Below are 57,671 nucleotides of genomic sequence, written 5' to 3' on the forward strand. Positions count from 1 at the left end.
AGGCCAAACTGGCTGATTACTTTGTCGGTCGTGTCTTGCCACGTATCGATGCGCATGCGCAAATGGTAAAAGCAGGTAGCGATCCGATGATGAACTTTGATCTTGACTACTTTGATGTACCTGCTAGCTAAATAGCAGTCATCACCATTCTATAAGATTTTAAATAAGGGGACAGTTACGCTACTGTCCCTTTTTTTGCCAAAAATATTTTCAGCATAACTGCTAACAAAATAACTCACTATCAATGCATGGTTCCGATTAGAATAACGCAAGACAAACTATAGTCAAAGCATTTTTAAACCGCTACGATGTTACCCGCCCTAGATGTACTCAGTGTACTATCTGCGGTCGGTCGCCTTGCAGCGATTCTAAAATTCCTTGACTATAGCGTTCGAGTGACTTCATAAGATGACCAAGTTTTTAGCATAGCCTATACGGTACACCAAATAACACTGTTTGGAACCTAACAATAAAAATATTCGAAACCTAACAATAAAAACGGCTAAAACCACCATAATAGAGGATGCGACGTGCCAGAATTAAAACGCATTTTACAGCAGATTACGGCGCTAAGTGATGTACCCGATCCTGCGGTACTAAAACGCTTAATAGATGAGCTACGGGTGAGCGATAAAGAGCCTGCGCTCGCCAATGAAAACATTCAGGATTTGATTGATATCTTACGCCAGCATCCAGAATATGGAGACGGGCTGGCAAGCTTTGTACTAAAACTCATTATCCAATACCGGCAAATTGCGCTCTATACCGACACGGGCATCATGTCGGATCAAGGATTTTTTAACAGTTTGCGGCGTTTAGTCGGTCATCGCTTTTTGCCATTACTGCCGCAAGAGGACTCCGTTGTTGAGCTGGTTGGTTATTTATTTGATAAGCGCTCTGACGAGCGCTGGTTGGCCAATATCGACAAAGAAAAGTGGGATGAGCTGGTTGAATTAATCAGAGTCGAAGAAGCGCATTTAGATCTGGTCGCTACGGCGAAAAATAGTATTTTAAACGCGATTATCATTTTGTCTTATCGCATCAGTGGTATCGGTCTGCACCCTGATTTGATGGAATCTTACCCCCAAATATTAAACTACTCAGCGTCTTTTGTAGCACAAAATCAAGAAGCAGTACTGTTCGTCAATCAATATAGACAGGCGCATGAGCTTGATACCTTGACTGATATTACCCCCGAAAAAGCGGTCGATCCAGCGCCGTTGCTCGTCATGATTGAGCAGTGCGAAGACATCGTTGCCACGGTGCGTAAACGTATTTATAAGACGGGTATTTCTATTCGTCTGACCAATATGATGCTACGTCTAGACCAAAGCTTGCAGCGTATGCGTATCTTGACTGAGCTGGTGACTGACGATTATAACAAGCGTGATCTTGCCGTCATTGAACTCATCCAAACGCTGATTACCACCGCCAATCGTCGCTATAGTATCGGTTATTTGATCGATAATAATACCAAGTTACTCTCGCGAAAAGTGACAGAAAATGCAAGCCGCGTCGGTGAGCATTACATTAGTACTGATAAGGCCGGTTATCAGGAAATGTTCAAAAAAGCCTCAATTGGGGGCTTTATCATTGCTTTTATGGCGACCACCAAGATACTGGCTTATCATTTGGCCCTCGCACCGATGGGTCGGGCATTTATTAATAGTATGATTTATGGTTTGGGCTTTGTTTTTATTCATGTCATTCGCGGTACGGTCGCCACCAAGCAGCCTGCCATGACAGCGGCGGCTATTGCCTCCACCATATCAGATGGCTCTGGTAAAAAATCTCGACAGCTGACCAAGCTGTCAGAATTGGTCGTTGATATTTTGCGTACCCAATTTATCGCTATTATGGGTAATGTGATGGTGGCGATACCCGTTGCCCTTATCATCTCTTTTGCTTGGCTGCAATATACGGGCACACCGATGATTGATACCGAGAAGGCGGGCCATCTCCTCCATGATCTCGACCCTTTTCGCTCGCTCGCCCTGCCCCATGCTGCTATCGCTGGTGTGTATTTATTTTTATCGGGTTTGATCGCTGGCTATTACGATAATTTAGCGGTTTATAATCATGTTGGCGCCCGTATACAGCGCCATAAGTTGCTAAAGTTCCTGCTTCCCAAATCATGGTTACAGCGTTTAGGCGGCTTTGTAGAAGCCAATTTAGGTGCCATCATGGGCAACTTCTTATTCGGCGTATTTTTAGGTAGCACCGCCACTATTGGTTTTATCTTTGGCTTACCCATTGATATTCGCCATATTGCCTTTGCCTCAGCCAACTTGGCACATGGGTTATTCAACATGCCTGCCGATCAAATCAGCTGGAACGTCATCTTACTGTCCATTCTTGGTGTCGCCCTTATCGGTATCGTCAACTTAATGGTCAGCTTCTCCCTCGCCTTGTTCGTGGCGCTACGCTCAAAAGAAGTGCGCTTCTTTGAATGGGGTCGCCTGACCAAACTGGTGTTTGGTCACATTATCAGTCATCCATCTGACTTCTTTTGGCCACGTGATAAACCCATGAAATATGCGCGTATCGATAGCCAAGGTCGCATGATTTTTGACGATACCTCAGCGCAAAAAGGCGGCAAGCCCTTACCCAGTAATTATGTGGTACGACGTTTATCGGACGTAAAAATACTGCCCAAATCAATGCAAGGCAATATGCAAAATGATCCAGCAGTGACCGACATACAATACGACAATCAGACAGCTGACAATAACTTTGATCCTACGACGGGTAATCGTGAAGCGCACAACACCGCGAATCAAACCATGGCCAAAAAAAAAGTAGATCTCGATGATGGTCTGCTGGATGACGATCTCAATAGTGTGCCATACACCGATGATATTCAATATGATAAAACTACGAAAACCCTTGATAGCCTGGCGGCTAACAGCGATGAAGTGAGTAGTGATGAGACAGGGAATGCTGACTCTGATAGCAAAAACGCAGGCGATGCCAAAACCCCACTGCCAAAACCGAAAAAGCCACCTAAGTTGCCCAGTTAAATCGGCAGTTTTGGTGGCTTATATAATCGCTTCTTTTATTGTCTAGCAGATGATTTTTTTATAGAAACAGTTACAGCCAACTGTTTCTACAGCTATGGCTAGCAAATCCAGCCGTTATGGCGGATGACAATGGGCACTTGAGGTAATGACATCTTCATCGCCCAATCGATAAGCCAATAAGTAATTACCCCAGACGCAGCCACCGTCCAAGGCGCGGGCATGTGGTAAATCGACCTCACCTTTTAATGCCGCCCAATGACCAAATAATATCTTACGCGTGCGCGGTACTTGCCACTCAAACCATGGCAAAAAGTCTTTTGGCATCGAGTCATCTAAACTTGCTGTAAAGCTAAACTCGAGCAAACCATCCTGCTTGCACAAACGCATACGCGTAAAGTAATTTGCAATCGCCCGCATCTTGGTAAAGCCATCAATGTCTGAATGCCACTCATCAGCGGTCTTGCTATATAAGTTCGGCAACAATCGATCAAGCTGTTTTAAGCTGCCTCGCAGTTGCGCCTCTAACTGCTGGGCATAGTCTGCGGCTGCTTCAATAGTCCAATGCGGCGGTATACCAGCATGTACCAATACCGTCTGCTCATCAGGATAAGCCAATACTGGCTGATGGCGTAGCCAGTTTAACAACTCATCACAATCATCGGCGGCAAAAATAGGAGCTGTTTTGTCTTTTTTGTTGAGCTTTGCAGCGCCGCGCCAAACAGCGATCAAATTAATATCGTGATTACCTAGTACTGTCGCTGCTGCGCCTTGCTCACAAAGCGCCTTTACATGACGCAAGGTATTCAACGAGTCTTCGCCGCGTGCCACCAAGTCACCTGCAAACCACAACTTATCCTGCGCAGAGTCAAAATCTAATGTGTCGAGTAGATTAAGGTACGCCCCATAACAACCTTGCAGATCACCGATGACGTACTGGTGGCGAAAACTCATAAACCCTCATATCTCTATCTAATGACTTTTTTTATTTCTAAATAAATATTTTTGAATGATGAATTAAACCTCTATTTTGCGCGCCTGATTGCTCAAATTGACAAAGTCTTTTACGCTCAAGGTCTCGGGACGCGCTTGTGGATCAATAGCGCAAGCAGCAAAGTCTTCTTCGCTCAATGTCGGCAACAAGGTAGACTTCTTAAAAATAGCACGTAGTGTCTTACGACGATGATTAAAGGTTTCGCGCACGACAATGGCGAAATACTCTTCGTCTTCTGCCACGATTGGCTTATTGATATGCGGGGTCAGGCGAAAGACTGCGCTGGTGACCTTTGGTGGTGGATTAAATGCGCCACGTGGCACAGTCAATAGATAGTCGGTATCACAGTGATATTGCATGATGACCGACAAGCGACCATAGGTTTTGCTGCCGACATCAGCGGTGATACGTTCGACCACTTCTTTTTGCAACATAAAGTGCATGTCTTGAATCACATCAGCATAACTGAGCAGATGAAAAAGTATCGGTGTAGAGATGTTATACGGTAAATTACCCACCACACGTAGTTTGCCACGCTCAGGGCTATAGAGCTCACGATAATCAACGTGCATGGCATTGTCTTTGATGATCGTAAAATTTGGATGACTATTGGCACCGATACGGATACGAAGGCTATCGGCCAAATCACGATCCAGCTCTACCACGGTCATCGCATCGACTTCTGCCAATAATGGCTCAGTCAGTGCACCCATGCCCGGTCCAATCTCGATTAAATTATCATTACGCTCTAAACGAATGCTCTCAACAATCTCACGGATAACACTACGGTCATGTAAGAAGTTTTGACCAAAGCGTTTACGCGGTTGGTGTTTGGCAGCCCGTAGGCTGTTAGAAATAGTTTGAGCATCAAACGTAGTCTTGGACATAGAAAAGTCTTAATAGGTAAAAAAAAGGGTCGATAATTCGATGCCAGTGATATATTGGCTTTATAATGACAAATTATAACACAGCTCATAATTGCGCTGCATTTTTGAGACATTTTATTAATAAACCATTTATACCTTAACGCAAGCGACACAGTGTTTTTTCTTGCCCTCAAGCCATTTACCATAATCACCGTTATGGAAACAAAGCGCAACTTGCCTGATAAGCGAAGTTTAAGGGGGCAAATAGAATAGCCCTACAGGGAGTAGCACCCTATTACGCTAGTGACCGAGCTAGGAATGCCGTTAAAAGTCTTCAGTATATTGTAAAAAGTCGAATTCTCTAGCCTGTCTTGATATTAAATGAGCAGCATAATGATCAATTGCTTCTGCTGGCTTCATTAGTTTTTGGATACTATAGATATCCTGATCTTGTATTAAATACATGTCTTTTTGGATATGGTTAGTGGCAGAAAATATCTGGAAATTCTTCTCTTGCTCTAGACCATTAAATCTAGTATCGATTAAGGCACGAAGCTGAAAATGAGTGTCATAACTGTCATCATCTTCATAATCCACTAGGGACTGTATAGAATTGAGAAAGCATTGAAAAAAATAAGCAACGCCTTACTCTAATGTTTACCACAACAAAGAAACAAGGCGTCACTTATGGCTCGCACTAAGCTCAACGATGAACATTGGCACAAGCTATTTATTATATTGCGACAAATTAACGTATATAACAAGCCCAATCTAAGACGTACCGTTGAAGGCATGTTGTACCGCATACGAGTAGGCTGTCCATGGCGAGACTTACCTTCTTATTTTGGTCATTGGTCTAGCATATATCATCAATACCGTTACTGGCGTAAAACCGGTAAATGGCAAAAGCTCATGAAGATAGTCACAGCAAACTATGATAGTGAATGGTTATTTATAGACGGTAGCGTGGTTAAAGCTCATCAGCATAGTACAGGCGCAGCCAGTCATCTTGATGAGGCCATTGGTAAAAGCGTTGCAGGTAATAGCAGCAAACTGCACTTAGTGGTCGATGCTTGTGGCAACCCTATACATGTTGAGCTGTCAGGTGGGCAAGTACATGACTCTAAGATGGCAAAGGCGTTGATATGTAGCACCATTAACAACCAGACTAAAGCGGTGATTGCAGACAGGGGCTACGATAGTAGCGATATTAGAGAGTGTATCTTCAAGCACTGTGCTCAGTCAGTCATACCTGTTAAGTCGAACTCTAAAAGCAGTAACGACACACTAGATTGGTATTTGTATCGTTGCCGTCATTTGGTAGAAAACGCTTTTGCTAGATTGAAACATTTTAGGGGCATTGCCACGCGATATGATAAGCTCAAAGATAGCTTTGCAGCGGCGGTAATGCTCGCTTGTGTCTTTATCTGGTTGCCCTTGATTTGAATTCTATACACACCCTAAAAAAGGTTGTTTAAACTTATCTTCTAAAAAAGCTACTTTTTCACGAGCTTTTTTACTCTTTCCTTCAATATCTGGACAAATTGATCCGATAGGCCGATTGTTACTCGATGGCAACCCACTTGGAGCCAGTGGCCCGTAAACAGTGTTCTCAGGGATATACCAACCAGCACTACGCCATAGCCACGACTGAATAATCTCTAGGGGTAAGTTAAATTCGTTTCTTTGAGCGTGCTTAGTAATATAAGGGGTATACCGGAGATAAATAATAATGCCATTTATATTGATACCAAACGCTGTAATATCTGAAACTATCTCTGGAAGAGTTGTTCGTTGAATGGCGTAGAAAAATTCTTCTGTAACCTCAGATAAGACCCTATAGGTTTCAGGTTGAGTGTTTTTAAAAGGTTCAAAAAAATACTCATGAAAGCTCGTATCTTTAGGTTTAGTATTCTTAAAGTTGATCGAATTAAACTCAATATCAGTTTCATCTCTATCTTTAATATATACGTCTTCAATGGTTACTTGATTTAAGTCGTAATAAATCTCATCAAACCTATCTAAAACATGGATATTCATTTTATTTGCCTCTTGGATTCAACATTGAAGTGCAACGCACCCGAAGCTAGATTTTACCTCAAGAGGCGTTCTAAACCCTAGCACCTTTCTAGGTCGATTATTTAAATTATCCTCAATCGACTGAACTAAGTGCGTGCATAGGTTATCAAGACGCATCGACTTAGGTAGGAACTGACGAATTAACCCATTGGTATTCTCATTCGTGCCGCGCTCCCAGGAATGATAAGGCTGAGCAAAGTAAATATCAGCCTTCAACGCTGTTGCCATCGTTTCATGGTCAGCAAACTCTTTACCGTTGTCAAAGGTGATACTTAACGCCTGTTCACCTTTTAGCATGCCAATACAAGCTTGGGTGACGGCTACTGCCTTACGATTGGGTAGCGCTTTAATCTTAGTCTCTCGAGTCGTTCTATCTACTAAAGTAACCAGAACACCTTGATGCCCACGACCAACCACCGTATCCCCTTCATAATCGCCCATACGACTGCGCGTATCAATGATACTTGGACGCTCAGTGATATCACAGCGGTTCGCTATTTTTCCGCGCCTATCGTTACCTTGCAGATACCGTCTCTTGTAACGCTTTTGACATCTAAGGGCGTTGTGTAAATCACCCCCTGCCTTTTTGTCAGTATAGATGTGTTGGTATATCGATTCATGGCTTGGGACCTCTTCCCAACCCAGCATTCTCAGTCGCCCTGTGATTTGCTCAGGTGAGTAGTGCTTGCTGAGTAGATGCTCAATATAACACCAGCCAAAGCGGCTGATCTGAGCGCTATTCACAACTTTGCGCGCTTTTGCCAATCGATGGGCTTGTTTGGGGCGATAACCCCTTTGTCCTAGGTTTCGCCTTATCTCTCGACTAACCGTTGATTTATGACAGCCAATAATTCTAGCTATTTCACTCATGCTTTTTTTAGCTTGCAATAGCGCTGATATTTGATATCTTTGCTCTTGGGTAAGATGTGTATAGTGTCTCATAACGTTCTGATATGTAGGAGTTGAAGTTTGAAATGCAACACGGCACATCTTACTCTTCAACTCATTCTTTTAAAACGTTGCACTTCTTATTTGAATCTAGGCCTTATTAAGCTTTCACAGCTGGGCTAGTTTTTTATTGTAGAATCTAAGCTTATTGCATCAGTTAAGTGATACTACCTCATTAAATGGGTTCGGTTCCCTAGTGAGGACTTGAACACTAAGCTGTGGGCCAATGGTATCAACGTTTTAACTTGCTTAGATAGTCCCAGTGTACTTCATGGTGTACAAAGCGTTAGATTTCCAAGCTTAAGAAGCCTTGGATAGAACTATTGCTGAAGTTTTAAGTGCCACTATAGAAAGTTATTTTACCAACTGATAAAAATCATCCTTTAAAGTTTCTTCAAAATCCCAGCATGGAGAGGATGTACTATATCTTATTATTGTAGAAATATAACTTTCATCCTCTGTAACTTTCAACTCATATTTGTCTTTGCAGAAAAAGTATAATCCATCCTCTTGGAATTCCTTTCTATATTGTATCCAACCATTCTCCCCAATTTTATTTATATCATCGTCGGTTATACTATTATTATTTTCAAATGTCATTCCGTAACGTAGCGAGCTACTACCTCTGCTTGTTCGACCTTCAGATATCAATGCGTCTACAAATACTTTCTTTAAAGGTGGTGCAAGCTGTTCTCTAGCAACGGTTTCGCTTTTCTTAACATCTTCCAAATAGTTCTCTGGCTTTTCTAATTTTTCTTTGAACATCATAGCCATAATGAAAACAAATACTCCAGAGAAAAATATATTAAATGTGCGCTGACTAAAAAAACCTTTATTATCCTCTTTCATGTCTTTCTCTCGTTAGCGGTAAGGCTTTTTTGCTATATAGCTGATAATTCGATGCCCTATACAGGCTTCGAACTGTTGAACTGTTAGTCTTTAGGCTACGAAGCAGACATATAAATCTTTTCCTTTAAACATTCTAAGGTAGTCTTGAGCTTTAATTATACTATCTTCAACACTACTGCCTTCATAAAACCAGTTTTCATAAAATGGAGCAAAATTTTCAGATGAATTTTTGATATAAATATCACCACCTAAAATTAGTACTCTATTAGTTCTGTAAACCTCTAAAACACTATCCACTTCATGTATAGGGAAAGCGAAATTCTCAATACCATTACCCCTCAAGCTTTCGCCCAAATGTGAGCATAAATCTAAGATTCTATTCAATATTTTAACCTCTCATCTAAACTGATTTTTTGAGTGCGTTGACTATACCCCAACGGAACCAGCTATTTCACCCTCTAAACCTATTAACAGACTACTTAAAACAGACTGGTATAATGGAACCACTTATAACAGACCTTTTTTGATGATTCATAAATGACCATTATTCACACTAAGGTATATCCAATACTGCGTGACAAATGTCGCTAAGGCACCAGTTTTATGCAGGAGATCGATTAATAAGCGATTTATCGGCCATCTCATTTGCCATGGTTAATGCTTGATACAAGCTGGTTGCACTTGCGCCGCCGCGCCCTGCTAAATCAAGCGCTGTACCATGGTCAACTGAGGTACGAATATAGGGCAACCCCAAGGTAAGATTGACCGTATCACCAAAACCATGCGATTTAAGCACCGGCAAACCTTGGTCATGATACATCGCAATCACCGCATCGCAATTTGCCAAATGTCTTGGCGTAAATAAGGTATCCGCTGGCATCGCCTCTGATATATCGACGCCCGCATCGATAAACTCACGCAATACGGGATTGATAATCTCAATTTCCTCAACGCCCAAATGCCCGCCCTCGCCTGCATGTGGGTTCAGACCGCAGACCAAAATACGTGGCTGCGTTAAGCCGAATTTCTCGCGCATATCATCAATGACAATTTGTACTGTTTGCCGCACATTCTCAGCGGTAATGGCGACAGGAATATCCTTTAATGCTAAATGTGTGGTGACGAGCGCCACTTTCATCGCTTGATTAGCGAGCATCATCACGACTTTCTCACAGCCACTTTGCTGCATAAAAAATTCAGTATGACCACTAAACATCGTGCCATCGAGCAACTTTATACCAGCATCTATCAAGGCAGATTTTTGCAATGGCCCTGTGACGATAGCAGCGACTGTTTGGTTGGTTGCCATCTGATGGGCAATTGCTAATTGCTTGGCAACCATCGCTGAATTGTTAATGTCGATTTTTCCACGAACGACTGGCGCAGCACAAGGCGTATTCAGCAGGATAAAAGCACTATCGCTATCCATAGTTTGCTGTGATAGTTGACTTAAAAAATCATCAGCTTCTATATTTACATCCAGTATTTGCCAAGCAGGACAGCTTTCGAGCACACCAGCCACCACAAGCTCGTTTGCCCGCGTTTGTATAGCGGTGCTATCTGCCGTGACCCATATTGGACGTTCAAAATCTTGCAACTTGCCCGCAGCCGCTAATAGCAGTACGACATCCATACCAATGCCTGCCGGTTCACCGGTTGTGATTAATAATGGCAGTTTTTTTTGTGTATCTTGCATAATAGCAACCCCTTTATATTCAAAATAAGTATTTGATTTAATTATTATTTTTATTGTTAGAAAAAATATTTATATTCACATTGTATAAACGATTTCTTTACGTATTACAACCCTGATTTAGGTTAGATAGTTGTTTATAGCGTCTGAAAAAAGTGCATTATGTGTTAAACTTTCGTTTCTCATTTTAACATTTTTAAGCAAACGCTGAGACCACCTTTTGGTACTACTGTCGTAGAAGTGCAGCGCGCTTGCTTTGCTGTATCATTGCTAAAATAAGCATTTATATTAAACACTTTTCACACCCTTTTTTATACGACTTTTGACATATTAGGCACTCATGGCAGATAAAGAAAAAACCGACGACTTACTCAATCAGACACCCCCGCACAATATTGATATTGAAAAGGCCTTGCTCGCGTCTTTGATGAGTATCGAAGAGGCGTATGACAAGATTGCAGATATCGTCACCAAAGACGATTTTTATGCGGGGCGGCACCAGTATATTTTTGATGCCATTGCTCATCTAGCGGCGGTCAACGAGCCTTACGATACGGTCATGGTTCATGATTGGCTAGAAGCACAGAAACTGCTAAAAAGTGCGGGCGGTGACAGTTATTTGGCCGACATCTTGAGCCAAAGCCCTGCCACCTTATTCAACCTGACCGCCTACGCCCAGCGCGTACGTGAGCTGTCTACCCTACGCCAATTGATCACGACTGGCAACGAGATGCTAACGCTGGCCTATAATCCCAAAGACCAAACCGTCAGTGATATTTTGGACAGCGTCGAGGGCAAGATATTCAGTATCAATGAGCAGCATAACAAACGCGCTGAGCAGCGTGGACCCGTCGGCATTACCGCGGTTTTGACCAACGTTATTGATAAAATTCAAGAGCTAAAGTCCAATCCAGACGGCATGATTGGTCTACAAACGCCATTTGCGGAGTTGAATAACAAAACGCAAGGCTTGCAAGCAGGTGACTTAATCATCGTAGCGGCGCGTCCTTCTATGGGTAAAACCACCTTTGCCATGAACTTGGCAGAAGGGATTTTATTTAATGAAGATTTGCCCGTGGTGGTATTTTCGATGGAAATGCCCGCAGAGTCTATCGTCATGCGTTTGCTGTCCTCATGGGGCGCGATTAATCAGACGCATCTCCGTTCTGGGCAAATGAATGAAGATGAATGGGCAAAAATGATGAATGCCATTCAACACTTGCAATCTAAGCACCTTTATATTGATGATAGTACTGCTTTGCCACCATCTGAGATGCGTTCACGCTGCCGCCGTATTGCAAAAAACCATGATGGCAAACTTGGCGCTATCGTCGTCGATTACTTACAGTTGATGAAAGTCCCTAATCTTGATGGCAACCGTGTTGGGGAAATCTCTGAGATTTCACGGAGTCTCAAGGCGCTAGCACGTGAGCTTGAATGCCCCGTCATCGCCTTATCACAGCTTAACCGCAGTCTAGAAAACCGCCCCAATAAGCGCCCTATCATGTCGGATTTGCGCGAATCGGGCGCGATTGAGCAGGATGCCGATTTGATTATGTTTATCTATCGCGATGAGGTTTATAATGAAAACTCAGATCACAAAGGCGTGGCTGAAATCATCATTGGTAAACAGCGTAACGGCCCTATCGGTACCCTACGTTTGGGCTTTGAAGGGCAATTTACCCGCTTTATTAACCTGACGCCAGAATACTATCAAAACGCGAGTTTCGAAAATGATGAATAAGTATCCATCAATAAATAACGATTAATAAAAAGGCCAGTGATTCATCAGTTGATCGATGTTTCACTGGCTTTATAACTTTGCTGATAAAGAAGCCGATTATGCGCACCATTACTATTAAACCAAAAGCCATCACTCATAATCTTAACCAAGTTAAAAAACTGGCACCCCAGTCTAAAGTCCTCGCTATGGTCAAGTCCAATGCTTATGGGCACGGAATCGCAGCGGTACTGCCCGCATTATCACAAGCTGATGGTATCGGCGTTGCAACCTTAACTGAGGCGTTGGAAGCCAGACAATTGGGCTGGGATAAAACCATTGGTTTAATCGAAGGTGCCTTTACCGCTGATGAGTGGCAACAAGCGATTGAGCATGATATTAGCTGCGTGATTCATCATAACCAGCAGTTGCAGTGGGCGTTGGACAATATGCCAGCCGCTGATAGCGCAACCAGAGTAGTTTGGATTAAATACAACACTGGTATGAACCGGTTGGGCTTCAATGCAGAAGGTGTGATTGCAGCGGCTATACAGTTACATAAAGCAGGTTATCAGCTTATTTTAACGACTCACTTTGCCAATGCCGATGACCGCACTCATCCATTAAACGCGCTACAGATTCAGCGGTTTTCGGAGGTGTTAAGTACGTTGCAAGCAACCATTAGCGCCGATATTAAAGGTTCCTTATGCAATTCAGCCGGTATCGTCAATTTCCCAGAGCACCATTACGACTGGGTACGTCCCGGCATCATCTTATATGGTAGTGCCCCCGTCATTGATAAAAATGCGCAAGAATTGGGTTTGCAGCCAGCGATGGAGTTTAGCGCCCAGATTATGGCACTGCAGACGGTCGATCTAGGAGATGCCATTGGTTATGGTAGCCGCTGGACCGCACAACAGGACACCAAAACGGCATTAGTAAGTATCGGCTACGGTGACGGCTATCCACGTGTGGTTAGCGACGACGCTTACGTCTCTGTCATCGATAGCATAAACCATCAAAGCTACCGATGTGCGGTACTTGGACGAGTAGCCATGGATATGATCGTCATTGATGTCAGTAGCGTACCAGAAGATATCGCGTTGAATAGTAAGGTCGTACTCTGGGGCGATGCGCCACACGTTGACGAAGTCGCTGCCCACGCTGGCACCATTAGCTACGAGCTATTATGCCGTCTCAGCTTAAGGCCAAACCGTATACAAGCTTAATATCGCAAGACAACCATAAACTTAACGCTCGAATGATGGGTATATTAAGCGCAGAAAAATTGGACATTTACATTAAGACTAATTGCGCTATACTAAAAGTTTGTTGTCACCCCAGCATACGCACTGACGCAATGCTATTACAGACTGATGACGTTTCATTGACCGCGATCGACTGCTAGGATTACTATGAGTTTGCGCCATTTTTTGACCTTATCTGATTTAACCCAACAAGAACTAGAAAACCTAATCAAACGCGCCAGCGAGTTGCGCAAGATGCAACACGCCGGTGAGATATATCAACCGTTTGTGGGTCGTACGCTCGGCATGATCTTTGAGAAGTCGTCAACCCGTACACGCATCTCATTCGAGACTGGCATGGGGCAGTTCGGTGGTAGCGCTATCTTTTTATCGCCAAATGATACTCAGCTCGGTCGCGGCGAGCCGTTAGAAGACTCAGCACGTGTCATCTCTAGCATGGTCGATATCATTATGATTCGTACCTTTGGTCACGAAAAAGTTGAAACCTTTGCTGAATACTCAAGCGTGCCTATTATCAATGCCCTTACCGATGACTTTCATCCTTGCCAGCTCTTGGCTGACATGCAAACCTACTATGAACATCGCGGTAGTATCGAAAATAAAATCGTGACGTGGGTCGGTGATGGCAATAATATGTGCGCATCCTACATGCAAGCAGCCAATCAGTTTGGCTTTGAGCTACGTGTAGCAGCCCCGTATGGTTTTGAGCCTGACCCTGAGTTGATGAAACGCTTCTCGCATTGCGTCAGTATTGTCGAAAACGTACAAGAAGCGGCGAAAGATTCAAACTTAATTGTCACCGATGTATGGGCAAGCATGGGGCAAGAGTCTGAACAAAACACTCGTGCGCGCCGTTTTGCCGCTTATCAAGTGACGCCGTCTTTACTCGATAAAGCTGATCCAGAAGTGGTGTTTATGCATTGCTTGCCTGCGCACCGCGGTGAAGAGATTTCTCACGATATGCTTGATGACCCGCGTTCAGTAGTGTGGGACGAAGCAGAAAACCGCTTGCATGCCCAAAAAGCACTGATGGAATTTTTATTAAAAGATAAGATTAAACTACCTACCCAATCAAACTCATCATATTAATAGCAGCCATTCAACCAGTCGCATTTTAGAGCGCATCCTCAATGTGAACGAGACATTTTCAAAATCAGGGCACGCCTTAAAATGACGCTAAAAAAAGGCAGACCACTTTTCGTGGTCTGCCTTTTTATTGTCGCCCAACAATTATTAGTCAGTTAACAAGCCCTTTAACGGGTAAAGGTCGTTACGCCAGTACTGCCCGCTTTTAATAATACATCGGCTTGGTTGGCAGCAAAGATACCATTACAGACGACCCCAACGATATTGTTCAACTCTTTCTCAAGCGCTATCGGATTACTAACATCCAAATCATAAGTATCTAAAATTACATTACCATAATCAGTCACAAAGTCTTCACGGTAAACAGGATCACCGCCTAGACGAGCCAATTGACGTGCCACATACGAGCGCGCTTGTGGTAGTACTTCTATCGGTACGGGGAACTCGCGACCCAATATCTCAACGCTCTTACTCTCATCAACCATACAGATGAACTTATTGGACGCTGCAGCGACGATTTTTTCACGAGTCAGTGCGCCACCACCGCCTTTAATCAATTGTAAATGCGCATTAACTTCATCAGCACCATCAATATAGACATCTAGCGTGCCAGCAAAGTTCAAATCAACGATTTCAATACCAAGAGCACGAAGTTTGTCTTCCGTCACCTGCGAGCTTGCAACCGCGCCAGCAAGCTTGATGGTCGGCAACAATTCAATCAAACAGTTCACCGTACTGCCCGTGCCTACTCCAAGTATCATGTCGTCTTCGATATAACTTAGCGCTGCTTTGGCGGCGGCCTGCTTTTGTGCTTGCTGATCACTCATTATAAATCCTTGGCAGAATAAACGTATCATTGTAAAAAAGGTAAAATGCGCCGCTATTATAACCGATGGCTTTAATAGATGTCAGCGTAAAACCGATTCTAATAATGAGGTATTCCAACCATAATCTATAACCTATATGAATGTCTTATGAACGACCAGCCTCCTATAGATGTGGGGGTTTCTGTCTAAATTGGTTAAAACTCAGACAGATAAGGCAACCAAAACACTAAGGCCAACAGCGTGGCTAGTAACACTGGCGGTGTAATAAGCAGACCGATTTTCATATACTGCCCCCAGCTGATTTTATAGTCTTTCTCTGCCAATACATGTAGCCATAACAAGGTCGCCAGACTACCGATGGGCGTAAACTTCGGACCCAAATCGTTGCCAATCACATTGGCATAAATCATCAGCTCGCAAGTCGCTGCGGGTACTTGCGCGCTATCAATAGCCAATGCGCCTACTAAGGTGGATGGCATATTATTCATGATAGAGGCCACGATTGCTGAAAGAAATCCCGTCCCTACCGTAGCGATAATATTGCCCTGCTGCCCTAGCCAGTTAAGTATTTGGGCACCATAAGCCGTCAGTCCTGCATTACCCAAGCCATACACCACCAAATACATACCAACAGAAAACAAGACGATTTGCCAAGGCGCGTTACGTACGACATCAGGCACAGAAACAACGGCATCTCGTCCGCCCTGCCACCAGCGGCCTGCGATTGCCATCAGCAGCAATGCCGCCGCACCAGTGACGAGGGAGATAGGAATACCTAGTGACTCGGTGGCAAAATAAGCAACCAATAACAAGGCAAGCAGCGGAAAAGCTGCCTTAAAAACCAGCGGATCTTCAATAGCGGATACAGGTGCGCTAAGATTGGCGATGGAATAGTGTGTTGGAATTTGGCGGGCATATACCACCCATAGCACTGCTAATGTCGCGATGACAGAAACGATATTTACCGGCACCATGACCGCCGCATAACGTCCAAAGCCAATATCAAAATAATTAGCGCTGACGATATTGACCAGATTGGAGGTCACTAACGGCAGGCTGGCGGTATCAGCAATGAAGCCCGTGGCGATGATAAAAGCCAATGCCGATGGCGGTGAAAACTTAAGCCGTAGCAAGATAGCGATAACAATCGGTGTCAATAGTAATGCAGCGCCATCATTGGCAAAAAACGCGGAGATAAACGCGCCCAATATCACAATCATAGGAAACAACAACCGCCCTTGCCCATTGCCAAGTCTAGCCACATGTAGGGCCGCCCAACCAAAGAATCCCGCTTTATCTAATATAAGCGAAATGATGATAAGCGCCACAAAGGTAAAGGTCGCATCCCAAACGATATCCCATACCACACCGACATCGGATAATTGCACCACGCCAAAAGCTAAGGCGATTAAAGCCCCACCCAGCGCGCTCCAACCAATGCCTAATCCTTTAGGCTGCCATATCACCAAAACCAAAGTCACGATAAAGATAGTTAATGCGAGCATGGAGCAACCTTATTTACAGCGTGTTGATTATAACTAGGAGATATTACAGCGACTTTTGATTGACGCGCTGTGACACTTCCTCAGCACTTTCCACCCGTTCTGAATAGCGATCAGTCAGATAAGCTGAGCGTCCACGAGTGAGCCAAGTGAACTTCACCAGCTCTTCACAGACATCAACGAGACGCAGATATAAGGGCGACTTGTCCATGCGATTATCGTCATTAAACTCTAAAAAGGCCTTAGGGATAGACGATTGATTGGGGATAGTAATCATACGCATCCAGCGCCCAAGAATACGCAGCTGATTGACGGTATTAAAGCTTTGACTGCCACCGCTGACTTGCATCACCGCTAAGGTTTTGCCTTGGGTTGGACGTACGCCGCCCAGTGCGAGTGGTATCCAATCGATTTGTGCTTTCATAATGCTAGTCATACTACCGTGACGCTCTGGACTCGCCCACAGCATACCCTCTGACCACTGCGCCAGCTCGCGCAGCTCTTGTACCTTTGGATGATTGATATCAGCATCATCTGGCAGCGGTAGACCCGATGGATTAAACATCCGTACCTCGCAGCCATACCAACGTAATAGACGGCTTGCCTCTTCAGCCGCCAGCCGCGAAAACGAGCGCTCACGTAATGACCCGTATAGCACTAGTATTTTAGGCGGATGACGCGGATCATTTGGCGCAATCAATGACTCAATATCAATCGGTTGTAATTGACTGGCATCAATATTGGGCAAGTCATCTAGATTGGCTAAGTCATCGACGTCATATTGCCCTGTATTAACCTTTACCATGATGTAGAACCTCTCCATCCTCTTTAGTAAAGCTGCTCACTGGGTTTTCTAACAATTCAAACACTCGCTCTGAAGGTCGGCATAACGCTGCGCCTTTATCCGTGACCACGATAGGACGATTGATTAAGATAGGATGCGCCATCATCGCATCGATAATGTCGTTATCAGACAGCTCAGGATTGTCTAAGCCCAGCTCATCATTGATGGCTTCTTTACTACGTAGCAACTCTCTTGGCGAGAGGTTCATTTTTGCCAAGAGTTCAACCAACTCGTCACGGCTTGGCGGGTTTTTTAGATACTCCACCACTTCTGGCTGTTCACCTGATGCCTTTATGATGGCAAGCGTATTGCGAGAGGTACCGCAGTTTGGATTATGAAAAATTAATGGTTTCATAGCGATTTCACCTATTTTTTGAATCTAGTTATTAGGGCGTGCTTTACAGACTGTCTTGTTTATTAGATTTGGCAGGCTCACAGCCGCTTAAACTATCCATCAGCGAAGCACACAGCTCTGGATGTCCCGCACAGCAATCTTGCAATAAAAACTGCACGACCACCTCCATATGCGACAACGAGGCGCGATAAATTATCTGCCTACTTTGGCGTTTTGACACTACCCACCCTGCTCGTGCCAACACCGATAAATGCGCCGACATAGTGTTATGCGGCACAGACAGCTGACGGGCTATCTCACCCGCAGGCAAGCCCTCAGGCTCTTGACTGACAAGTAGCCTAAAGGCTTTGAGACGAGTATCTTGAGAAAGCGCAGCGAAGCTTGCGATAGCATTTGTTATTTCCATATGTCCAATAATACAGACATATGGAAATAATTCAATACTTTTGAATTCACTACCCTATAAGAAGGCTGTTTTTTTACTTAAAAACCATCAGTGCAGTAAAACTGCTATAAAAACTGCAATAGGGCCTTGCATGATAATCAAAATCAGCATAGGCTAATCTATTTCGTTTTTATATTCATTTTTTAGGGATCATTATGCTGTCACATTGGGTACGCGCCATCTTACAAGCCACTGTCTATGACGTTGCTATTCAAACGCCACTTGAAGCTGCACCCAAGCTGACCCAACGTTTTGCTAATGATATTCGTTTTAAACGCGAAGACCTGCAACCAGTCAAATCCTTTAAATTGCGCGGTGCTTATAACCGCATCAGCCAATTGAGCGATGAACAAAAAGCGCGCGGCGTGATTTGTGCGTCGGCAGGTAACCATGCGCAAGGCGTGGCTTACTCGGCACGCAAGTTATCGCTTAATAATATCATCGTTATGCCAACCACTACCCCTGATATCAAGGTAGATGCCGTCAGAGCGCTTGGTGGCAACGTTGATCTGCATGGTGATAGCTTCGATCAAGCCAACCGCTATGCGATTGATCGTGCTGAGCGTGAAGGCTTAACCTTCATTCCTCCTTACGATGATGAATTGGTTATCGCTGGACAAGGCACTATTGGACTTGAGCTAACCCAGCAGTGGCGCAACATGGATTATGTTTTCGTTGCAGTTGGTGGTGGTGGTTTGGTCTCAGGTGTCGCAGCCTTCCTAGGTGAAGTTGCCCCGCACGTTAAAGTCATCGCTGTAGAAGCAGAACAATCGGCCTGCCTAAAAGCGGCGTTAGAGACTGGCGAACGCGTAAAACTTGAGCAAGTAGGACTGTTCGTCGATGGTGTGGCAGTCGCGCAAATTGGTGAATTGCCTTTTGATATCGTCCGTATGCAAAAAAGCGATAACTCAGGGCCTTTGGTCGAGCCTGACGTTATCACTTGTACCAATGATGAAGTCTGCGCTGCCGTCAAAGACATCTTTGAAGAAAACCGTAGCATCGTTGAGCCTGCTGGCGCGTTACCCGTTGCGGGCATGAAAAAATATATCGAAGCTCATAGTCTACAAGGCAAAAACTGCGTAAGCATCATCTGCGGTGCCAATATGAACTTTGACCGTCTGCGCTATATCGCTGAGCGTACTGAGATAGGGGAGAAAAAGGAAGCCATCTTTGGCGTGACCATCCCTGAGCAGACTGGGGCATTCTTAAACTTCTGCCGTAGCCTACACGGACGTAATATCACCGAGTTTAACTACCGTGCCGATAGCAAAAAATCACCAGACTCGATGGAGCCTGCTGCAATCTTCGTCGGTATTGCTTTAAAAGAAGGTGATAAAGAACGTCTAACGATTAGTAACCAATTAGCTTCTGATGGCTATACAGCACATGACTTAACTGATGATGACATCGCTAAATCGCATATCCGTCATTTGATTGGTGGTCATGCCCATGTCGAAAATGAGCAATTATTAAAAGTTACCTTTCCTGAGCGTCCGGGTGCGCTATTGACCTTCTTAGAAAAGCTGGGTGACGATTTTAATATTACCTTGTTCCATTATCGCAACCATGGCGCTGCTGAAGGACGCGTGTTAGTGGGTCTACAAGCCTCTGAAAGCAACTCACGTTTACTGCAAGATGCCTTACTTGATATTGGCTATGATTGTACTTCCATCACTGACAATGTCGGTTATCAACTGTTTTTAAAATAACGCTCATGGAGTACTGCAAGCGACCTCTCTTTTTGGGAGTGGTCGCTTATTAATATTAGAAATTGATGTGATAAACTCAATATATAGAGAATACGATGCATATCCCTTCAGTTTTTTGTGAGGAAGATTTCGATAATATTATCGACTTTATCGCAGCGAAGCCCTTAGCGACTATCATTGCTCAAACCAATAAAGGCATCGAAGCCTGTCATATACCGTTATTTTGGTATAAAGATAATGCAAACATCAATTCTCAATACGGCTATCTTTACGGTCATTTTGGTCGCAAAAACCCTATTTATTTGGATGCGCTAGCAGATACTTCATGGTTGATTATCTTTCAAGATTCCGGGCATTATGTTAGCCCTAACTGGTATCCTAGCAAAGCCAATACCCATAAAGAAGTGCCCACGTGGAACTACCAAAGTGTGCATATTCAGTCTAAGATTGAACTGCTCGAAGATACTGCCAAACTCAAATGGATATTAGCCACCACGACAGCGCAGCAAGAGATTGTTTCAGACAATCCTTGGTCACTAGAGGATGCTCCCACTGCTTATATCGATGCCATGTGCCGAGGTATTATTGGCTTTAGGTTTGCGATTGACTCGGTACAAGCCCAATTTAAATTAAGCCAGAACAAAACAGCAGACAATATCGCTGGTGTAATAAAAGGCTTAGAGCATTTAGATACCAACGATGCATTAGCAATGGCTGCAAAAGTGGCTGCTCACAATAGTATTTAACTAAACCCAAAACCTATTTATGAATATCAACTATGTTTTACTCTCATTGATACTATTTTGCTTTGGGCAAATAGGTACAAGAAAGATAGCAACAAGATTGTAGGCATAAAATAATAAGCACAAAATAACAGGCACAAAATAAAGAGCCGCTATGAAAAAAACATTAATGGTTGTCGTCTTGCTGGTGTTAGCATTGGTGGGTTATAAAATACTAAACCCTAAAAATAATAATGTTAACAACGTGTCTGATACAGTATCGACTACGGCAAATTCTGAACGGATTCCAGTGAATTTTGATGATTTTGACGACATACCGCCGTCCTATGTTGATGACAATCCAAACTCAGCTTCTATCATGCCAACCAATGCACCTATCACTACACCTGCACCAGTAACTACCACCTTACCCACGTTTTCATGTGATGGTAGAAAGCATTGTTCACAAATGACATCCTGCTCAGAAGCAACTTATTTTATACAGCATTGCCCTAATACGAAAATGGATGGTAATAATGATGGTGTACCTTGTGAAAAACAATGGTGTAAGTAGGTTATGAGCCAAAAACCATTATCAATATATCTTTTATTGGACTTAATCACTAAAAACCACCATTATTTAATCGCTTAACGCTCTTTTAATCCCTAAAAAAAGCACCATTATTATCTTAGTTTATTGATATCTATGAGGTTTTGATGAGTAAACACAATAAAAACCACAATCAGCCCAGCCATAGCCAGCCCGATGCTGTGCGTATGCGTCTCGATAAATGGTTATGGGCCGCGCGTTTTTATCGCACCCGTACCCTTGCCAAAGAAGCCATCGAAAGCGGACGGGTACATTATGCTGGTAGCCGAGTCAAGACCAGTAAAGAGATTGCCGTCGGAGATGAGTTGAGTATTCGCCAAGGCTCAGCCACTGCCATGACCGAAAAAACCATCGTCGTCGAAACATTAACAGCGCAACGTGGTAATGCGACTGCCGCGCAAGTGTTATATTCAGAGACCGAGGAGAGTGAAGAGCGCCGCGCTTATTATGCCGAGCAGCGCAAACTTGCCAACCTTGCCCGCCCTGATAACAAGCCCAATAAAAAAGAGCGCCGCGATTTACAACGCTTTAAAAGCAACCAAGACTAATGTTAACAAATCATTCTATATCTAAAAGCTGAGCAGCTGAGCAATAATCACTGGCGTGACCCTGTTGTTTAGCTTCTGCCCTTGCCATTCAAGGTATTAAGCGTTACGCTGATCCCTTATTAGTTTACTAGATAGCATGCTCATAAACCGCATTACCCATGCTGGTTTTTTATAGCATGTTTTTTTTGCTGTAAGAAAAGGTCATATTATGCTGATGAAAACTTGTACTCCATCGTCTGTATTATTGGTTTGTTTAGGAAATATTTGCCGGTCACCGACTGCTGAGGAGGTTTTTCGTCAGCAGTCGGCGATCGCAGGCTTGTCAATCAAGGTAGACTCAGCAGGCACTGGCGACTGGCATATTGGTCATGCGCCCGATGAGCGAGCGCAGCGCCATGCAAAAGCCCATGGTTATAAAATCAACAAGCTGGTTGCCCGTCAAGTGAGTGCAGACGATTTTCGCAATTTTGACTTGATACTGGCGATGGACACGCAGAATTTAGCTGATCTACAGGCCATCAAAGATAGTTTAGCGGGCACAGACGACCATTTAGCGAAGTTGGCATTATTCAGTGAAGAAGATCCGACCTACGGCGGCGATGACGTGCCAGACCCTTATAAAGGCGATAGCGATGCTTTTGAAGAGGTGATTGAACGTATTGAGTCAAGTGCACAAGCCTGGATTGAAAGCTGGAAGACTTGCTAGCCAAACAATCTATATTTATGCTACTTTTGCACCCTGCATCCTTTATAATAGGGTCTGTTGAACATTCAAATGTGGAACTGGCAGTGGCTATTTTTTAGACAATACGCAGTGAAATTTTTGACGCCTAGTCATTCTAGGTTAGATAATTTCGCCATGTATTGGCAAAAAATAGCCCTGCCCTGAAAGGCTGATATTTGAATGTTCAACAGACCCTAAACATCGCATAATTTTTTATATTTGCCATATAGGCTATGTTATGACCTCAGCTGTTCGCCTTGATTCTAGCGCTCAACAGACTATGTCGACTGATTTACCGCCTAGCTTACTTAATGCTAAGTCGGTCGATTTGTCGCATGGTAATACCATGGCATTGGCATGTGTCGCTGACTCTGTCGTGACCCTAACAGATGAAGCCCAGCTAGACAGTTTGATGGCAAGTTATGCTAATAATCCTGAGCATCAGCCATCATTATTTGTATTGTCTGGCGGCAGCAATGTGTTGTTGCCAGCGCATTTGAAGGCGACGGTATTACAGCCACAGATGCGTGGCATCACGATGACGGCGCAAACAGAGCGTTATGTCGATATAGAAGTGATGGCGGGTGAGAACTGGCATGACTTCGTGGTGTATAGCGTTGAGCAAGGCTGGTATGGACTAGAGAATCTAGCCTTGATACCAGGTCTGACCGGAGCGGCGCCCGTACAAAACATCGGTGCTTACGGTGTCCAGTTAGAAGACTGTTTGCAATACGTCCGTGCTTATCATTTGCCAACGCAAACGTGGCATCGTCTATCGCTGACAGACTGCCAGTTTGGCTATCGCGATAGTGTTTTTAAGCGCACGCCCAATAAATGGTTGATCAGCCGTGTAGGATTTAGACTGCATACCGATGCGAGTAAAATTCTTGCCAGTTATGGTGATGTACAGACAGTAGCGCAGCGCTATGCTGAGCAGAAAAATCGCCTACAGCCTACCCCCGCCGATGTCATGCAAGCAATCATTGATATTCGTCAGCAAAAACTCCCCGATCCTAAACAGCTGCCGAATTGCGGTAGTTTTTTTCAAAACCCTATTATTTCGCAAGCACAGTTTGCCACTCTTCAACAAACTTATCCTACTATCGTTGGCTACCCAATACCCGATGCGACGGTAAAGGTTGCCGCCGGTTGGTTGATTGAACAAGCTGGCTTAAAGGGGGGCGGTATTGTTCCTATTGTTACCCACCAGCAGCAAGCGCTGGTACTGACCAATCATAGCCCTTATCAAGCAACCCAAGATGACGTAGCCACTGCCCAACACTATATCGCTGCTCAGGTCTATGAAAAATTTGCGATTCAACTATCGCGTGAGCCGGTTTGGATAAATGCAGATGGCTCTATTGGGTATGATGAGCATGTGGTCTAAGCGCCTATTATCCAAACGCTTATGGCGCTATTATTTGCGGTCAGCGGAACGTATGGTGAAGCTGTTTCGTATCATTAACATCACCTTTTTGCTCGGCTCAACGTCTGTTATTTTGGTGCTAATTAGCTTATTCACCCCGCTATTCTCGCAAGTAATCGTTTATATATTTGCGCTGTTGCCATTACCTAGCATGCCATCGGCTGCCAAAAGCTCTCCTCCTACTGCCTATGTGGTGCTAGGTGGTGGCCTAACCAACGATCACAATAACCAAATCATCCTCAATAGCTATAGTCTTAATCGCGCCCGTACCGCTGCCACTGCCTATCATGATTTACCGCTGCCTATTGTCCTCAGCGGTGCCGAAGCGCCGTGGCTCGGTCAATGGCTCATTGAGCATGGCATTGATGGATTGATAAGCGAAAACGCTAGCATGAATACCTGCGAAAATGCCCGCTTTACCGCTAAGCGCATTCCACTACGTCACGTGTACCTTATTACCGACAGCTATCATATGGCACGGGCGCGTAGACAATTTGCTTTAAATGGTATCAATAGCACGCCTATTGATGCGCCATTGCCCGTCAGGCGTGATTGGATAAAACCAGCACAAAACTTGAGCCATTCACGGCGCGCCGTCTATGAAGTCGCCGCCTATTTGCGTGATGTGATACGTCCGCAGATGGACTGCCGCCATGCCAATGATGTCACTTCACAGCAGCTATTGACCCCCAGAGGAAACGCAGCAAAAAAGCCTGTGCAATAATGTTATAGTCAGTGAAAAGTAATGTCGAACCATCATGTATTGCGTTTTTAGGATATTTTGACTATAGCAATAAGTTTCAGCCGTCATTAACCTCTGCACCTGCCATTTTCTAATCATTCGCTATATTACTTTTACCTCTACAAGTCGTCCATCACCCTGATGACAAGTGTATAATAACGTCAGAAACTGCTATAAAAGAGATTTGCCATGCTCAGTATATTTTTATTAATTCCATTAAGTCTCATGCTGTTTGTGGTTGCCATTTGGGCAGTACGTTATGCGGTTAAATCAAACCAATTTGAAGATTTAGACAACGCTTCACAGCGTATTATATTAGATGATCGTCAAGAACGTCGGCAAACCATGCAGGCTCACGAGCAATCAGCAGCAAGTACACAGACTAACTCTACTATCGCGACGGATACTGCTAATAATGACAAATTAGCGAATGGGGAAAATCCCATCGATAATGATATCGATGACAACCTCAAACCATAGCTTTAAATCATCTTACCTGTGCGCCCTACTGTTGATGTTTTTGTCAGTAATCAAACTATATTGCTGACCCGCTATATTAAAGACCAATTATAAAAGTAGGCGCGCCTTTTGCCATTTTTAGGAGAATTGCCCCATGACCACCGCCTTACTTGTTGCGGCATTACTAATGGGATTTTTTGGTTCACCACATTGCTTGGGTATGTGCGGGGGTCTGGTGACAGCGTTTGGTCTATCGATGAAAGACGTCAGCCCCGCTAAACGCCGCGCCCTTGTGGTAACTTACCATTTAGGGCGTCTTAGCAGCTATGCGCTGTTGGGTTTAGTCGCAGGTTTGATTGGTACGACTGTTTTAGAGCCTTTGATGCGAGGCAATAATATGCCGCGTATCTTATTAGGTTTGGTATTGGTGTTTGTTGGTGTGACCATGCTTGGTGCGCCATTTTTGAGTAAGCTTGAACGCTATGGCATGCGTTTTTGGCAGTATCTCAGTCCCCTTCGTCAAAAAGTTTTTCCTTTAAACACCTTTCCACGAGCATTGTCAGCGGGTCTATTGTGGGGATTTTTGCCTTGTGGTTTGGTTTATGGCGCTCTACTGATTGCAGTGGTTGCTCATAATCCATTAAGCGGCGCGGCATTAATGTTCGTCTTTGGCTTGGGTACAGTACCGATGCTGATTGCCACACACGAAACCGTTGGTTGGCTACGCGACAAGATTGGACGCTTTCGTCTACGTCAGATGAATGGAGCACTGATGGTCGTGTCAGGTATGGCGATCATTGTCGTCCCATTAGTGATGGCAAATATGCATGGTGGGCATGATATGTCCACTATGCATGGCGATCATATGCAGATGAATGATTCACAGATGATGGATATGACCATGGATGGAACGATGGATCATGGCAGCCATTCTGCGACGACTACTGATACCCATGGCCATCATGATATGAGTCAAATGAATCATGACATGACACCTGCTGTGGCTGATACAATGGATCACAGTATGCATGATATGAACAATAAGAGTAGCGAAGCAGACATGAAAAACAATCAGGATGCTATGATAGAAAATGCTGAATAAAAAATCAAAGCGCTAGGGCGTGTCTTAATCAGAAAAAAGCCCTTAACATCAATCAGGATGTTAAGGGCTTTTCTATTAATCCGAAATTATTAAGACAAAGTCCAAATTAGACCAGTTATTCCTGCCATTGCTCAAGCGTAAACTTGGTATCTAAATGCTTCTCTAACGCAGGGATGTTAAAAGCATCATCTTCACTAACGAAGCTAATACTGATACCAGTCTGTCCAGCGCGTCCCGTACGACCAATGCGGTGTACATAATCATCTGGCTGATCAGGCAAGGTATAATTGACCACGTGGCTGATATCATCGACATGAATACCGCGCCCTGCGACATCAGTGGCGACCAAGATAGAAGCATGACCATCTTTAAAACGCTGTAAGTATTTTTCGCGTTTTTGCTGAATGACATCGCCTGACAACATCACAATTTTATGTCCTTGGCGCAATTTGTGATAGAGACGCTTGACTTGGTCTTTACGATTGGCAAAGACAATCACTTTATCGACAGCGCTATCGCTGATAATACGCTGTAAGGCTTCTAGTTTTTGATCTTCTGTCAATAAGTAAAAATGCTGATCCACCAATTCACTGGTTTTATGCTCAGGCTCAATTTCAACAAATTGCGGCTCATGTAACCAACGATAGGCCAAGTTCATCACATCTTGGTTAAAAGTGGCTGAGAATAACAAGCTTTGGCGATCGGTGTTCGAAGGCATCCGACCAACCAAGCGCTTGATATCCGGAATAAAACCCATATCCAACATGCGATCTGCTTCATCTAGCACCAGCACTTCTACTCGATCCAGATAGACCATGCCCCTATTGGCAAGATCAATCAGACGACCGGGCGTCGCTACTAAAATATCGACATATTGACGCTCAAGCTCATGCTGCTGGGTCTCATAATTGGTGCCACCCATAATACAAACGCTGTGTAGCGAGGTGTATTTGGTCAAAGCGATACAATCATCAAATATTTGCTGTGCAAGCTCGCGGGTTGGTGCCATAACCACTGCGCGCGGCTCACCTAGATAGCGCTCTTCATCACTGGTAAAAGGACGCTTGAGTAATGCCTCCATAATGGTCAACAAAAACGTTGCCGTCTTACCGGTGCCAGTTTGTGCCTGTCCGATAGCGTCTTGATTTGCCAAGGTATGCGGTAATATTTGTGCTTGGATAGGCGTCAGTTCAGTAAAACCTAAATCACTTACCGCGCGCAAGGTCGGTGCAGAGAGTGGTAAATCAGTAAACGCTGTAAAATTACTCAAAAAATCATCCTTTTGTATGAATCGCTTGTATTTTTCAATCAATGATAGGCTTATGCCAAGACTCAGCCTAGCTGTATATCGCTACCAATATAAGTACGCCTCTAAAAGTTGTACATTGATAAGCATAAAAAAAGCCAAGCCCAACGCCTACCCTCACCAATCATGCTGAATGAAAATCAACATAGGTAAGATAAGACGGGCTTGACTCGGTAGTATATCAGTAGTTTATCCAGACATTATAACTAAACTGTGCTAATGACTGTATCGACTATTCTTCTACTTTTCTGACTTCTTCAGCTTGAAGACCTTTGTCGCCTTCGACCACGCTGAACTCAACCTTTTCGCCATCTTTTAGAGAGCGATAACCATCACCTTGGATCGCGCGGAAATGGACAAAAATATCTTCTCCGCTATCACGTTGAATGAAACCAAAGCCTTTTGAGTCATTAAACCACTTAACGATACCTTGCTCACGAGCTGACATAATATTACTTCCTAAAAAAGTCGCTTAGCCCCAAATTCCTTTGCAACATTGCATATAAACGGGGTCTAAGATTGAGAAATCAGAATTAAACGCTATGACGCAACATACATTCGTATAGACAGACAAGATGAATGCTTATCTTAACTATGTTGAATGTACTGTTTTGCTATACCTTTTACTCATACCAAAATAGCTTTTGTACTCATCATCGTTTATGTTAGATGCTTCATTATAAAAACTTATAATGGTAGTAGTAACAAATTCGCAATATAGATTGCTTAAAAAATATCATAGCACGGGTTTTTAGCAACATAAAGACTTTTAACACGGTTTTTAAAACTTAGCTTGATTTTTGATGTAATTTTTTTATAACCTTGCTGACAAGCTGTTATCATAATGCGATAAGAGGGGTTTTATGGCACAGCTTTTTCTGTATTAACCCTACTTATTTAGCAGTAACGCATCAATCATCCGTAGCCTTCAATAGCGATAGAGAGCATTATGACCACCCCTTCTCAATCAGCAGCGCCAGTAGCACACGTTGACCAATCAGTAAAAACAACCTTGACCCAAAGATTATTATTGATTAATGGCGTCAATCTCAATTTACTGGGCAAGCGTGAGCCGGAGATTTATGGCCATACGACGCTGGCAGATATTGAGCAGGGCCTCATTGAGCGCGCGGCAAACTACGGTGTTGAGCTGATTTGCATACAGTCAAACCATGAAGGCAAGCTGGTCGATGAGATTCAACACTATGGGCTTTTAGCAGAGTCAGCAGCGCAAGTAGATGCCATCATTATCAATCCTGCAGCGTTCACTCACACCTCGGTCGCAATCCGTGATGCGTTATCGGCCACGCAAAAGCCATTTATCGAGGTGCACTTGTCTAATGTACACGCTCGCGAAGCTTTCCGGCAGCATTCTTACTTTAGTGATATTGCAGTCGGTGTCATTTGTGGCTTAGGACATAGAGGTTATCAGATGGCTTTAGATTATTGGCTAGCTAATACCTATAAGATAAACCTAAATGATTAGGGCGTGTTGAACATTCGATCATGGCACTGACAGAGACTGTTTTTTAGGCGATTCAAAGATAAAAATAGTAAGTTTAGTCATTCTAAGCGTCTCTTTTTATCAAAGAATCAGCAAAAAATAGCCCTGTCCTTTTAGGCTGATGCTAAAATATATTGAGAAAGTCATACAGAAAGAAAAAACTCATTCGCGCAAGACAACCTTATCTTTAGCACACTAGTCAAACAGCAATTACTTGCTTAAAATAATAAAATTACGGTTTGGTAAATAAACCTCTACATGGTGATATGAATGGCAAAATCGTCCGGAAAACGCTTTATGAAACTGGCTGGCATGACAGCGAGTATTGCCGGCAAAGCCGCTAAAAACTCATTAAGGCACCTATCAAGTGACGAAGAAAAACGTCTGCAGGCACGCTCAGAATTGATGCAAGACGTGGGTATTCAAATAGCCGAAACGCTTGGTGAAATGAAGGGCGCGGTGATGAAAGTGGGACAAATTGCCTCACAATATAAGGACGTATTTCCACCTGAGGTTGCGACCGCTTTAGAAAAGTTGCAAAAAGATGCACCGCCCATGCCTTATGCGCAGATACGGGCACAAATAGAACGTGAGCTCAAAGCTCCTGTCGATCAACTGTTTACGATGTTTGAAGAAACACCCTTTGCCGCCGCTTCCATTGGACAAGTACACAGGGCTATTCTACCCTCTGGGCAAAAAGTCGTGGTCAAAGTACAGTACCCCGATGTCGATGAAAACTGTGATAGTGACCTCAAACAAGTGCGCATGGCGCTAAAAATCGCTGGCGTCTTGAATATGAGCAAACAATTGCAGGAGCAGCTCTTTAACGAGATTCGTCAAAGCCTGCATGATGAGTTGGACTATGTCAAAGAAGCTCACAACCTACAGGTATTCGGTGCTTTTCATACTGATGACCAAGGACTTATTATCCCCAAAGTCATTAACAGCCACTCTACCAGACGGGTTTTGACATTGACTGAGGAGATTGGAGAGACGCTGACCGTCGCCGCGACGTGGAATAATGAGATCAAACAGAAAATCGCCAAACGACTGTTTCACTTTACTGCAGGTCAACTGTTTGGCTTATACCGGATGCACTGTGACCCCCATCCCGGTAATTTTGCGTTTCGTCATGATGGCAGTGTCGTAGCCTATGATTTTGGCGGTATTCGCAGCTATAGTCATAGTGAGGTTCAATTGTTTCGCCGCTTCGCGCAGCATGCCGTCAAAGGTGATGTGACCGCACTAGAGCAAGACTTAATCGCTCTTGATATTCGCCGTGAGGATGATAAAAATGTGCCGGGTGAATTCTATGAAAAGTGGCTGGCTATTGGTATGAAGCCGCTATCCATTGCACCTTATCAAGAAGGGGCTTTTGATTTTGGCAGCAGTCAAGTTCATCATGAAGCCATCAGCCAAATGCGCACCTCATTAAAATACTTCGGGCAATTTCAACCTTCAGCCACGACGATGATGCTAGATCGTACCGTGTCAGGACAATATTGGAACCTAGTTAATTTGGGTGTTGAAATAGACCTGTCACCACTGGTCGCTGAGTATATAACCAACTAGGGCGTGTCCTCATTTTAAAAATGGTGATACAAATGAGGTAAATTGCCGTCAAACAAGGAAAATAGTGCAGATAATATCGATGTATTACCTAGCTATTTGACGATGTTTGGCAAGATTTAACCATTTTTAGCCCATTTAGATTGCTATCGGTTGAATTGAGGACACGCCCTAGCCTCTAGCCTACATAGAAAAATAAAGACTAGTGAACATTACACATGCAGTGCATGGCCGCAGCGGTCGCAAAAAACAGCACTCACGGCATGACCGAATTTTCCGCAGTTCGGACACGTAATGGGGTTAAGCTGTGGACGCATATTTCGAGCAAGCTCAGAAGTAAAAATACCCGTTGGTACCGCAATGATTGAATAACCCGTAATCATGACCATACTCGCAATCGCTTGACCCAACGGAGTTTTAGGTGACATATCGCCATACCCTACCGTAGTCATCGTAACAACCGCCCAATAGATAGACAGCGGAATACTCGTAAAGCCATTTTCAGGCCCCTCTACCACGTAGATAATCGAGCCGAAAATCGTAACCAATAATACCAGCGATAAGAAAAACACTGTGATTTTTTGCTGGCTGGTTTTGAGTGCCGAGGCCAAAAACCCTGCTTGTTGCATGTAAGCTTTGAGCTTGAGTACGCGAAAGATACGTAAAATACGCAAAACACGTATGACCAACAGATACTGCACGCCTACAAACAACAGGCTTAAATAGCTGGGCAATACAGATAATAAATCCACTACCCCAAAAAAGCTAAAGGCATAACGAAAGCGGTTGGGCGCTGAAAACCAGCGCAATGCATACTCAATGGTAAATAAAATCGTAAAAAACCATTCCGCATAAAAAAACAGCGTGCCATATTGCAAACGCATATATAGCACGCTGTCCAGCATTACCACCCCAACACTGGCCAAAATGGCTATCAACAATACAACATCGAAAAGCTTACCCATGCGGGTATCTGTGCCTTCGATAATAATATGAATGCGGTTACGCAGGTGAGTAATAGCTTCGTTAGTTGGTTGCTTCATAGAGTCAATAGAGTCACAAGATCAATGGTTTAAAAAAACCGAACGATTTAGGCTAGGATGGACAAGCTAAGATTGGTCAAAACGCGTAAAAGTGGTTTATAATATCCCACACCTTATGACTATCAATAGTTATTATCAAGGTTCGATAAGTGACGATATAGGCAGCCATAACGCAAAAAATAATAGTGTAGCAAAAAAGCACTGCTAACGACATACAAATCGTTAACTTGCAGGTAAGTCAATTACCTCAAAAAACAGCTCAATCATATAATAAAAACCGCTTATGAAGTATCAAATATTATCATTCATAGTCTTTTTATTCACACCATAAAAACCACGTAAAACTTTAAGGATGTCATATGGCAGGCCATTCAAAATGGGCAAATATTAAACACCGTAAAGCGCGTCAAGATGCGGTAAAAGGCAAAGTATTTACCAAGATTATTCGTGAAATTGTCTCAGCTGCCAAGCAAGGCGACCCTGACCCTGATAAAAACCCACGCTTACGTGCTGTTATCGAAAAAGCATTGTCAGTCAATATGACTAGGGACACTATCAATCGTGCAGTAGCTCGCGGTACGGGTGGCGATGACAATGACAATATGGATGAAGTGAGCTATGAAGGCTATGGCGTTGGCGGTGTGGCAGTATTAGTCGAAACCATGACTGATAACCTTAACCGAACCGTCAGCGAAGTACGCCATGCCTTTACTAAGAATGACGGTAATCTTGGCACCTCTGGCTCAGTGGCTTATCTCTTTACTAAGCGCGGTGAAATCACCTTCAATGACACAAGCTTAGAAGACGAAGTAATGTTGGTCGCTCTAGATGCTGGTGCGCTTGATATCGAAAATGATGGCGACAGCTTGCTGGTCATTACCGAATGGGAAACTTTCGGTCAAGTCAAAGATGCGCTTAATGCTGCAGGTCTGGTCTCTGACAACGCGGAAGTAACCATGTCGCCGTCAACTACTGCTGAGATAGACAATGTGGATGATGCCGAAAAAGTCATGAAGATGATTGATATGCTAGAAGACATCGATGACGTGCAAGAAGTTTATAGCAATGTGAACTTCTCAGATGAGGTAATGGCGCAACTTGAGCAATAGTTCGGGTTGAGAATATCAAATAAAAAGGCCAAACGTTTTTTAATGTTTGGCCTTTTTTTAGTGACGAGTGATAAGCACTTATTTTAGACTAAGCCTTGCAAGTGACCCCTTCAAGCGCTAACAAATATTCTTTCTTATCCAGCCCACCCGTATAACCACCAAGCTTACCATCGCTAGCAATGACGCGATGACAAGGAACGATGATGCTAAAAGGATTCCTACCATTGGCATTGGCCACCGCGCGAAAGCCTTTGGGATTATCCACATTTCGTGCCAGCATTGCATAGCTGATAGTTGCGCCATGATCGATGTTTTGTAATGCCCGCCATACTCGTTGCTGAAATGGCGTGCCCAAAGACAGATCTAATGCTAAGTCAAACGCTTGACGCTCACCCTTAAAGTACTCATCCAACTGCTTTATAGTCTCTAATAGTAGCGCTTGAGCCGGTTCATTTTCGCTTAGCTTATCCTCATTGATAAACGTAAAGCTCTTATCAACAAGGCCATAGTGCTTTTTAAGTTTGGGAATGGATTTTGAGCTATGCCAAGCGTCACCCGTCTGCTGCCAGTTGACTTCAACCAGTTTAGGGCTGCTATGCTCATTGACGCTGGCAATTAACGTTAACTGGTTAGATCCAAAAGCTGCTTCGGTGACTATCATGGTTTTCCCCTGTTAAATCATTACGTTTTTAAGGCTCTATCATTGACCATCGACTCAAACAAACTATCGAGTACTACTCTTTATCGTCGGTTTCGAACAAGGCGGCGACAAACTGCTTTGGACTAAAAGCGCGTAAGTCATCAATCGACTCACCAACGCCAATATAACGAATCGGCACGTCTGTGGTTTCGGCAATATTAAAGACCACGCCACCTTTGGCCGTTCCATCTAACTTAGTAATCGTAATACCCGTTAATGGGACGACTTTGTTAAAGAGTTCTACTTGATTGATCGCATTTTGACCCGTGCCAGCATCGAGAACAATCATGCCTTCGTGCGGTGCGCTTGGATCAGCTTTACGCATGACGCGTACGACTTTTTCTAGCTCCGCCATGAGATGCGTTTTGTTTTGCAAGCGTCCAGCAGTATCGGCGATCAGTACATCGATATTTTTTGCTTTGGCAGATTGCATGGCATCAAAGATCACAGAGGCACTATCAGAGCCATGACCCTGCGCCACGACTGGAATATTATTGCGCTCACCCCAGATTTGTAGCTGCTCGGTTGCGGCAGCACGGAATGTATCACCAGCTGCGAGCATGACAGATTTGCCCTCGCCTTGTAAGCGCTTGGCAAGTTTACCAATCGTCGTCGTTTTACCGACCCCATTGACGCCCACTACTAAAATTACAAAGGGTTTTTTGCTGGTATCAATCACCAGTGGCGCGACTTTTGGCGTTAAGATATCAACCAGTTCCGTTTGCAACGCTTTATACAATGAATGGGCATAAATTAAGTCACCACGGTCTGTCTGCTCAGTGAGACTTTTGATGATACGGTTGGTCGCGTTGACACCGATATCGGCGACCAATAGCTGATCTTCGACTTCTTCTAACAGCTCATCATCGATCTCTTTGCCACCGATCAGGATACTGACCATCCCTTCGGCTAAGTTCTTCCGTGATTTACTCAGCCCCGTTTTCATACGGTTAAACCAGCTGCCTTTTTTCTTATTATCCTGCTGTTCTTGTGAGTCTTCTGGCAATGGCGACGGCTTTTCTGCTTGTTGTACTTTATTATTTTCTGGGCTTACGCTTGCTGTGTCTCCCAATTGCTCTTGTAATGGCATGGTTGGAATGGTTGAAGCCGTATTAGTCTTGCTGTTAGCTTCTGTTTCCTTGGCACGCGAAAAACTTTCAGAGGAACTTTTAGGTACGTTATGCTCCTCTGTCGTGACAATCGGCGTGGCTAAAGCGATACTCTCAGCAGCATGGGCGCTTGAGACGTCTTTGTTTGTCGTCGTTTCTTGCTCTGTGGCCTTATCATTATTCACTGCATTGTCATTATTTGCCGCATTGTCATGATGCTTATCGGTCATCCCAGCATCATCTAACGGTTTGGTTGGTACGATATCCTCATCAACGATGGGCATAGATTGCACCGGTAGGCTGGGTAAGGTAATATCATCGTCATCTAAATCATCAAGACCACCGTCAAGGTTAATGACCACACGATTTCTATTGTTTGGGTTATTCATAAGCCTGCCCTAAAAGTTATCATTATTAGTAAGATGTTTATTTTAAAATCGGTCAGTATATCGTCCGTTTTCTATCATTCAAATGATAGATTATTTTTAGCCTAGTTTAGCATAATTCAAGTTGCTCTCAGCCTTTACCATCCTAGACCGAGGTTAAATGCTAGAATTCATTAGATGAGATGAATGGTTGAGAAAGTTTAGCTTAAGGTTTGGACACAAAAATCTGACCTTCAATATGCGTAACTTCGCCTACTCTTAGCGAGCTTTATTCAATAACTTCATATTAGGAATCACCTATGTCATCGCTATCAGATTATTATAAAAAAATTGCCAATATCAGTGCGGCTCTATTAATAACCACCATCGCGCTGTCAGCGACTGGCTGTAACACCACGCAAGAGTTTAAGCCGACGGCTAGCGTGATGGTTGGCGCACATAAATCGCTGTAACGTCAGCACTGTCGATTACTATATTTAGCATGCATACATTCAGCCATCTTTTTATATAAGTAGAACCTACCATGTCCTCGACCTTACCCTTACCTGCTAGCTTCTTACGCCTTGCCTGCGCTTTGGCGATAGCAACTACCCTTGCCGCTTGTCAGACTAACAGCGTTGGCACTACTTCGTCAGCGGATGGAAACGCACTTGTCCAAAGCCCAGACAGCAAGGAATCCCAGCCATCGTCAGCGTTGTTTATGGATATGTCAGGTCGGCATGAGTATCAGTTAGCAAACGGTCTAAAGATCGTGGTAAAAGAAGACCACCGCGCACCCGTCGCCATGACCCAGATTTGGTATCGAGTAGGCTCGACAGATGAGCCGCTTGATAAAGGCGGCATCTCGCATTTGCTAGAGCATATGATGTTCAAAGGTACCTCTACTGTATCAAGTGACGACTATGAACGCCTAATCGCCAAATTTGGGGGCGTTAACAATGCCTTTACCAGTTATGACTATACGGGTTATTACGAGCTATTCCCAGCCAACCGTATGCCACTGGCGCTAGAGCTTGAAGCCGATCGAATGAAAAACTTAATCTTTGATGACAAAGAATTTACCAAAGAGCACCAAGTGGTCATGGAGGAGCGACGCCAACGTACTGATGACAACCCACTTGCCAAAGCTTATGAATCATTTCGATTGTTGGCGCTACCTGATAGCCCAAAAGGCGAATCTGTCATTGGCCCTATGAGTGAGCTTGAATCCATTACGCTCCCAGAGCTAAAAGAGTGGTACAAGACTTGGTACGCACCCAACAATGCAACCTTGGTGATAGTTGGCGATGTTGACCCAACAGAAGTGTTGGCGCAAGTCAAACGCTACTTCGGTGATCTCAAACCAAGCAATCTGCCCAAACGCCCTGCTGTCAGTCAAAAGGGCTTCCGGGGTTATCAGCAAGTTGAGTCTGAACAAGCGGTACAAGTACCGGTTTTGCTGATGGGTTATAACGTGCCCAGTCTCGTCACTGCCGGCACAGCCAATGAAAAACAAGCTTACGCGTTATCGTTGGCACAAGACGTATTGGATGGTGGTCTGTCTGCTCGCTTAGAGAGCCGACTGATACGCGAACAAGGCCTGCTCACCACAGTTGGCACCTCTTATGACTTGCTCGATCGCGGTGATGGACTGTTTTTAATTCAAGCGACGCCGCGTGAAGGTGTCAGCTTAGAACAAGCGCAGCAAGCCATAATTTCTGAAATAGAAAAGCTCAAAACCGATCCCATTGCCGATGATGAAATCAGTCGCGCCAAAACCAATACGGTCACTGGATTGATCTATGCCCAAGATAGCATGGAGGGTCAGGCGCGCATGATTGGCTCGCTACAGTCTATCGGTCTCGATGACAGGCTGCTTGCTGAATTACCAGCCAAGCTCGATGGTGTCAAAATCTCTGATATTCAAGCGGCCAGTAAAAAGTACTTGGTCAAAGATAATTTGACCGTCATGCATGTGATACCGCCGACAGAGCAAGCCTCCGAAGAAAAAGCATCTACAAAGCAAATAAGTCAAAAAACGGTAAGCAAAAATCAATAATAACAACGTGCTGTCAATATTTTCACTGATAAGCCAATGCTAAAGACCTTATTAATAAGAAGAAAGCCATGACTCAGACTACTTTTCTCATAAATACAAAAAAAAGCTCTTTATTGTCATTAGTAAAGCGCGAATTTAAACCTCATTTCGAACCTCGTTTCGAACCTCGTTTCGAACCTCGTTTCGAACCTGGGTTTAAGCAGCGTTCCTACTTGAGCCTAAGTATATTATTAGGTTTGACGATATTGACGACCACCGCTCAGGCAGATACCACTGGTAGCGAAGACTTTCGTACGCCATCAGCTGCCGTTGATATAAATGCACCAATAGCCGCACTATCAACACTCACAAGTGTCGCTGATGCCAAGCCATTAAAAGTCACAGTTCCAACCATTCAACCGTTCAAAACCAAAGCTGGCGTTCCTGTACTTTTTGTACGCACCACCGCCCTGCCCATTGTCGATATTGATTTACGATTTAATGCAGGTAGTGCCCGAGATGGCAGCATACGCAAAGCCGGTTTTGGCATTGCCAATATGACCGCTACGATGTTGGAACAAGGCTCTAAAAGCTTAGATGAAAATGAGTTCACCCGCGCTGTTGAAACCTTGGGAGTGAATTTGAGCAGTAGCGCCTATAAAGATATGTTTATCGTCTCGCTACGCAGCTTATCCGATGACAAACATCTACTGCCTGCCGTCGACTTGATGACTCAAATGCTGAATGAGCCAGCGTTTGATGCAGATATCCTAGCTCGTAACAAAGCGCGGTTATTGGTCGGTTTGCAGCAGCAAAAACAAGACCCCAATAGCCTTGCGAGTATTGCTTTTAATGAAGCTTTATATGGCGACCACCCTTACGCCCACCCTTCCGTTGGCACACTCGACAGTGTACCGACTATTGAAAGAAAAGAATTAATCGACTTCAAAAATCGCTATTTGGTTGCGGCAAATGCTTCTATCGCGATGACAGGCAATCTGACTTTAAGCCAAGCCAAAAAACTTGCTGACAATATCACTGCTGACTTGCCGGTCGGTCAAGCCGCGACAACGCTACCTGAGCCCAAACCACTGACAAAAGCGCAGCATATTCACATTCCTTTTCCCAGCACCCAAACGACCGTACTAATGGGACAACTGGGCGATAAACGCGCCACCGATGCTATCGCACAGCAGAAGCAAACTAACTTTGCCGTGGGTAACGAAGTGCTGGCAGGAAGTGACTTTAATGCGCGGCTGATGACTGAAATCAGACAAAACCTTGGCTATACCTATGGTATTTCAGGCTCAATGAGTCCGATGCTAGCGCGCGGCCCTTACCAGATTGGTTTTTCGACGCGCAATGATAAAGCGCGCGCTGCTATTGATGCCAGCTTAGACGTCATCAATGATACTTTGGATAATGGTATTACTAGCACTGAGATGCGCTTGACGACCGACAATTTAAAGAACAGTTTTCCGATGGGCTTTGCCAGCAACGCCGGTATCAATAGCTTATTGGGAATGATGAATTTTTATCAATTGCCCAATAATTATCTGACCAATTATGTGAGCCGTATTGAGCAAGTACGATTACCAGAGGTCAATGAAACCATGCGCGATACGCTCAAACCTGATAACTTTTTGATTGTCACTGTTGGACAAGAGGATCCTTGGAAGGCCGATAAATAGTGATTATTAATAATAATGAAGATCAAAAAAAGCACTTATAAAAGTGCTTTTAGACAAATTATTAAAGATAGCTATTGGCAGTAACTATTGGAAGTAGCTATATGAAATACAAGAAGAATAGACAATAGAAAAATAAAGGATGACGTTACAAGTACTAACTACTATGTAAAGTCGTCAGCTTAGGTTACGTTAGCTAGTGATGGTGATGTTTACGTCATAGCTTAAGCGCGTGGGTTTGTGAGTTGCCCCGACATAATTTAAGCGAATCACATGTTTATCATAAGATTGAACTTGATAAGGACCATTGGCAAAGTTATGCATGGTTGGGACAATTAATAACGTCTCGATTTGATCGCTATTAATATTAATATCGATGCTTTGACCTGCTTCTGGGTATAAATAATAGTCACAATAATCTGATATCAAGACCTCAGCCGTACGGACGATAGTGTCATCATCGACGTTTTTTTGCAGCAGTTTTGGACATATATCAGGACGTTTAGCGGCGAGAAGCGCATAAGAATTTCTGATATTTTCTTCGATATCTTCTGCATCCGAAGCATTTGCATTGGGCAAGCTATTTTCAGAAGCAGGGTCTGGACTGCAAGCACTAACACACAGAAGAGACAAAACCACTGAGCAACATAACCCCGTATACATCTGGGTTGAGCGCAAAGTGCTTTTTTTAGGTTTGTCTGATTGACTCAATCTTTCTACTGCTGAGTACCGCTTTTTCATAAATCCCGCTTACAGCAAACGATGGTGTATTATTTTTGACATAATACACCATCATTTGTTGCAATAGAAAATGGTTTATATACGTATGAGTATAACTGGATAATTATATTCGTTTTTACGATAATATCGGCTTTATCAATAGCGACAGGAAGAGCTGCTGCTGGCATGATTAAAGCCCCATTTGCGGTATCCATCAGTATCCAAATGGATAGCGCCTGTGGAATACAACCCCAACCCAAAGTTATGAGACTGACCTTGATATTGCCAGAACTGACATAAGCCATCTTGCATGGTGCTCAGTAGCCATAAATTGTCTTCGTACTCAGGCACCCAAATATCTATAGCGCCTGCGGTCATATGTTTGCTGCTACTTGCCCCGCCAGCACAGTCATTGAGTCCAGGACTGCGATATACCGAGCGTATCTCAGTACTAGCGGGTAAAATACCTTGGTTTTTTAGCTCACTATACAGGCGCAATGTGGGCACGACATTGGCCCATAACTCTTGCGGCGGCAGCTGATAAGGCTCATAGCCACATTTATCCCAACTGCGTGCCGTCGTGAGTAATTGAGACAAGGGCGGTACATTACGAGCACCCACTCGCGCATTTAAATAGCGTTGATAGTCGGCAACTTGGCTCGCTCGGTAGCTATTGCTGTTTAGCCAGCCGTTAAAATCTATACTGGTAAAATTATTATAAGTATTATTACTGGTACTGTAAGTAGAGGGATAGGTGGTACTGTAGCTAGGCGCGCGTCTATTGATGTTGACGCGTTTGTTCTCTTCAATGGATACACTGGCATCAAAATTGAAATCGCGTTGTTTTTGCTGAATCAAGCCCTGCATGCTATCGCCAGTCACCACATTTGCGCCACTTAGCCTTGCTCCACTTAACATAGTAACACCAGAGTTATATGTCGCATTAGTAGAAGGCTTGATATAGGGATTACTGCTACTATTATCGCTACTATTGCCATGACGGACTTGAATGCGGCGCTCACTGCTGTCGCTCACGATAGCCGCATGAACGCTGATACTACTGGCACAAACCAATAAGGCAATAATAGGCTTGTGAATCTGCCCATAGACATGGTTTTTTTTATTGATCATTGCAAGAAACACCCGCTAAAAACGTTTTACCGATACTATCAAATTTTTAGCAAGCAGGCTAAACTATCGCATCTAATTCTTAGCGACCTATTCGTAATTAACACTTATCCTTATAATCTTCATAGTTACGTGACTTTATTACTAATGTGTTACTTTATTGGTTAGCATCTATTAGAATGAATACCTTATATTTATTGATTAATCATTTGTTTGTGTCAAACCAGACTTCTCTTTTACGCCAATTGCCAGCCACATTTTGCCTATGTCTTCTAATCCGCAATACCGTTTTTCCCGTCAGAGCCACCATTTAGGTCAGGGTCATGCACCGACGCTATGGCAACGTATTCATATTGACCCATGGTTGACTCTGCTTTTATTGACGGTTTGTTGTATTGGTTTAACGATTTTATATAGTGCTTCGACCCAAGATGGGAGCATGGTCATACGCCAGATGATTAGCTACGGGGTAGCGTTTGCCGTCATGTTTACCATGGCTCAGATACCGCCCAGCATTTATCGTAGCTTTACGCCTGTTTTTTACGTTCTAGGACTCGTACTATTAGTATTGGTAGATATTATTGGCGAGGTGCGCATGGGTGCACAGCGCTGGATTAACCTGCCAGGATTTGGCAGCGTGCAGCCTTCAGAATTTATGAAACTTGGCATGCCGATGATGTGCGCTTGGTTTTTGTCTAAGCGCGATCTACCTCCTTCAGCCTCAAGTATCGCCATTACATTAGCGTTGATTATCGTTCCGGTGCTATTGATTGCCAAAGAACCTGATTTGGGTACTTCGCTGCTGGTCGCGGCCAGCGGCATTTTTGTGCTTTTTTTAGCAGGTCTGTCATGGCGAATGATTTCAGGAGCGGCCATCTTAGCGATACCGCTTATCGCCATCGCTTGGAATTTTTTGTTACATGACTATCAGCGTACCCGAGTATTGACATTGCTCAACCCGGAAGCGGATGTGCAAGGTGCTGGCTGGAATATTATTCAGTCCAAAACCGCCATTGGCGCAGGGGGGCTGACGGGTAAAGGCTATTTGGAAGGCACACAGTCGCATCTACATTTCTTACCAGAAGGCCATACTGACTTTATTATTGCCGCGTTTTCTGAAGAATTCGGTCTGTTGGGCGTTATGTTATTGATGTTCGTGTATGCCTGTCTACTCACACGCGCCTTATATATTGCTTTTACCCATCCCGATGTTTATAGCAGACTATTGGCAGGCGCGGTCGCCATGTCGTTTTTTGTCTATGTGTTCGTCAACGTCGGTATGGTTGGCGGTATTTTACCTGTTGTTGGCGTTCCTCTACCTTTCGTTAGCTATGGCGGCACGGCAATCGTCACTTTGATGGCAGGCTTTGGGTTATTAATGTCCATTCATACCCATAAATCTAACTAGAGCATGGCTTTAATCTTAATATGAGAGAATGAAAAAACACTATGTCGGTAACAGCTAAAAAGGCGCTATTTTATGGCGTCCTTTTTTAAAGCCTACATGAAATTTTGGACTTGGAATGTCTGCATAAACACGCCATACGTGACTCTTGAGAGTATCAAAAATGCAAACTATAGCGACTTATTAATTAAAAAATAGCAGCCTTAATATCCAAAAATTAGAATATTAAGATAGAATTTAAGCAGTTTTTAGGAGCTAATAATTCGTTTTATTTGTAATTAATGCTACATATTCTTTGATATTACCCATCGTTTATCATAGCCATATCCCACCTTAAACTACTGATATAGTTAGAAAAAATATATTTATACTACAGCTTTTTTCCTCTAAAACTCCCCCTATTGTTACTCTACACTGATAGGTTTTAATCCTTGTTTTTTACAAATAATTGCGTTAACCTCGTTTTATTGTGTTTTGCTACATAACCCGTACAGAGCTACTAACAAACTTAGCATTTAATTATATTTTAGTTATAGCTCATCCGTATAGTTAGCAAATCCGAGATTTCAGACTTTCAAATCGACTACTTAGTTAACGCTTTAATAACAAAGTAATACGTAATACACTTTAAAACGTTTATTAATTTAGCAATACATGGAAGTTTGTTTATCGGATATGATAAATGTCGGTACTGACCATTGAAACTTTAGTTATTTAACTATGAGAGTCGGTACTTAATTAATGTTGTTAACTATCATTTGAGCACATCGTAAACGTTTCAGTCATTTACTACTGCAACGCATTTATGATAACAAAATGAAAATTATCATATGTTAGACCCTATAAAAGCCATCTTTTGCATCAATCGTGATTAGAATAACCGATTGATATATAGGCTTTAGAGCTTGCGACACGATTAGATTGGTCTAAGTCTGTCACACTCGATCTAAGATTTTTAGAGTTAGGTTTTAATGTATAAGTTATAGAGGTATTTATGAATAAGCGTTTATCTGGTTTACTTACAATGTCAGTATGTCTATTTGCTGGCTCTGCAGTCGCATCTAATGCCAATGCGGTAGAAGCAAAAACCACCCTTGCAATGATTTCGCAAGATAACGCCTCCCATATCGACCGTGTCCTCGGTGAGCTTAGTCGTCAACATGACGGTGCTTCAAGCTTGGTTAAGTCTGCCCGTCAGCCTACCTCATTAGCACTTAGCAGCTCACTATTAGCGAGCGATACCGCTCAAGTAAGCAATGACGAAGACGTGCTAGAGCGTTTAACAGCAGTCGCGTCTAACTCAGTGAGCAAATTTAAGCAAACCGGTTTGGCATCTTGGTACGGCCGTAAATTTCATGGTCGCAAAACGGCCAGCGGTGATACATTTGATATGAATGCCCTGACAGCGGCTCATCGTTCACTACCATTAAATTGCTATGTCAAAGTCACCAATAAGACCAATGGCAAAAGCGTCGTGGTAAAAGTCAATGATCGCGGTCCATTCCACGGTAACCGAGTAATGGATTTGTCTTATGGTGCTGCTAAGCAACTAGGTATCACTAGCAAAGGGGTTGGTAACGTCTCGATTGAACGTGTTTCAGGACCCTAGTTCTAAACCTACAGTTTTATAACTAAAGTTATAGCTAAAACGAAAAAAGCGCCTAACCACGATGAGTTAGGCGCTTTTTTATGTCTGACATTTATCTTTTTTAATATAAAGCTATAAACCTATCGCTTACAACTCAAACGCACTTTCGATAGCATCGTCGAGACGTTCAACGGCAATCACATTAATGCCTTTAAATTGAGGAGAATCCTTCGCAGGTGCGTTAGCTTTAGGAATAATAGCGTGCTTGAAACCATGCTTCATCGCTTCTTTCAATCGTTCTTGACCGTTAGGTACAGGGCGTATCTCTCCAGACAAGCCTACTTCACCGAACACGGCTAAGGATGAAGGCAAGGGCTTTTCTTTGATACTTGAAGCACAAGCCAATAATACAGCCAAATCAGACCCTGTCTCTATGACCTTGACGCCGCCAACCACGTTGACATACACGTCTTGTCCACTGGTATGAATACCGCCGTGACGATGCATGACGGCCAGCAGCATGGATAAGCGTTGAAAATCTAGCCCCAGCGCCATACGTCTAGGTTGACCTTGCGAATCATCAACCAACGCCTGTACCTCGACCAATAGCGGTCTCGTACCCTCACGACTGACCATAACGACCGATCCAGCCACGGGCTTATCATAACGGCTCAAAAATATCGCTGACGGATTGGCGACTTCTTTCAGTCCCATATCGGTCATACCAAAAATACCGAGCTCGTTAACCGCACCAAAACGATTTTTGACGGCGCGAATCATCCGAAAGCGGGAGTCTGACTGTCCCTCAAAATACAATACCGTATCAACCATATGCTCAAGCACGCGTGGCCCTGCGAGCGTACCTTCTTTGGTCACATGCCCCACTAAAAATAGCGCAGTGCCCGTCTGCTTGGCATACCGTGTCAAAATAGCCGCAGATTCTCGAATTTGACTGACGCCGCCCGGTGCAGAATTGATGGCATCTGTATAAATAGTCTGAATAGAGTCAATAATAGCAATGGCTGGCTGCTCTTGAGTTAAAGCCGCACAAATAGTCTCGACGTTGGTCTCGGCCAATACCCGAAGTCTGTCAGCAGGCAGATCCAAACGTTTGGCACGCATAGCAACCTGAGCCAGTGACTCCTCGCCGGTCACATAAAGCGCACTACCTGCCAGCGAATCAGCACGAGCCATATTGGTCGCTGTTTGCAATAAGATAGTTGACTTACCAATACCGGGGTCGCCGCCTATTAATACGACAGATCCGGCAACCAATCCACCGCCAAGCACACGATCAAACTCGCTAATGCCAGTGGGCAAGCGCGTATCTAGGCCGACGCTGACAGCATTAAGCGGCATGACCGCACTATGAGTGCCTGCATAGTTGCCAGCGGGTGCACCTGTACTACGAGACACCGCTCGACTAGCATTAGGCTTAGCAGTATTCTTATTATGATGCGGCATACTGACGTTTGGCGCTTCAACCAAGCTGTTCCATTCCCCGCAATCCGTACACTGCCCTGCCCATTTGCCAAAATGCGCCCCGCAATGCTGACAGACATAACTGCTTTTATTTTTTGCCATAATGTATGAGCCTTATACAGACGATCAATAATAAAATATCAGAATACTTTTTTAAGTGTTTATATGAGAATAATTGTATGAAGAAGCCGTTAAGATGACAGGCTGTGTAGCAGGGATAATAACGAATAGGGTATGAATTATGGTCGTTGACACAAAAGATAGCTGAGACTTTATGCCAACTTATAAAAACAGAAACGAACGTGAATAGTGGTTAACTTACTGATTTATACCTGAAAATCTTTACCTAGGTACACAGATTTCACCAATTCATTATCTAAAACATCGCAAGCTGTACCTTCAGCAATAATGGCACCTTCTGAGACGATATAAGCTTTTTCACAAATAGCGAGCGTGTCGCGGACATTATGATCCGTGATTAGTACGCCAATACCACGATTTTTTAGCGTTAATATCACATCTTTAATATCACCAACAGAGATAGGATCAACGCCCGCAAAAGGCTCATCGAGCAAGATAAACTTCGGATCAGCTGCTAGGGCACGGGCAATCTCGCAACGGCGACGCTCACCGCCCGATACACTCATTCCCAAAGATTTGCGTACATGTCCTAGATTGAATTCACCGATTAGTTTTTCAAGCTCTTGGCGCTGCTCATTGGCCGTCAATTCTGTACGCGTTTGTAAAATAGCTAAGATATTGTCTTCAATAGACAGTTTGCGGAAGATAGAGGCTTCTTGCGGCAAATAGCCAATACCAGCACGAGCACGCTCATGCATGGCATATTTGGATAAATCCATGTTGCCTAAGCTGACGCTGCCTTTATCCATGTTAACCAGTCCGACGACCATATAAAAACTGGTGGTTTTACCGGCACCATTAGGGCCTAATAATCCAACCACTTGACCTTGATCAACAGAAAACGAGACATCTTTGACGACCCAACGTTTGCCATAGCGCTTACCTAAGTTCTTCATACACAAGCGCGCGACAGGCTCAGCGTTGATGGTTGGGGCTAAAGGGTCAAGATTTTGGTTATCACTCATAACTTACTCATAGTGTTATCGAAATTTAAGCGCTGCTACAGACTGGTTTGTACAACTTAGCGTACACCGCTCTGGCTATTACTGTTGCTGGGCGGGAAAACCAACTCCACGCGCTGATTGCCGCCAGCAGTCGCTTCTACATCACCCGCCTTTAAGCTATAACGAATGACATTACCTGCGAAACTGGCACCATTTTGTACAAGCTTTGCATTGCCAGTCAACGTGATAATACCAGTGATGGCATTATAATCAATTTTATTGGCCTGACCTTTCGCCACACCTTTTTCTTGGGTAACTACTTGTTGCATAGTGGCTGGACGACCGGTCGCTACTGCAGAGTTGATACTACGACCCTGTGATAAGTTGACCGTAATATTATCTGCGGTCATCTTAAACGTACCTTGAGTAATAACCACACCACCAGAATAACTGGTGACGCCGGTACGTTCACTATACGTGGCTTTATCTGCCAACAGCTTGATCTGCTGGTTGGCGTCTGATGGCAGCGCATGACTGTATAGTGGTAACGCTAGCAACATCATGACCGATAGCGTGCGCAGACGAGGAGAGACTTGAATCGAGCGGGTCGATAATAAGCGCAAAGTAGGCAAAAATTTAGATTTCATAAATATTACTCGTTTTATTATTAGTAGTAGGATTTGCAAACTTTATGCTAACGATAGTCAATTCTATATTAATCGGACACGGTCTCAGGTTATTAGAGTCACTCGGCGTACTATAGATAGCACTTTCGCTCATCTGTCCTGTCTCTCAATTATTCTGAACCAACTATATTGTTTTAATGCTTTTTGACGTAATCATTTACTGTAAAAGGCAACGGTGATTAAAACAAGGCTTTGTCTTGACGGTCAGCAGGAGAAAAATTCACAGCGACCTGACCGAACTCATATTCTCCAGTCTCAAGATTGGCTTTCATACTCGATGCTTCAAATCGATTCATCCCTTGTTCAATCTTGACCGCTTCATCACTATAAACTTGACCTGACTTGGTATTGCCTTTAAGAGTATTACCCGTCACTTTGATGGGTTCAATATCTGATGCGCCATCAGCTTTATCTTCACTAACTAAGGTAAAGCCACCAGACAAACTCAGCTCTCCAGTCTGTTGGCTAATAGCAGCACTACCCGCTTCGATACGATAGCGCTGCTCATCTGAGGGCTCCCAATTCATCGTAATACCGGACATCTCATCCTCATTAGTCACCGGATTGTGTGTCAACGATTCAGCGGTAAGCTCATATTCCGTTTCGCCTTGCTCATTGGTTTGCACCGCCTTGATGTCGGTCGCTTCATAATCAACATCCGTCGCTTCCATACTGACTGGCGGTGATATATCTCCTTGCTGCTGAAAAAACCAGCCAGCAATACCAGCAATAATCAACGCTAAAACTATTAAAACACGAGTATTCACGACAAGTTATCCTGAGTTTGTGCCTCATCAAGCGTATAGTGCGCGATAAAGTCTTGATAATGACCGTGACCTTTTAAGATAAGATCACATATTTCACGAACTGCCCCCGTACCGCCTGCGCGGGTGGTGACCATGTCGCTACGCTTAATCACTTCGGCATGAGCATTGGGCACCGTTGCCGCAAACCCCACGGTTTGCATTGCTTTAATATCTGGCAAATCATCGCCCATATAAGCACAATCAGCCGCCGTAATGTTGAGTGCCGGGTCAAGGGTAGATAACAATTCATTTAAGGCAATGAGCTTATCATCACGTCCTTGTACCACATAATTCACACCCATCTCGACAGCGCGCTTATCCACCATGGCGCTGCTACGACCCGTGATAATAGCAGTCAAAATGCCATACCGTGCTAACGACTTAACGCCGACACCATCGTGTACCGAAAAGGCCTTAGTCTCAATACCATTGGCGTCATAGATAATTTGACCATTGGATAAAATACCATCAACATCCAGTACCAATAGCTTCACTTGTCCGGCTTTTTTTATTAAGTCTTGCATGAGTCATCCCTTCTTAAAGACTTTTTGGCTCTTATTTATGTAGCATTATTTTTTTAAATGCATAATGCTTACTTAACACCCGCTTGTAGTAAGTCATGAACCGTAATAATCGCTTCCAAGCGATCTTCGTCATCGATAATCAATAGCTGGCTAATGCCGTTTTCGTTCATGACACTCAAAGCGTCTGATGCGCGCATGCTTTTACTGATGCGACGTGGGTCGTGTACCATCACATCGCGCATCGGGGTTTGTAGATCAATGCCTTTTTCTAAGCCACGGCGTAAGTCACCGTCTGTAAATACGCCGACAACTCTGTCATTATCATCAATGACCACTGTCATACCTAAACGCCCAGCAGACATGGTAAAAAGCGCCTCTTGCAATGGGGCTTGTTGATTGATAAGTGGCAAATCTTCTGACTTAGTATGCATCAAATCTTCGACGCGCGTGAGCAGTTGACGACCTAACGCCCCTGCTGGATGCGATAAAGCAAAATCCTCTGACGTAAAATTGCGCGCATGCACTAAAGCCACTGCCAAGGCATCGCCTAGCGCCAATGTAGCGGTGGTGCTAGAAGTGGGCGCAAGATTTAGCGGACAGGCCTCCTGCGATTTACCCAAGGTCAATACAATGTCAGCTGCGCGCGGTAACATGCCACGCTTATCACGGCTGATACTAATCAGTGGAATATTTAAATGCTTAACCACAGGCAGCAGCATTTTAATTTCGTCTGACTCGCCAGAGTTTGAGATGGCCAGCAACACATCGCCTTTCACCAGCATACCTAGGTCTCCATGCCCCGCTTCACCAGGATGCATAAAAAAAGCGGGTGTACCAGTAGAGGCAAAGGTCGCAGCGATTTTGCGCCCAATCAATCCTGACTTACCCATACCAGTCACCACTACCCGACCTTTACAGGCCAAGATAATATCGCAAGCCTGTGCAAATCTATCGTCTATCTGCTCTGTCAGTAGTGCTAACGCCGATATCTCGGTATTGATGGCTTCGATAGCGGTACTAATATATTGCTCATGGGTCAGATTGCTTTGGCTATTACTCATGCATCAGCTCTATGTTTATAATGAATCGATAAGATATTTTACTATACTCTGAGCAATATTAATAATGCCCCGCAAAACCCAATAGCAACGTCAAATCGATATCAATGTTTAGTAGTTATTATACGTCTATTTATACAAAAAAAACCCACTATAGCAGCAGGTTTTGATTAAGTATATCAAGTCGAGATAACGCATCTATAGGCAAAATACTTCCTGTCTATGATCGGTTGTTTATTATCAACTTAGTTGTTATCATCAGACTCGTTATTTGGCTTACTTTCGAAGCTCGCACTGTCTGCTGGCGTCTCAAACCCACGGTCTTGACCAAAACCACCACGTTCAAAACCGCGATCTTGACCTTGTCCTAAACTACCACGCTCAAAGCCGCGATCTTGACCTTGGCTAAAGCCACCACGGTTGAAGCCACTACGATTAGCAGCAAAACCGCGCTCTTCAAAACCACTGCCGCTAGCAGGATTACTACCACGTTCAAAACCACTACCTTGATAACTGGTTGGCGCGGCACTCTGAGGCTGAGAGGTAGTGCCTGTCGCTGTGCTACTACGCGGGTTACGCGCTGGTACAACCGTCGAGATGGCATGCTTATAAACCATCTGGCTCACGGTATTTTTGAGCAACACGACATATTGGTCAAACGACTCAATCTGACCTTGCAATTTGATACCATTAACTAAAAAAATAGAGACAGGAATGCGATCTTTGCGCAGCGAGTTCAAGAACGGATCTTGTAAAGTTTGTCCTTTTGACATGAAATCTCTCCTAAATATTATATAATTATGTTTTAAGCGCCAATTATTTTAAGTGTTGATTTAATTATAATGGCTAAGAGTAGATACAATAATAAGTTTTATTTATAAAACGTATCTAAATAAACACTGGTCCTTCTTAAGCGATTCCACTTTATCGTGAATACATTATTATTGTAGATAATTAAGTAACTACTTGTTTCATAAACTGTTTTTATCAACAAACGTCAATTAATAATAGTTAATAAAACAATGGCGATCGCGCAAAATACACCACTTTACTGAATTTAAATTATAACAGCTATTAACGTTGTATTTTGAAACTAATTGTCATTACTTTCTAGTGTGTTTATGAGGCGTTGCTGCTATGTTGTGTTTCTAATAAGATGGAGCAAAATCAAGACAGACTTTAAGGCAAATAACGCCTTTAAGAATGGCTAAAGCAGATAGTTTCTTGCCTCTGCCATTGTTGTGAATGCTTTAATCTCTAACGTATGGTTCATAGAGTCATTTGCATCATCAGCAGAGTTGGGACTTATTGCTACTGGTGTCGCAGTACTGGGCAGTTGCATTACTTTGCGAAGCCAAGTGTACTGGCGCTTTGCTAGCTGTCTTGTCGCATATAATGCTTTATTTTGCATTTGCTGACAAGCAAGCACCTCGGTTTGGCTATCGGCCAAACTTGATTCAAGAAGAGGCTGAGACGCTTTATCTTGTTGTAATTTATTACTTAATGAACTGTCTAATTCGCCAAAAGCCTCGTAAAACAACGCCTTGTCTAAATGCGGCTGTTCAAATATTGGATGATTAGTATGCACGAGATATTCTAAGACTTGCCGATAGCCAACGCAGCGCATCGACGGCAAATTCGGTGTTAGTGGATACTGCTCAAGCAGCCTGATTACTTCAGCCACTAGACCCTCATTCCACATGATGTCTAGACGCTGCTCGATACGCTCATGTAACCATGGGCGATCAGGCATCACTGCCAATACATGCCAGTTCTGATTGGGATTATAGGCCAATGCTTGTTTGGGCTTTCGCTGCCAGTCACTAATTGGGATATCTGTTTGCAAATACACTTCAATAGCGCGGGTAATACGCTGAGTATCAGTGGCATTGAGGCGCTGGTGGCTCACCGCATCAACTTCACCTAGATAGTCATATAGCACACTTATACTTTCATCTTGTCGCCATTGCTCCACCCGCGCACGGACGCTATCATCGCTATCTGGTACTGGAGATAGCCCATCTAATAGCGCCATGTAATACATCATGGTACCGCCAATGAGCAAGGGTATTTTGCCGTTTTCATGACAGCGATCAATCAGACGAGCAACATCATTAACGAATTCTGCAACGCTATAGCTCTGAGTCGGGTCAATAATATCAACTAAATGGTGCGGATAACGCGCCAGCTCCTCCGTCGTAGGCTTGGCTGTACCGATATTCATGTCGCGGTATATCAGCGCTGAATCTACTGAAATGAGCTCATAACGCCCTGTATCATACAGCTCATAAGCCAGTGCTGTCTTACCGCTCGCGGTTGGTGCCATCAAGCACACCACGCTATTATCTGCCAAATTGGGATTTAGGCGATAAGACGAGCTATCAGACGAATGTTGCATAAAGTTGCCTTTACCAATAATGTTTTGGGTAACAGAAATAGAATTTAGTTATTTTTTTTATTCACAGACGAGAGCATTAACGCGACTAACTGCTGACTGTCTATCGTTTTGAGTGCGTTATTAATAAGTAACGAGTCGATATCAGCTAAGAATACTATCAAATCTTGCGCTGACATTTGCGCGCTCACGGTAGCCAGTTGCTGATTAATATATGCTGCACTATCTATCGACTTGCCCTCTAATACTTCCCCTTCTTTGGAAAAATTATTGCTAAGCACTTGTGACTCAAATAATGAGCTTAACATCGACTGCCAATCTGCTGCACTGATGAGTAAACATTGCCCGTGATAGTAAAATAATAACCAAGGCAGTGATTTATTATCGATGTCTTTAGTATAAGAAGATTCGATTGCTAGGTTATTTAAGCTCGTAATGATGTCTAAGCAAACTGGTAAAGACTCGCTTGTTAGTAACGAGCTACTTAGAATATTAGCGTTATTGGTTGAAACTGGACTTAATAATTTAATACTCTTCGCTGAAGAGTCATCACTATAGAATTTTCCTGAAAGACGCTCTTCTAAATTTTGCGAAAAATCTTTACTTACTGACAACTGATATGGCTGTCTAGGTGCTTGTACTTGCTGGGTTTTGGTTAAACGAATGGTAGATGATGTCTGTTCCCTTTCAGCAGCAAAGGCGTTATATATAGGTAGACGATTATCTAATACTTGACTATCATCATTAGCAGAATCAATGGTCTTTTTGCTAATAATCGTTTTAAGCTTTGTCCGAATATCATGACTTAGATGCGCCATGATATTGTTGAGCGGACTGATTTTGATGCGCTGTTTGGATGGATGTACATTGATATTGAGCCACTCGGTTGGCAAATCAAAATAAAGCGCGTAGCCAATACCTGCCAGCTGAGTACTTTGGGCAAGTTGGCGCAATTGATTGCTAACCAAGGCTTCTTTTACTAGCCTGCCATTCACATAGATTAGCTTTGGTAAAGTATCCTGCGAATGAGCGATAGGCCACAACCAACCATTAATGCTTGCTTGAGCGCCAAAGCTATTGCCAGCATACTCTGCAGGTGACTGCACCAAGCTGCTGAGATCTATCGCTATTTCTAACGCATTATCCATTAGTAATGACCCAGTCGCTTGTTCAAGACGCGATAATGGCAGACGATTTATATTACTATGATTGTTGTTATCGACAGACCTTGAAGACAGCGACAGCCGCTTTTTATTATCATGAAACAGCGTCAGTGCCACATCTGCTCGCGCCAGTGCGACTTCACGGACGATCGTCTCAATATGACCAAACTCGGTCGCGATAGACTTTAAATTACCGCGACGGGCTGGCACGTTAAAGTATAAATCCTTTACGGTAATGGTCGTACCACGATGATGCACAACGGGTATGAGCCTTGGCACATCGTCCAATACACCAGCAACTTGCAACTGACGACCGATGCCACTGTCATCGTGGCTACTGGTCAAGGTCAAACGAGAAACTGCTGCCGTCGCTGCCAAGGCTTCCCCGCGAAAGCCTAACGTTGTAATACCATGTAAGTTAGCGACATCCGCAACTTTACTGGTCGCATGACGGGTAATGGCCATGACCATATCATCGGGATGAATGCCCGTGCCATTGTCCATCAGCTCAATCATTCCCATGCCGCCTTGGGTAATATGAATTTCAATATTACTCGCACTAGCGTCAATCGCATTTTCAAGCAGTTCTTTGACCACTGCGGCTGGACGCGTGACCACCTCACCTGCTGCTAATTGATTGATGAGCAACGGCGATAATTTTTTGATGCGGCTATTGGAGAGATTATCTGGCATTAATGGATGTCATACTTTTCTATAGTCTCAGCAGCATTAACGGGGTTTGAACTAAATTTTAAGAGAGGATAAATCTAAGCCTTGTGCTTGGCCCGCCTTCGATAGTCGCAGCTCAACTTGACGAGCCTCTTTATCTATATCAGCGCTGTTGGCTTGCGTCATATCGATAAACATAGTCGGCGGCGGTAAGTAGCTGTCCGCACGGCTGGCCCATTCGATAATGACCAGCGCATTTGGTTCATCGAGATACTCATCGAAACCGATAAAAGACAGCTCTTCTGGGTCTTGCAGACGATATAAATCAGCATGATAAACAGGCTTAATTGAGTCGTCATTTTGCTGAATGCTATAAGGTTCCACTAAGGTGTAAGTCGGGCTTTTAACGGCACCCGAATGTCCGAGCGCTTGCAACCAATAACGCGTCAGCGTGGTTTTACCTGCGCCCAAATCACCCGCTAGCCAGACACTACCGGATAGTGGTAATGCCGCCAATTGTGCCGCCAAATGCTGAGTATCGGCTTCAGAATACAGCGTCAACATTTTTACGTTTTTGTCTTCCATTGTACTATTAAGCATCAGGCTTACCTGTCTGTACTTGCGTATGTACCTGCATAGTCACGGATGGATTGATAAAGCGCTCACCGCGAATCAGCTTGGTATACAACTCGGTGTCATGCCATTCAGCACTCACTTGGTCGCTGAACTCAAATTCTTCTAAATTAAGCTCGCCCATTTGCGCGTTTGCCACATCATCAGCAAAGCACTGTGCGTAACCGGTTGCCGTCTCATGGGCAATCACCGAGTAAACGCTGACATCAGACTCACCGTTTTGCATTTGGGTTTGTTTTAGAATTTCTTGCGCCCAAAAGAATATCACGCGCGAGAACTGCTCTGCGGACGGCGAGACTGGCAAACTTATCCAGCGTGCGCTGAACTTTTTACAAGCCTCAATATACTCAGGATCGTCCTTATTCCAAAAGCAAATGGCATGATCAAAGCTGTCGATGATGTCTTTAATCGAAGACTTTAATAAGCCAAAATCATAGACCATTTGCCCGTGATCTAAGCGCTTGGCTTCTAGAATCAGCTCAATCTGATAGCTATGACCATGGATAGAATGCTTGCAACGCTCAGAGCTACAGTTACGCACGATATGAGCATTTTCAAATTTAAAAAGTTTACGGATACGCATAATAATTTTGACCAAAACAGTAAGCACTATCGTGCTAAATATTAATAACTAAAGGTTTGCCACAGCGAATCATTGGCTTGTCGCTTATTATAGCAAATTGGCATGTATCCGTAAGTAAGCACTTATTAATAGCAATATTGGCTAAATAAATCTATTGCCTACAACGTCTATTTATAAAATACGAATTTAAGGCATAGCATCGACAAAGGCAGGGTTGGATCGAATCGTAGGTGAATTGTGCAGAGGCTATCTATTACCTACCCTTCAGCCTATACTCAATCCAGTACGCAGCGTTTGCGGCCATTGTAGCAATATCGCCTACTAGTCAGCTAATTTGGCTTAGAGGATGGTATAAGCTACCTAAAAAGGAAAAAATCATGAGTAAAGGTCAAGATAGTAAGAAGAATGTAAAAAAGAAGCCACTGTTAACGGCAAAAGAGAAAAAAGCGGCTAAACAATCAAAGAAAGAAGACAGTGGTAGTATTTTAGGTAAACATTAATATTCAATGCACCACTGTGCTAATTGAAACCCTATTAATTAAAGCTATGCCAATCGAACCTCAAGGTTTGATTGGCATTTCTTATATTTGATTGGCATTTCTTATATTAGATTGGCATTTCTTATATTAGATGATGCTTTGATACTAGGGTGTATCCTCATTTTAAAAATAGTCATAAAAATGAGATAAATCGCCGTCAAACGAGAAAATAGCGCAAATAATATCGGGATATTAGTCAGCTGTTTGACGGTGTTCGGCAAAATTTAGCCATTTTTAGACCGTTTAGATACAATCGAGTGAATTGAAGATACGCCCTAAGTACTGCGCGGTGCAAACATAATAATCGCCATCCCTAACAGCGCGACCGCCGAACCCACTATATCCCACGTGGTTGGTCGAATACCATTCACCGTCCACAACCATAAAATCGCCATCACCACATATACCCCACCATAAGCTGCGTAGACTCTACCCACAGCCGTTGGATGTAATGTCAGCAACCAAACAAAAGCGGCTAAACTAAGCACGCTGGGAACAAGCAGCCAAATTGACTTACCTTCTCGCAGCCATAGATAAGGCAGGTAACAACCGACAATCTCAGCTAATGCTGTCAGCGCAAAAAGGCCAACCGTCTTTAATTCTGTCAAACTTACCTACTCCCCACCTACTACTCTTCTAATCTAACAAAACCAGTTAGGTATTGTACGGTATTTCCCAAAATAATCACTCTATCTCTATCACCTCTTATAAAAGACTATTTTGTCTGACATTACAGTCAAAATCACAGTAAAATCTATCATAGCAAACCTCTTAGATAACCGTCTATCGAGGTCATACCGATCTATTGAATAGGGATTTAACGTAATGATGCGTATTGGCTTGTTTTTATTGACCAACTTAGCCGTGATTGTGGTGTTTAGCATTGTATTTGGCATACTATCCAGATTTTTTGGGATTGGCGGTGTGCATAGTGCAGGTGGTCTTAACTATGTCAGTCTTGCTGTTATGTGTGGTATCTACGGTATGGTTGGCTCGATGGTGTCGCTATTTATATCAAAGTGGATGGCTAAAAGATCAACGGGTACGGTGGTGATAGAATCCCCTCGTAACTCGACTGAGCAATGGCTAGTCGATACAGTAGCCAAACAAGCGCGAGCAGTAAATATCGGTATGCCTGAAGTCGGTATCTTTAATAATTCGCAGCCAAATGCTTTTGCGACTGGTTGGAATAAGAATAAGGCGCTGGTAGCTGTATCGTCTGGTCTACTACAGAATATGACAGCCGATGAAGTTGAAGCGGTATTGGCACATGAGATTGGTCATGTAGCCAACGGTGATATGGTAACCCTTGCCCTTATTCAAGGCGTGGTCAATGCCTTTGTGATGTTCTTTGCACGCATTGTCGGTAGCTTCGTTGACCGTACTGTGTTCAAAAACACCAGTGATCGCCCAGGTATCGGTTACTTTATTACCAGTATTGTGATGGATATCTTACTTGGGTTTTTGGCGTCTGCTATCGTGATGTGGTTTTCACGCTTACGTGAATTCCGTGCGGATCAAATGGGGGTAAAACTTGCCAGCCGCGAAAAAATGATCAGTGCGCTTGATGCGCTTCGTCCTTCTGCACAGCGCCCTGACCAAATGCCTGAGAGTATGAAAGCGTTTGCAATCTCGTCTGGACAAACACAAGGCTTTAGTATTGCAAACTTATTCCGTTCACACCCAACATTAGATGATCGTATTGCAGCGTTGAGAGAATATAATCCTAGTGAGCGATAATAAATATTATTGGGTACAATGCCATAGATACTAGATATAAACACTTGGCATATATCGCTCTACTTACCGATGAAGTGTATTCAGTTCCCTCCAATGACATAAATTGGCATTAAAATACGAATCATAATTAACATTGTTTATACTGTGCTACCGTCTAGCCCAATTTGTATAGGTTAATTATGGTTTCGCCAAGGAAATAATGCCCATCAAAGACCTAGAAGCTCGGTTTAACTCATCTCTTTCTGCTAATTTACTTTTAATATATGATCCGCCTGTAGCTACTAACCCCAACCCAGCTAAAGGTGCTAATACGGGCGTCATTGCAACAACTAAACTAGCAGAGCCTATTAAAGCATTGTGCTTATAAACTGCTTGATACTTACTTTTTATATTTTCTAACTCTTTTCTATGCTTTGATATGAGTAATTCTATATGAAAACATACTTCGCTTGCGACTAAATCTACGTCTTCAACGTTAGTTGACGATAAACTCTTTACTAA

At 43.6% G+C, this 57,671-nt stretch carries 57 protein-coding genes and 1 pseudogene (2 of these 58 cut by a window edge); 25 read left to right on the forward strand and 33 right to left on the reverse strand.

The window, feature by feature from the left end; translation table 11 throughout:
* Nucleotides 1–131, forward strand: the 3' portion of a protein-coding gene (locus W293_RS0103885) for an acyl-CoA dehydrogenase C-terminal domain-containing protein (RefSeq protein ID WP_025651197.1). Its footprint begins 1,654 nt before the window's first position; 131 of the gene's 1,785 nt are visible here — the last part of the coding sequence; its start codon lies beyond the left edge, outside the window; it ends in the stop codon at nucleotides 129–131.
* A 399-nt stretch (nucleotides 132–530) separates the two neighbouring features.
* On the forward strand, nucleotides 531–3,020 hold the full coding sequence (locus W293_RS0103890; RefSeq protein WP_025651198.1) for a site-specific recombinase: 2,490 nt from the start codon (nucleotides 531–533) through the stop codon (nucleotides 3,018–3,020).
* A 114-nt stretch (nucleotides 3,021–3,134) separates the two neighbouring features.
* On the opposite strand, the gene W293_RS0103895 is transcribed toward W293_RS0103890, so the two are convergent.
* The 3 genes from W293_RS0103895 to W293_RS0103905 all read right to left on the reverse strand — a co-directional run bounded on the left by W293_RS0103895 (nucleotide 3,135) and on the right by W293_RS0103905 (nucleotide 5,474).
* Nucleotides 3,135–3,971, reverse strand: a complete 837-nt coding sequence (locus W293_RS0103895) for a symmetrical bis(5'-nucleosyl)-tetraphosphatase (RefSeq protein ID WP_025651199.1) — start codon at nucleotides 3,969–3,971, stop codon at nucleotides 3,135–3,137.
* A 63-nt stretch (nucleotides 3,972–4,034) separates the two neighbouring features.
* The gene (gene rsmA, locus W293_RS0103900; RefSeq protein WP_025651200.1) at nucleotides 4,035–4,898 is read right to left on the reverse strand and encodes a 16S rRNA (adenine(1518)-N(6)/adenine(1519)-N(6))-dimethyltransferase RsmA; all 864 of its coding nucleotides are present in this window, start codon (nucleotides 4,896–4,898) and stop codon (nucleotides 4,035–4,037) included.
* A gap of 303 nt (nucleotides 4,899–5,201) precedes the next feature.
* The gene (locus tag W293_RS0103905; protein ID WP_025651201.1) at nucleotides 5,202–5,474 is read right to left on the reverse strand and encodes a hypothetical protein; all 273 of its coding nucleotides are present in this window, start codon (nucleotides 5,472–5,474) and stop codon (nucleotides 5,202–5,204) included.
* 90 nt (nucleotides 5,475–5,564) lie between these two features.
* Between W293_RS0103905 and W293_RS0103910 the strand changes: the two genes are divergently transcribed.
* Nucleotides 5,565–6,323 (forward strand): IS5 family transposase, encoded by a 759-nt coding sequence (locus W293_RS0103910; protein WP_025651202.1) that lies wholly within the window; start codon nucleotides 5,565–5,567, stop codon nucleotides 6,321–6,323.
* A 3-nt stretch (nucleotides 6,324–6,326) separates the two neighbouring features.
* Here the strand turns inward: W293_RS0103910 and W293_RS0103915 are convergent, their stop codons facing one another.
* The 5 genes from W293_RS0103915 to pdxA all read right to left on the reverse strand — a co-directional run bounded on the left by W293_RS0103915 (nucleotide 6,327) and on the right by pdxA (nucleotide 10,449).
* Complete coding sequence (locus W293_RS0103915; protein ID WP_025651203.1) at nucleotides 6,327–6,917, reverse strand: hypothetical protein; 591 nt, start codon at nucleotides 6,915–6,917, stop codon at nucleotides 6,327–6,329.
* 18 nt (nucleotides 6,918–6,935) lie between these two features.
* A complete protein-coding gene (locus W293_RS0103920) occupies nucleotides 6,936–7,898 on the reverse strand; it encodes an IS30 family transposase (RefSeq protein WP_025651204.1) in 963 nt (320 codons plus the stop codon).
* A 360-nt stretch (nucleotides 7,899–8,258) separates the two neighbouring features.
* A complete protein-coding gene (locus W293_RS0103925; RefSeq protein ID WP_025651205.1) occupies nucleotides 8,259–8,753 on the reverse strand; it encodes a hypothetical protein in 495 nt (164 codons plus the stop codon).
* A 90-nt stretch (nucleotides 8,754–8,843) separates the two neighbouring features.
* Complete coding sequence (locus tag W293_RS0103930; protein WP_198015413.1) at nucleotides 8,844–9,137, reverse strand: Imm40 family immunity protein; 294 nt, start codon at nucleotides 9,135–9,137, stop codon at nucleotides 8,844–8,846.
* Nucleotides 9,138–9,354: 217 nt separating this feature from the next.
* Nucleotides 9,355–10,449 carry a 4-hydroxythreonine-4-phosphate dehydrogenase PdxA gene (pdxA, locus tag W293_RS0103935; RefSeq protein WP_025651207.1) on the reverse strand — a complete coding sequence of 365 codons (1,095 nt, stop codon included), beginning with the start codon at nucleotides 10,447–10,449 and terminating at the stop codon, nucleotides 9,355–9,357.
* Nucleotides 10,450–10,786: 337 nt separating this feature from the next.
* On the opposite strand from pdxA, the gene dnaB reads away from it, so the two are divergent.
* From dnaB to argF, 3 genes are all read left to right on the forward strand, one after another.
* Nucleotides 10,787–12,190 (forward strand): replicative DNA helicase, encoded by a 1,404-nt coding sequence (gene dnaB, locus W293_RS0103940; RefSeq protein WP_025651208.1) that lies wholly within the window; start codon nucleotides 10,787–10,789, stop codon nucleotides 12,188–12,190.
* Between the two features lie 98 nt (nucleotides 12,191–12,288).
* Nucleotides 12,289–13,395 carry an alanine racemase gene (alr, locus tag W293_RS0103945; protein WP_025651209.1) on the forward strand — a complete coding sequence of 369 codons (1,107 nt, stop codon included), beginning with the start codon at nucleotides 12,289–12,291 and terminating at the stop codon, nucleotides 13,393–13,395.
* Nucleotides 13,396–13,581: 186 nt separating this feature from the next.
* The gene (gene argF, locus W293_RS0103950; protein ID WP_025651210.1) at nucleotides 13,582–14,523 is read left to right on the forward strand and encodes an ornithine carbamoyltransferase; all 942 of its coding nucleotides are present in this window, start codon (nucleotides 13,582–13,584) and stop codon (nucleotides 14,521–14,523) included.
* A 164-nt stretch (nucleotides 14,524–14,687) separates the two neighbouring features.
* On the opposite strand, the gene rpiA is transcribed toward argF, so the two are convergent.
* From rpiA to W293_RS0103975, 5 genes are all read right to left on the reverse strand, one after another.
* Nucleotides 14,688–15,347, reverse strand: coding sequence for a ribose-5-phosphate isomerase RpiA (gene rpiA / locus W293_RS0103955; protein WP_025651211.1), 660 nt, complete (start codon nucleotides 15,345–15,347; stop codon nucleotides 14,688–14,690).
* Between the two features lie 194 nt (nucleotides 15,348–15,541).
* Nucleotides 15,542–16,852 (reverse strand): arsenic transporter, encoded by a 1,311-nt coding sequence (locus W293_RS0103960; protein WP_025651212.1) that lies wholly within the window; start codon nucleotides 16,850–16,852, stop codon nucleotides 15,542–15,544.
* A gap of 43 nt (nucleotides 16,853–16,895) precedes the next feature.
* Nucleotides 16,896–17,654: an arsenical resistance protein ArsH gene (gene arsH, locus W293_RS0103965; RefSeq protein ID WP_025651213.1), complete on the reverse strand. Its 759-nt coding sequence runs from the start codon at nucleotides 17,652–17,654 to the stop codon at nucleotides 16,896–16,898.
* Entirely contained in the window at nucleotides 17,641–18,048 is a 408-nt protein-coding gene (gene arsC / locus W293_RS0103970) for an arsenate reductase (glutaredoxin) (protein WP_025651214.1), read from the reverse strand. Before arsC ends, arsH begins: the two co-directional genes overlap by 14 nt.
* Nucleotides 18,049–18,091: 43 nt before the next feature.
* Nucleotides 18,092–18,454: an ArsR/SmtB family transcription factor gene (locus W293_RS0103975; protein WP_025651215.1), complete on the reverse strand. Its 363-nt coding sequence runs from the start codon at nucleotides 18,452–18,454 to the stop codon at nucleotides 18,092–18,094.
* A 194-nt stretch (nucleotides 18,455–18,648) separates the two neighbouring features.
* On the opposite strand from W293_RS0103975, the gene ilvA reads away from it, so the two are divergent.
* The 9 genes from ilvA to W293_RS0104020 all read left to right on the forward strand — a co-directional run bounded on the left by ilvA (nucleotide 18,649) and on the right by W293_RS0104020 (nucleotide 26,535).
* Nucleotides 18,649–20,202, forward strand: coding sequence for a threonine ammonia-lyase, biosynthetic (ilvA, locus tag W293_RS0103980; RefSeq protein WP_025651216.1), 1,554 nt, complete (start codon nucleotides 18,649–18,651; stop codon nucleotides 20,200–20,202).
* Between the two features lie 95 nt (nucleotides 20,203–20,297).
* Nucleotides 20,298–20,948, forward strand: a complete 651-nt coding sequence (locus W293_RS0103985; RefSeq protein ID WP_025651217.1) for an FMN-binding negative transcriptional regulator — start codon at nucleotides 20,298–20,300, stop codon at nucleotides 20,946–20,948.
* Nucleotides 20,949–21,099: 151 nt separating this feature from the next.
* Entirely contained in the window at nucleotides 21,100–21,498 is a 399-nt protein-coding gene (locus tag W293_RS17590) for an excalibur calcium-binding domain-containing protein (RefSeq protein ID WP_025651218.1), read from the forward strand.
* Between the two features lie 143 nt (nucleotides 21,499–21,641).
* Entirely contained in the window at nucleotides 21,642–22,082 is a 441-nt protein-coding gene (locus W293_RS0103995; RefSeq protein ID WP_025651219.1) for an RNA-binding S4 domain-containing protein, read from the forward strand.
* A gap of 208 nt (nucleotides 22,083–22,290) precedes the next feature.
* Complete coding sequence (locus tag W293_RS0104000) at nucleotides 22,291–22,788, forward strand: low molecular weight protein-tyrosine-phosphatase (protein ID WP_037024927.1); 498 nt, start codon at nucleotides 22,291–22,293, stop codon at nucleotides 22,786–22,788.
* 256 nt (nucleotides 22,789–23,044) lie between these two features.
* Complete coding sequence (gene murB, locus W293_RS0104005; protein ID WP_025651221.1) at nucleotides 23,045–24,193, forward strand: UDP-N-acetylmuramate dehydrogenase; 1,149 nt, start codon at nucleotides 23,045–23,047, stop codon at nucleotides 24,191–24,193.
* Nucleotides 24,183–24,956 carry a YdcF family protein gene (locus W293_RS0104010; protein WP_025651222.1) on the forward strand — a complete coding sequence of 258 codons (774 nt, stop codon included), beginning with the start codon at nucleotides 24,183–24,185 and terminating at the stop codon, nucleotides 24,954–24,956. Before murB ends, W293_RS0104010 begins: the two co-directional genes overlap by 11 nt.
* 207 nt (nucleotides 24,957–25,163) lie before the next feature.
* Nucleotides 25,164–25,454: a cbb3-type cytochrome oxidase assembly protein CcoS gene (ccoS, locus tag W293_RS16700; protein WP_025651223.1), complete on the forward strand. Its 291-nt coding sequence runs from the start codon at nucleotides 25,164–25,166 to the stop codon at nucleotides 25,452–25,454.
* 133 nt (nucleotides 25,455–25,587) lie between these two features.
* Nucleotides 25,588–26,535, forward strand: coding sequence for a sulfite exporter TauE/SafE family protein (locus W293_RS0104020; RefSeq protein WP_025651224.1), 948 nt, complete (start codon nucleotides 25,588–25,590; stop codon nucleotides 26,533–26,535).
* Between the two features lie 115 nt (nucleotides 26,536–26,650).
* Here the strand turns inward: W293_RS0104020 and W293_RS0104025 are convergent, their stop codons facing one another.
* Together W293_RS0104025 and W293_RS0104030 are read right to left on the reverse strand one after the other, a co-directional pair.
* Nucleotides 26,651–27,805, reverse strand: coding sequence for a DEAD/DEAH box helicase (locus W293_RS0104025; protein ID WP_025651225.1), 1,155 nt, complete (start codon nucleotides 27,803–27,805; stop codon nucleotides 26,651–26,653).
* A 268-nt stretch (nucleotides 27,806–28,073) separates the two neighbouring features.
* Complete coding sequence (locus W293_RS0104030; RefSeq protein WP_011513806.1) at nucleotides 28,074–28,289, reverse strand: cold-shock protein; 216 nt, start codon at nucleotides 28,287–28,289, stop codon at nucleotides 28,074–28,076.
* Between the two features lie 501 nt (nucleotides 28,290–28,790).
* Between W293_RS0104030 and aroQ the strand changes: the two genes are divergently transcribed.
* Together aroQ and W293_RS0104040 are read left to right on the forward strand one after the other, a co-directional pair.
* Entirely contained in the window at nucleotides 28,791–29,327 is a 537-nt protein-coding gene (gene aroQ, locus W293_RS0104035) for a type II 3-dehydroquinate dehydratase (RefSeq protein WP_025651226.1), read from the forward strand.
* Nucleotides 29,328–29,615: 288 nt separating this feature from the next.
* A complete protein-coding gene (locus tag W293_RS0104040) occupies nucleotides 29,616–30,917 on the forward strand; it encodes an ABC1 kinase family protein (RefSeq protein WP_025651227.1) in 1,302 nt (433 codons plus the stop codon).
* 209 nt (nucleotides 30,918–31,126) lie between these two features.
* Here the strand turns inward: W293_RS0104040 and W293_RS0104045 are convergent, their stop codons facing one another.
* A complete protein-coding gene (locus tag W293_RS0104045) occupies nucleotides 31,127–31,957 on the reverse strand; it encodes an ion transporter (protein ID WP_025651228.1) in 831 nt (276 codons plus the stop codon).
* A 359-nt stretch (nucleotides 31,958–32,316) separates the two neighbouring features.
* On the opposite strand from W293_RS0104045, the gene W293_RS0104050 reads away from it, so the two are divergent.
* Nucleotides 32,317–33,066 (forward strand): YebC/PmpR family DNA-binding transcriptional regulator, encoded by a 750-nt coding sequence (locus tag W293_RS0104050; protein ID WP_025651229.1) that lies wholly within the window; start codon nucleotides 32,317–32,319, stop codon nucleotides 33,064–33,066.
* Between the two features lie 88 nt (nucleotides 33,067–33,154).
* Here the strand turns inward: W293_RS0104050 and W293_RS0104055 are convergent, their stop codons facing one another.
* Both W293_RS0104055 and ftsY read right to left on the reverse strand, forming a co-directional pair.
* A complete protein-coding gene (locus tag W293_RS0104055; protein WP_025651230.1) occupies nucleotides 33,155–33,727 on the reverse strand; it encodes a methylated-DNA--[protein]-cysteine S-methyltransferase in 573 nt (190 codons plus the stop codon).
* 73 nt (nucleotides 33,728–33,800) lie between these two features.
* Entirely contained in the window at nucleotides 33,801–34,712 is a 912-nt protein-coding gene (ftsY, locus tag W293_RS17500; RefSeq protein WP_217271537.1) for a signal recognition particle-docking protein FtsY, read from the reverse strand.
* A gap of 848 nt (nucleotides 34,713–35,560) precedes the next feature.
* Here ftsY and W293_RS17180 point away from each other — a divergent pair.
* From W293_RS17180 to W293_RS0104075, 3 genes are all read left to right on the forward strand, one after another.
* Nucleotides 35,561–35,713, forward strand: a complete 153-nt coding sequence (locus W293_RS17180) for a hypothetical protein (RefSeq protein ID WP_156915594.1) — start codon at nucleotides 35,561–35,563, stop codon at nucleotides 35,711–35,713.
* A 71-nt stretch (nucleotides 35,714–35,784) separates the two neighbouring features.
* On the forward strand, nucleotides 35,785–37,299 hold the full coding sequence (locus W293_RS0104070; protein WP_025651232.1) for a M16 family metallopeptidase: 1,515 nt from the start codon (nucleotides 35,785–35,787) through the stop codon (nucleotides 37,297–37,299).
* A gap of 68 nt (nucleotides 37,300–37,367) precedes the next feature.
* Complete coding sequence (locus W293_RS0104075; RefSeq protein ID WP_025651233.1) at nucleotides 37,368–38,969, forward strand: M16 family metallopeptidase; 1,602 nt, start codon at nucleotides 37,368–37,370, stop codon at nucleotides 38,967–38,969.
* A 189-nt stretch (nucleotides 38,970–39,158) separates the two neighbouring features.
* Here W293_RS0104075 and W293_RS0104080 read toward each other — a convergent pair whose 3' ends face one another.
* Both W293_RS0104080 and W293_RS0104085 read right to left on the reverse strand, forming a co-directional pair.
* Nucleotides 39,159–39,707, reverse strand: coding sequence for a hypothetical protein (locus tag W293_RS0104080; protein ID WP_025651234.1), 549 nt, complete (start codon nucleotides 39,705–39,707; stop codon nucleotides 39,159–39,161).
* 135 nt (nucleotides 39,708–39,842) lie between these two features.
* Complete coding sequence (locus tag W293_RS0104085) at nucleotides 39,843–40,817, reverse strand: D-Ala-D-Ala carboxypeptidase family metallohydrolase (RefSeq protein ID WP_025651235.1); 975 nt, start codon at nucleotides 40,815–40,817, stop codon at nucleotides 39,843–39,845.
* A gap of 262 nt (nucleotides 40,818–41,079) precedes the next feature.
* On the opposite strand from W293_RS0104085, the gene rodA reads away from it, so the two are divergent.
* Together rodA and W293_RS17595 are read left to right on the forward strand one after the other, a co-directional pair.
* Nucleotides 41,080–42,222 (forward strand): rod shape-determining protein RodA, encoded by a 1,143-nt coding sequence (gene rodA / locus W293_RS0104090; protein ID WP_025651236.1) that lies wholly within the window; start codon nucleotides 41,080–41,082, stop codon nucleotides 42,220–42,222.
* Between the two features lie 1,264 nt (nucleotides 42,223–43,486).
* Nucleotides 43,487–43,828, forward strand: a pseudogene (locus W293_RS17595) (septal ring lytic transglycosylase RlpA family protein); the annotation flags it as partial.
* A gap of 126 nt (nucleotides 43,829–43,954) precedes the next feature.
* On the opposite strand, the gene radA reads toward W293_RS17595, so the two are convergent.
* The 11 genes from radA to W293_RS0104150 form a co-directional block, all read right to left on the reverse strand.
* Nucleotides 43,955–45,391, reverse strand: a complete 1,437-nt coding sequence (gene radA / locus W293_RS0104100) for a DNA repair protein RadA (protein WP_025651238.1) — start codon at nucleotides 45,389–45,391, stop codon at nucleotides 43,955–43,957.
* 224 nt (nucleotides 45,392–45,615) lie between these two features.
* Nucleotides 45,616–46,395 (reverse strand): LPS export ABC transporter ATP-binding protein, encoded by a 780-nt coding sequence (lptB, locus tag W293_RS0104105; protein WP_025651239.1) that lies wholly within the window; start codon nucleotides 46,393–46,395, stop codon nucleotides 45,616–45,618.
* Between the two features lie 56 nt (nucleotides 46,396–46,451).
* The gene (gene lptA, locus W293_RS0104110) at nucleotides 46,452–46,937 is read right to left on the reverse strand and encodes a lipopolysaccharide transport periplasmic protein LptA (RefSeq protein WP_173239370.1); all 486 of its coding nucleotides are present in this window, start codon (nucleotides 46,935–46,937) and stop codon (nucleotides 46,452–46,454) included.
* Nucleotides 46,938–47,239: 302 nt separating this feature from the next.
* Complete coding sequence (gene lptC / locus W293_RS0104115) at nucleotides 47,240–47,827, reverse strand: LPS export ABC transporter periplasmic protein LptC (RefSeq protein WP_025651241.1); 588 nt, start codon at nucleotides 47,825–47,827, stop codon at nucleotides 47,240–47,242.
* Nucleotides 47,824–48,390 carry a KdsC family phosphatase gene (locus W293_RS0104120; protein ID WP_025651242.1) on the reverse strand — a complete coding sequence of 189 codons (567 nt, stop codon included), beginning with the start codon at nucleotides 48,388–48,390 and terminating at the stop codon, nucleotides 47,824–47,826. The genes lptC and W293_RS0104120 overlap by 4 nt, the downstream gene beginning before the upstream one ends.
* 68 nt (nucleotides 48,391–48,458) lie before the next feature.
* Nucleotides 48,459–49,451, reverse strand: a complete 993-nt coding sequence (locus tag W293_RS0104125) for a KpsF/GutQ family sugar-phosphate isomerase (protein ID WP_025651243.1) — start codon at nucleotides 49,449–49,451, stop codon at nucleotides 48,459–48,461.
* Between the two features lie 242 nt (nucleotides 49,452–49,693).
* The gene (gene hfq / locus W293_RS0104130; RefSeq protein WP_025651244.1) at nucleotides 49,694–50,221 is read right to left on the reverse strand and encodes an RNA chaperone Hfq; all 528 of its coding nucleotides are present in this window, start codon (nucleotides 50,219–50,221) and stop codon (nucleotides 49,694–49,696) included.
* Between the two features lie 434 nt (nucleotides 50,222–50,655).
* Nucleotides 50,656–51,846: a tRNA (adenosine(37)-N6)-dimethylallyltransferase MiaA gene (gene miaA, locus W293_RS0104135; RefSeq protein WP_025651245.1), complete on the reverse strand. Its 1,191-nt coding sequence runs from the start codon at nucleotides 51,844–51,846 to the stop codon at nucleotides 50,656–50,658.
* Between the two features lie 44 nt (nucleotides 51,847–51,890).
* Nucleotides 51,891–53,699, reverse strand: a complete 1,809-nt coding sequence (gene mutL, locus W293_RS0104140) for a DNA mismatch repair endonuclease MutL (protein ID WP_025651246.1) — start codon at nucleotides 53,697–53,699, stop codon at nucleotides 51,891–51,893.
* A gap of 51 nt (nucleotides 53,700–53,750) precedes the next feature.
* Entirely contained in the window at nucleotides 53,751–54,275 is a 525-nt protein-coding gene (gene tsaE, locus W293_RS0104145; protein ID WP_025651247.1) for a tRNA (adenosine(37)-N6)-threonylcarbamoyltransferase complex ATPase subunit type 1 TsaE, read from the reverse strand.
* The gene (locus tag W293_RS0104150) at nucleotides 54,268–54,891 is read right to left on the reverse strand and encodes a 6-pyruvoyl trahydropterin synthase family protein (RefSeq protein ID WP_025651248.1); all 624 of its coding nucleotides are present in this window, start codon (nucleotides 54,889–54,891) and stop codon (nucleotides 54,268–54,270) included. The genes tsaE and W293_RS0104150 overlap by 8 nt, the downstream gene beginning before the upstream one ends.
* A 377-nt stretch (nucleotides 54,892–55,268) precedes the next feature.
* On the opposite strand from W293_RS0104150, the gene W293_RS17505 reads away from it, so the two are divergent.
* Nucleotides 55,269–55,391, forward strand: a complete 123-nt coding sequence (locus W293_RS17505; RefSeq protein WP_264673009.1) for a hypothetical protein — start codon at nucleotides 55,269–55,271, stop codon at nucleotides 55,389–55,391.
* Nucleotides 55,392–55,705: 314 nt separating this feature from the next.
* On the opposite strand, the gene W293_RS0104160 is transcribed toward W293_RS17505, so the two are convergent.
* Nucleotides 55,706–56,038, reverse strand: a complete 333-nt coding sequence (locus W293_RS0104160; protein ID WP_025651249.1) for a YnfA family protein — start codon at nucleotides 56,036–56,038, stop codon at nucleotides 55,706–55,708.
* Between the two features lie 217 nt (nucleotides 56,039–56,255).
* Here W293_RS0104160 and htpX point away from each other — a divergent pair, with 217 nt between their 5' ends.
* Complete coding sequence (gene htpX, locus W293_RS0104165) at nucleotides 56,256–57,170, forward strand: protease HtpX (RefSeq protein ID WP_025651250.1); 915 nt, start codon at nucleotides 56,256–56,258, stop codon at nucleotides 57,168–57,170.
* Nucleotides 57,171–57,347: 177 nt separating this feature from the next.
* Here htpX and W293_RS0104170 read toward each other — a convergent pair whose 3' ends face one another.
* Nucleotides 57,348–57,671, reverse strand: partial view of a hypothetical protein gene (locus W293_RS0104170; RefSeq protein WP_025651251.1) — the end only. 1,092 nt of this gene lie beyond the right edge of the window; the window shows 324 of its 1,416 coding nt (coding positions 1,093–1,416); the start codon falls outside the window, past its right edge — the gene reads right to left on this strand; it ends in the stop codon at nucleotides 57,348–57,350.

Source organism: Psychrobacter sp. TB67 (assembly GCF_000511065.1).
GTDB classification, from domain to species: Bacteria; Pseudomonadota; Gammaproteobacteria; order Pseudomonadales; family Moraxellaceae; genus Psychrobacter; species Psychrobacter okhotskensis.

Excerpts from the sequence above, each read along its gene's own strand:
- W293_RS0103895 (WP_025651199.1), bottom strand. The coding sequence starts at position 3,971 with ATGAGTTTTCGCCACCAGTACGTCATCGGTGATCTGCAAGGTTGTTAT.
- rsmA (WP_025651200.1), bottom strand. The coding sequence starts at position 4,898 with ATGTCCAAGACTACGTTTGATGCTCAAACTATTTCTAACAGCCTACGG.
- W293_RS0103910 (WP_025651202.1), top strand. The coding sequence starts at position 5,565 with ATGGCTCGCACTAAGCTCAACGATGAACATTGGCACAAGCTATTTATT.
- W293_RS0103915 (WP_025651203.1), bottom strand. The coding sequence starts at position 6,917 with ATGAATATCCATGTTTTAGATAGGTTTGATGAGATTTATTACGACTTA.
- W293_RS0103920 (WP_025651204.1), bottom strand. The coding sequence starts at position 7,898 with ATGAGACACTATACACATCTTACCCAAGAGCAAAGATATCAAATATCA.
- W293_RS0103925 (WP_025651205.1), bottom strand. The coding sequence starts at position 8,753 with ATGAAAGAGGATAATAAAGGTTTTTTTAGTCAGCGCACATTTAATATA.
- pdxA (WP_025651207.1), bottom strand. The coding sequence starts at position 10,449 with ATGCAAGATACACAAAAAAAACTGCCATTATTAATCACAACCGGTGAA.
- dnaB (WP_025651208.1), top strand. The coding sequence starts at position 10,787 with ATGGCAGATAAAGAAAAAACCGACGACTTACTCAATCAGACACCCCCG.
- alr (WP_025651209.1), top strand. The coding sequence starts at position 12,289 with ATGCGCACCATTACTATTAAACCAAAAGCCATCACTCATAATCTTAAC.
- argF (WP_025651210.1), top strand. The coding sequence starts at position 13,582 with ATGAGTTTGCGCCATTTTTTGACCTTATCTGATTTAACCCAACAAGAA.
- rpiA (WP_025651211.1), bottom strand. The coding sequence starts at position 15,347 with ATGAGTGATCAGCAAGCACAAAAGCAGGCCGCCGCCAAAGCAGCGCTA.
- W293_RS0103960 (WP_025651212.1), bottom strand. The coding sequence starts at position 16,852 with ATGCTCGCATTAACTATCTTTATCGTGACTTTGGTTTTGGTGATATGG.
- arsH (WP_025651213.1), bottom strand. The coding sequence starts at position 17,654 with ATGGTAAAGGTTAATACAGGGCAATATGACGTCGATGACTTAGCCAAT.
- arsC (WP_025651214.1), bottom strand. The coding sequence starts at position 18,048 with ATGAAACCATTAATTTTTCATAATCCAAACTGCGGTACCTCTCGCAAT.
- W293_RS0103975 (WP_025651215.1), bottom strand. The coding sequence starts at position 18,454 with ATGGAAATAACAAATGCTATCGCAAGCTTCGCTGCGCTTTCTCAAGAT.
- ilvA (WP_025651216.1), top strand. The coding sequence starts at position 18,649 with ATGCTGTCACATTGGGTACGCGCCATCTTACAAGCCACTGTCTATGAC.
- W293_RS0103985 (WP_025651217.1), top strand. The coding sequence starts at position 20,298 with ATGCATATCCCTTCAGTTTTTTGTGAGGAAGATTTCGATAATATTATC.
- W293_RS17590 (WP_025651218.1), top strand. The coding sequence starts at position 21,100 with ATGAAAAAAACATTAATGGTTGTCGTCTTGCTGGTGTTAGCATTGGTG.
- W293_RS0103995 (WP_025651219.1), top strand. The coding sequence starts at position 21,642 with ATGAGTAAACACAATAAAAACCACAATCAGCCCAGCCATAGCCAGCCC.
- W293_RS0104000 (WP_037024927.1), top strand. The coding sequence starts at position 22,291 with ATGCTGATGAAAACTTGTACTCCATCGTCTGTATTATTGGTTTGTTTA.
- murB (WP_025651221.1), top strand. The coding sequence starts at position 23,045 with ATGACCTCAGCTGTTCGCCTTGATTCTAGCGCTCAACAGACTATGTCG.
- W293_RS0104010 (WP_025651222.1), top strand. The coding sequence starts at position 24,183 with ATGTGGTCTAAGCGCCTATTATCCAAACGCTTATGGCGCTATTATTTG.
- ccoS (WP_025651223.1), top strand. The coding sequence starts at position 25,164 with ATGCTCAGTATATTTTTATTAATTCCATTAAGTCTCATGCTGTTTGTG.
- W293_RS0104020 (WP_025651224.1), top strand. The coding sequence starts at position 25,588 with ATGACCACCGCCTTACTTGTTGCGGCATTACTAATGGGATTTTTTGGT.
- W293_RS0104030 (WP_011513806.1), bottom strand. The coding sequence starts at position 28,289 with ATGTCAGCTCGTGAGCAAGGTATCGTTAAGTGGTTTAATGACTCAAAA.
- aroQ (WP_025651226.1), top strand. The coding sequence starts at position 28,791 with ATGACCACCCCTTCTCAATCAGCAGCGCCAGTAGCACACGTTGACCAA.
- W293_RS0104040 (WP_025651227.1), top strand. The coding sequence starts at position 29,616 with ATGGCAAAATCGTCCGGAAAACGCTTTATGAAACTGGCTGGCATGACA.
- W293_RS0104045 (WP_025651228.1), bottom strand. The coding sequence starts at position 31,957 with ATGAAGCAACCAACTAACGAAGCTATTACTCACCTGCGTAACCGCATT.
- W293_RS0104050 (WP_025651229.1), top strand. The coding sequence starts at position 32,317 with ATGGCAGGCCATTCAAAATGGGCAAATATTAAACACCGTAAAGCGCGT.
- W293_RS0104055 (WP_025651230.1), bottom strand. The coding sequence starts at position 33,727 with ATGATAGTCACCGAAGCAGCTTTTGGATCTAACCAGTTAACGTTAATT.
- ftsY (WP_217271537.1), bottom strand. The coding sequence starts at position 34,712 with ATGAAAACGGGGCTGAGTAAATCACGGAAGAACTTAGCCGAAGGGATG.
- W293_RS17180 (WP_156915594.1), top strand. The coding sequence starts at position 35,561 with ATGTCATCGCTATCAGATTATTATAAAAAAATTGCCAATATCAGTGCG.
- W293_RS0104070 (WP_025651232.1), top strand. The coding sequence starts at position 35,785 with ATGTCCTCGACCTTACCCTTACCTGCTAGCTTCTTACGCCTTGCCTGC.
- W293_RS0104075 (WP_025651233.1), top strand. The coding sequence starts at position 37,368 with ATGACTCAGACTACTTTTCTCATAAATACAAAAAAAAGCTCTTTATTG.
- W293_RS0104080 (WP_025651234.1), bottom strand. The coding sequence starts at position 39,707 with ATGAAAAAGCGGTACTCAGCAGTAGAAAGATTGAGTCAATCAGACAAA.
- W293_RS0104085 (WP_025651235.1), bottom strand. The coding sequence starts at position 40,817 with ATGATCAATAAAAAAAACCATGTCTATGGGCAGATTCACAAGCCTATT.
- rodA (WP_025651236.1), top strand. The coding sequence starts at position 41,080 with ATGTCTTCTAATCCGCAATACCGTTTTTCCCGTCAGAGCCACCATTTA.
- radA (WP_025651238.1), bottom strand. The coding sequence starts at position 45,391 with ATGGCAAAAAATAAAAGCAGTTATGTCTGTCAGCATTGCGGGGCGCAT.
- lptB (WP_025651239.1), bottom strand. The coding sequence starts at position 46,395 with ATGAGTGATAACCAAAATCTTGACCCTTTAGCCCCAACCATCAACGCT.
- lptA (WP_173239370.1), bottom strand. The coding sequence starts at position 46,937 with ATGATGTTGCTAGCGTTACCACTATACAGTCATGCGCTGCCATCAGAC.
- W293_RS0104120 (WP_025651242.1), bottom strand. The coding sequence starts at position 48,390 with ATGCAAGACTTAATAAAAAAAGCCGGACAAGTGAAGCTATTGGTACTG.
- W293_RS0104125 (WP_025651243.1), bottom strand. The coding sequence starts at position 49,451 with ATGAGTAATAGCCAAAGCAATCTGACCCATGAGCAATATATTAGTACC.
- hfq (WP_025651244.1), bottom strand. The coding sequence starts at position 50,221 with ATGTCAAAAGGACAAACTTTACAAGATCCGTTCTTGAACTCGCTGCGC.
- miaA (WP_025651245.1), bottom strand. The coding sequence starts at position 51,846 with ATGCAACATTCGTCTGATAGCTCGTCTTATCGCCTAAATCCCAATTTG.
- mutL (WP_025651246.1), bottom strand. The coding sequence starts at position 53,699 with ATGCCAGATAATCTCTCCAATAGCCGCATCAAAAAATTATCGCCGTTG.
- tsaE (WP_025651247.1), bottom strand. The coding sequence starts at position 54,275 with ATGCTTAATAGTACAATGGAAGACAAAAACGTAAAAATGTTGACGCTG.
- W293_RS0104150 (WP_025651248.1), bottom strand. The coding sequence starts at position 54,891 with ATGCGTATCCGTAAACTTTTTAAATTTGAAAATGCTCATATCGTGCGT.
- W293_RS17505 (WP_264673009.1), top strand. The coding sequence starts at position 55,269 with ATGAGTAAAGGTCAAGATAGTAAGAAGAATGTAAAAAAGAAGCCACTG.
- htpX (WP_025651250.1), top strand. The coding sequence starts at position 56,256 with ATGATGCGTATTGGCTTGTTTTTATTGACCAACTTAGCCGTGATTGTG.